Genomic DNA, 49,480 nt, shown 5'->3' with positions numbered 1-49,480 from the left:
AATCCCATCTGCAATCTCCCAGACAACTGTCAGAGCCGGGGAGTGTGACATTCCAACTTTGCAGAAACAGGACATTCTAACTTTGCGGCTACATGAAAATTACTGATAATATATATTATGGAATATTCTTCACCTCCGCTGAACTGGAGTCCGGGACCGCACCCCACGTCCGACGATGCTATCTTTGCGCAATCCAGACTGGAACGGCGGCAGTCATTGCGGCCAGCAGCAGGAGTGCCGCCGCAACCATGAACGTCGTCGAAAACCCGTACGCATCAAAGAGAAGACCACCGAAGGCTGCTCCCGCCGTGATCGCCAGCTGGATCACCGCCACCATCAGGCCGCCTCCCGCTTCTGTGTCATCGGGCAGCGTTCGGGTCAGCCAGGTCCACCAGGCGACCGGTGCAGCCGTGGCCAGAAATCCCCAGAGTGCCAGGAGGGTAGCGGTGACAGCCAGCGAAGCTGCGCTGAACACCAACGCAAGACCGACAAGGGCCATCAAGGCCGGAATGACGACAAGGACCAGACGCGGTGCGTGTGACAGGACGAAGCCGATGACGACCGTGCCAAATACGCCCATCACGCCGATCAACAGCAGCAGGAGCGACAGCGTTTCCACATTCACCCGCACGCTGCCCTCCAGATAGGGGCGAAGATAGGTGAAGAGGGTGAACTGACCCATGAAGAACAGACCAACGCCGAGCATGCCGATTGCCACCACCGGACGGCGGAGAAGTTTCAGGGGGCTTATCTGTGCTCGCCCATGCTCCATCGGCATACGCGGCAGACTGACCAGGAGCCAGACCAGGACAAGGAGCGCCACCGGCACGACGGTGAAGAACGTCCACCGCCAGCCGATCAGCGCACCGAGATAGCTGCCGAGTGGCGCAGCCACCACCGTTGCGAGCGCATTGCCGCCGTTCAAGACCGAGAGCGCGCGCGGCACCTGCGATGGCGACACAAGACGCATGGCCGTGGCAGCCGACATCGACCAGAAACCGCCGATGACAATGCCGATCAGCGCGCGACCGATCATCAGCGTGGCATAATTTGGTGCGAGCGCAACCACGGTTCCGGAAATCATCATGACGCCTGTCAGCATAAGCAGCATCGTCTTGCGATCAGCGCGTCCCATGACGGATGCAATCACCAGGCTGGTGATGACGGCGAAGAAACCGGAGACGGATATCGCCTGCCCTGCCTGGCCTTCGGTGACAGCCAGATTGCTGGCGATCGGCGTCAGCAGGCTGACCGGCAGGAATTCCGAGGCGATCAGGGCAAAGGCGGCTAGCGACAACGCGAAGACGCCGCTCCATGCCGCGGTCTTCCGGGTCCCTCCCCTTGCGGATTGCTGCGGTGTATCGATGGCGTGCGACGTGTCGCTGAGCATGAAGCGATCCTTTCAGGGTTTCACCCGTACCGGACATCGCTATCGCGACCCGAAGGCGATCTCGGGCGCGCGCTATTCGGAACGGAAACAGATGGGACCGAGATAGAGGAGGTGATGCCGGGGGATAATCCGCCGGATGCCGGATGCGGTTATGCACGGGGCTCATGAAACAGCGTGGAAAAACCGTTCCGGTGTTTGCCGGCACAGCAAGCGGCTGATTTATCTATTGTGCAGACACCGATTGCCGCCAAAGGGGAGCCGCGGTGGTGGGCCAGCCAGCGCCGCAGCGTCAGGATCACGCATTTCAGTCTTGCTTCTGTTGAAGAAATTCGATGATCGCCTGTCGCTCCGCCGCATTGGCGAAACGCTGCGTCATGCGCGTACCACGCACCATGGCACCGGGATTGGTGAGAAAACCATCGAGGTTATCCGTACTCCACACGATGCCGGACCCCTTTATGGCCGGCGAGTAATTATAGCCCCCGACGCTTCCCGCGGCGCGTCCGACGACACCCTGCAGATGAGGCCCGACCCCATTGCGGGGCGTTGCAACCTCATGGCAGGCGCCGCACCGCTGCCGGAACAGCGTCTCGCCATTGGCGGGCTCAGAGGCAGGCGTCTGCGCCGCAGCAACGGCGACCGACAGCAGAAGACAGAGACCGGCGATGGCAGATACGGATCGACGCATTGCGGAAACTTTCAAGCATGGCGAACAGGATCTGACATCCGGGCCTTCTGGAATCCGGATATCAAAAAAGAGCGGGAGGACATGCGTGCACCGGCACGATCAGCGCATCTGCAGAATGATCGGATCCGGGCTCGCCGGATCGGTATGCGCCCGCAGTGCCTTCACCGCTTGCTCCGTCACCGGAGCAGCGCGATTGCCCCAGGTCGCGCGGACATAGGTCAGAACCTCGGCAATCTGCTGGTCGCTCAGCTTGGAGCGCAGCGACGGCATGCGATAGGCATCCGTCACACCATCGGCGACCACGCGGCCGGCCCCGTTCAGCGTGATGTTGATCGCAGAAGCAGGATCGGGTGCCAGCAGCGAGCTGGCGCCGGCAAGCGGCGCGATCCATTCGGCACGGCCCCGGCCATCGGCGCCGTGACAGGTGGCACATTGCGCTGCGTAGATCGCCTGACCGGCCGAGCGGGGCGTCGCTGCAGCAACGGGCTGATACTGCCAGGGCTCACCGTCCCGCATCCGATCTCCGGGCAGCGACTTGAGATAGCGGGCAATGCCCTTCAGATCCGTATCGCTCATGTACTGGGTGGAGTTGTTGAAGGCTTCCAGCATCGAACCGAACACGACACCGTGCTGGTTGCGACCGTCCTTGAGGTAGGAAACGATGTCTTCCTCGGTCCAGCGACCCAGACCGGTATTGTGATCGTTGCGCAGGCTCGGCGCATACCAGCCGTCCAGAAGCGCGCCGGAGAGATAGCGCGGATCACCCTCATCCAGCGCCACTTCCTGGATCGCCACGCCACGGGGTGTGTGGCAGCTGCCGCAATGACCGGGCCCCTGCACCAGATAGGCGCCTCTGTTCCACAGATCGTCACCGGTCGTCTTCGCCTGATAGGCGCCGGGCCTGGTGAAGGCGGCATTCCAGAAGGCGAGCGGCCAGCGCATGTTGAGCGGCCAGGCGATATCCGCAGGGCGGTTCGACTGGCTGACCGGCTGGACGTGGTTCATGAAATAATCGTAGAGCGCGCGGATGTCGTCATCGCTCATCTTGGCATAGGACGGATGTGGCATGGCCGGATACAGGCGGGTGCCATCAGCCCGCACGCCCCGGCGCACCGCATTGTCGAAGTCGGCCAAGGTGTAGTTGCCGATGCCGGTTTCCCTGTCCGGCGTGATATTGGTCGTGTAGATCGCACCGAGCGGCGTTCCCATGGCCAACCCGCCAGCAAAGGGCTTTCCGCGCTCCGTGGTATGGCAGGCGACGCAATCGGAAAGACGCGCAACATATTCGCCCCGCGCCAGGGGACCGGGTGCTGGCCGCGCCTCTCCATCGAATGGCGAGCGCGGCACATGGGTCGCAAACCACGCGCTTCCGGCGCCCACGACAGCGACGACTGCAACAAAGAGACCAAGACGTTTCAAGCGAAAGCCCACCCATCACATGAGGAACGGACCCGTGCCGGCAGAACCGACACAGGCGGGAGTTTTGTCTTTTGCCCGGCTCGAAGCCGGTTTGCAGCGCGGCTCAGATGCTGCCGGCAAGCGAAGCCCGTGACAGCGGCAGGCTGCGCACCCGCCTGCCCGTCAGCACCGCCAGAGCGTTGACCACCGCTGGGGGAACGCCCGGAACGCCGGGTTCGCCGATGCCGCCCATGGGCGCACCGCTTTCGACGATGCGGACATGCACCTTCGGCATCCTGTCGGGCGGCAGGATGGGATAACCGTCATAATTGCGGGCGCGCGGCACTCCCTCCTCGTAGACCACCTCTTCCATCAGTGCGATGGAAAGACCGATCGCGACTGCGGAATTGATCTGTGCCTCGACGATCGCCGGATTGACGATGCTGCCGGGATCGACGGCCACCCAGACCTGATGGACCACCGCCTCCTCACCGCGCAAGGAGACTTCCGCGATGGTCGCAACCTCGCTGCCGAAAGGGGACGCCATGGCGACGCCGCGGGCACGCCGGGTGCCGTCTTCCGCCTGGTAGGGGCCGCGTTTCCAGCCGCCGGAGAGATCCGCCACCGCCTCGAGAAGCTTCCGCTGGCGCGGGCTTTCGGCAAGCAGCCGATGGCGCAGGTCGTAAGGGTCCTGTTTTCCGGCATCGGCCATTTCATCGAAAAACGTCTCGTAGAAGAAGTCGTTCATCGAATGGCCGACGGAGCGCCAGAAGCCGATGACCGCGGGATCATCGACATGGATGTGGCCGACGCGGTGATTGGGGATGGCGTAGAGCTTTCCGGCAATGCCTTCCACGGCGGAGCTGTCTACCTTGTCCGGCTGACGGCCGAACCAGCGGCCTGTCGCCCCCTCGCCCACCGCAATCGCGCTCAGGGCAACGGGCATGCCCTTCTCGTCCAGGCCAGCCCGGAAGCGGGCGACCGCCATGGGGCGGAGCGCATCGCGCAGGAACTCCTCTTCGCGGCTCCAGACCAGCTTGACCGGCCTTCCGACCGCTTTCGACAGCAGGATGGCCTGCGGGAACGGGTTGGCCGAGGCATAGAGAAAGTGTCGGCCGAAGAAGCCGCCGAGCAGCGGCGAATGGATGATGACCCTGGACGGATCGATGCCGGCAACCTTTGCCGCGGCGCCCTGAAACATTTCCGGCGCCTGGTTGGGCGCCCAAAGCTCCAGCGTGCCGTCGTCGTTCCAGCGCGCCAGCGCCGAGGGTGGCTCCAGCTGCGCATGCGCGAGATGCGGTGCGTCATAGGTCGCCTCGATGATGGTCTTGGCGCTGGCCAGAGCCTTGGTGGTATCGCCGGAGGCTTCGGCTTCAAGACCGTCTCCGGTCATGGCCTTCAGCCCCTCCCGGTGACGTTCCGTCGAATAGTCTTCCGGCATCGCCCCCCTTGTGCCCTGCGGCGCAGCCGCCCAGGTGACCTGAAGGCTTTCCGCCGCCCGGCGCGCGCGCCACCAGCTATCGGCAACGACACCCACAGCGCCTGGCAGACGGTGAACGGAATGCACGCCCGGCATGGCGAGAACCTGGGCTTCATTGGTGATCGTCTGCGGCTCTGCGCCCAGATGGCGGGCATGCTGGACAGCGGCATAGAGCATGCCGTCCACACGAAGATCGATGGCATACTTCGCCTTGCCGGTGGACTTGTCGCGCACGTCGAGCCGCGCAAGAGGTTTGCCGATCCAGCGGAAATCCGATTTTGCTCTGAGCGGCGCGTCGGCGGGTACCGCCAATGCCGCGGCATCCTGCGCGAGTTCGCCATAGCTCAGGGCCCGCCCGGACGCAGCATGGAGGACGCGGCCAGGCTCGGTCGTCAGCTCCGGCACCGGCACGTTCATTCGTGCGGCGGCGGCCTGCATCACCATCAGGCGGGCGCTCGCCCCGAGCTTGCGCATCTTTTCGTAGCTCATGCGCACCGACATGCTGCCACCGGTAAAGCGGAAGCCGCCGATCAGCAGATAATCGGGGCCGGGGGGAGCGGCCTCGACCACGAAGCGCGCGGGATCAACGTCGAGTTCCTCGCCGACGATCTGCGCCATCGCAGTAAAGATGCCCTGCCCTCCCTCGATGAAGGCACTCCGGAACAGGACGGTACTGTCCGGCCGGATCTCGATATAGGCGTTTACCCGCGTGCCGGCCACAACGGCGGGTGCGGCGGCCTGTGCCAGGGCGCGCCCGGCGCCAGACGGCAAAGCGACGCCCAGCACCAGCGCTCCTGCCGAGACACCCAGAAATCGACGGCGCGAGAGATTGAGCAGTCCCGCCTGCCCGTCGGAGTTTTGGGACGCGTTGATCGGTGTCATGTCGTTCATGCTGGCCTCCCTCACGCTTTGGCGGCCTGCCGAACGGCAGACGCGATGGCATTGTAGGTGCCGCACCGACAGAGGTTGATCATTGCCGCGGCAATGTCTTCCTCGGTCGGTTGGGGCGTCTGTTTGAGAAGCGCCGTCGCCGCCATCACCTGGCCGGACTGGCAATAGCCGCATTGCGGAACCTGATGATCGACCCAAGCTTCAACGACCCTGCGTCCTTCGGCATCCCCGGTGATCGCCTCGATCGTCACGATCTCGGTGCCGGCGACGCTTTCGACCGGCGTGACGCAGGCCCGCGTCGCCTGACCGTCGATCAGCACCGTGCAGGCTCCGCACTGGGCAAGGCCGCAGCCATATTTCGTGCCCGTCAGTCCAAGCGTGTCGCGAAGGACCCAGAGAAGCGGCGTATCCGGCTCGATGTCCACCTGATGCGATTGCCCGTTGATGGTAAGCTGCATGGCCATCTCCCTGAAAACGTTGACCGGCATTGCCGCCGGTGCGGCGCACCGAGGCATCTCATCCTCCGGCCAAGAAAGGCGCCTGGTAGCGGAGAACAGACAGTATCGGTGATCAGTCTATACCCGACCGACCGGCAACATTAGCGCTCCGGCATGAGTTATACTCATGAAGGGGGCTCATGAATGGCGAGGCGCCGGACGGATGAATGAAGGGGCGATCCAGAGCGTGCAGACGCCGCTGCCTGGCATCCATTCGTCCAAGAGCGCGTGATCTGCATTTGCACTTCACCCTTCATGCGCAATTCAGATATAATATATTGGCGTGAATGAAGAGGATTCATAAATGGCCCGCGAAAACATCAACGATCTGCTGGCCTTCATTGCGGTTGCGCGCGAACGCAGCTTTACCAAGGCGGCGGCCAAGATGGGCGTCTCGCAATCGGCCCTCAGCCATACGCTTCGCCAGTTGGAAGCGCGGCTTGGCGTGCGGTTGCTCACGCGCACCACCCGCGCCGTCTCCGCTACCGAGGCGGGTCAGCGCCTGCTCGACGGTATCAGCACCCATTTTGACGAGATCGAGGCGGAACTCGATGCGCTGAGCGCCTGGCGGGAACGGCCCGCCGGCAGCATCCGCATCACAGCCTCCGACCACGCGATCACCTGGATCCTGTGGCCCAAGCTTCGAACCTTCCTCAAGGATTACCCGGACATCAAGGTCGAACTGATCCGCGATAACGGCCTGACGGATATCGTCACCGAACGCTTCGATGCCGGTGTTCGCATGGGCGAGCAACTGGCAAAGGACATGATCTCGGCCCGGATCAGCCCCGATTTCCCGTTTGCGGTGGTGGGTGCCCCTTCCTATTTTGCGCAGAACCCGCCTCCGCTGCACCCGCAGGATCTGGTTCGCCACACCTGCATCAACGAGCGGCTGCCGACCTTCGGCGGCTTCTGGATCTGGGAGTTCGAGAAGGACGGTCAGGAAACACGCATACGGGTGGAAGGACAACTTGCCTCCAACACCTGCTACCAATCCATCCTGGCGGCGGCGGAAGGCTTCGGACTTGCCTTCGTCCCCGAGGATGTGGCCGAGCCTTATTTGGCGGATGGTCGCCTGCTGCGGGTACTCGAAGACTGGACACCGCCGTGGGATGGCTATCACCTCTATTACCCCAGTCGCCGGCAGTCTTCACCCGCCTTCACGGCTTTGGTCAATGCGCTGCGCCACCGCGACTGAGGCAGTCACGGCGGCACATCGGGGAGGACGAATGAGGAGACCTTACGCCCCATAGTCTGCGTCGGTTACATGCTCAAGCCAGTCGACAGCCTTCCCTTCCAGGGATTCCTGGATGGCGATGTGCGTCATGGCCGTCGTGGGGCCGGCACCATGCCAGTGCTTCTCGCCGGGCTCGAACCAGACGACATCACCCGGACGGATCTCTTCGACGGGTCCACCTTCCCGCTGGACCCGGCCAAGACCGGCCGTGACGATCAGCACCTGCCCCAGCGGATGGGTGTGCCAAGCAGTGCGGGCGCCGGGTTCGAAGGTGACGGTGTTGCCCGCCGCCCGGGCGGGCGCGGAAACCGGAAACAGCGGGTCGATCCGCACCGTACCGGTGAACCATTCGCTCGGTCCCTTTCCGGAGGGTTGAGTGCCTGCGCGTCGAATAAGCATGTTTTTTCCCTTACTGTAGCCTGAGGAGCGTCTTGATGGCACGCCGTTCATCCATCGCCCTGTAGCCCTCGGCCACATCCTCGAGCGGCACCTCCAGATCGAAGACGCGGCCCGGATTGATGGTGCGGCTGAGGACGAGGTCCATCAGATAAGGCAGATAGCGGCGGACGGGCGCCGGTCCACCCATCAGGCTCTTCTGCGCGAAGAAGAGGCCCTGCCCGTCCAGTTGCACGCCATGCGGAACGCCGACAAAGCCGATGGCGCCACCCGGCCGGGCGCAGTTGAGGGCCTGCATCATGGATTCCTGCGTGCCGACGCATTCCAGCACGGAATCGGCGCCGACGCCCTTCGTGAGTTCCTTGATCCGCGCGACACCCGCGTCACCGCGTTCCGAGATGATGTGCGTCGCACCGTATTCCAGCGCCAGATCCTGCCGGGACTTGTGACGGCTCATGGCGATGATCCGCTCGGCTCCCATCTGCTTGGCAGACAGAACACCCATCAGCCCGACAGCACCATCCCCGACGACGACGGCGGTGCAACCCGGCTGAACGCGCGCGGCATCGGCCGCATACCAACCCGTACCCAAAACATCGGATGTAGCAAGCAGGCTGGGGATCAGATCGTCTGCTGGAATCTCGTCGGTTGCGACCAGGGTCCCGTCGGCAAGGGGTACCCTTGCATAGGGTGCCTGGGCACCGGACATGAATTCACGCTGTTCGCAGGAGGAGGGAAAGCCGAAACGGCAGTGCGGACAGGTGTTGTCCGACAGGCAGAAGGAGCCGACGACGAACTGGCCGGGGCGCACGGTCTTCACCGCACTGCCGACCTCCACCACGATGCCGCAATATTCGTGGCCCATATGCATCGGGCCAGTGCTGTTCTGCAGGCCGCGATAGGGCCAGAGATCCGACCCGCAGATGCACGAGGCCGACAGCTTGATGATGGCATCCGTCGGCTTCTCGATGACGGGATCGGCAACGTCGTCGCAACGGATGTCGCCGGGGCTATGAAGAACGGTTGCGCGCATGGGCCTTCCTCCTGGTTATGCGGCCAGTTCGGCCTTGATCGTGAGTGTGAACGGGTGGTCGATGAGAAGAGGTTCGAGCGGGTCGAGCAGATGGCCGAGCCGTACAAGGCCACGGGAAAAGCGATAGGGCCGATAGAAGATGGCGATATTGCCCCAGGGCGCGTAGTAGGCCAGATCGCCCACCGCCTCGCCGTCATAAGGCTGCATCCCCTGGGTAGCGAGTTTCTGTGGCAGGAAACCGATCTTTTCTTTGCCGACATAATCCTCCATCGCGAGGCTCAGTGGCAGGAGATTTTTGAATTCACGTGCGGCGGCGTGCTGCTCCAGTTCGGCACGGATCTGGAGAGTGCCAATGGTCAGGCTGATCAACGATGCATTCCTTCTTCGAACCCACTGCCTTCTTGTTAATCTACGCCTACTGGACGATTGCAACGGTCACCGACTGGCCCTCAAATCGGGCGAGTTCGGCAGGCGTGGCCCGATACTTGCCGATATGGATCGTCTGGTCCGAGTAGCCGATGCCCGAGGCGTTGTAGTAGAAACCGAGATTGCCCCATGGCACGAAGTAGATGAGATCACCGTCTTCCGGATCCGACCCCTTGGAGCCTTTCACCGTCAGCTTCCGGGAGAAATAGCCGATCTTCTCACGGCCGGCGAACTCCTCGAGCTTCATCGTCAACGGCAGGAGCGACAGGAAGTCCCGCACTGTCGGATTATTCTCCCCGATGGTGACATCGACCGAGGCCGCGCCTGCGGTAAATCGAACGACCGTGCCGACCACGGACGGGCGGCTCTCGGCCAGTGCAGGACCGAAGGTCGTCATGACGGAAAAGACGAGCGCGCAAACAAGCCGGGAGATGTCGCGACTGGTGGTGACCATCGTTGAGACCCTGAACAGTGATGCCAATCTTGATCGGCATGCAGGTTGCAGCCGATCAGCGCTCTGCCGTCGCACTACACCTGGATCGGGGGGCACATCATGCAGCAAACGATATCGAGCATGAGGAAGCCCAGGAGCGTCATGACTGCAACGGCATAGCCAGCCCCCATGCGTCGCCAGCCCACGGCGTAGTCATCCGGATCGTAGAACATATCATCTCCTTGGCGTAGCGAGAGTGCGGCTGATGCCGGCGCGTGGTGTGGATGAACATTACCAAAGGAACATACACGGCATTAGCCCGTGGGATCCGTACATGGCCATGAACTCTCTTCATGAATGATCCCATTGCCCGAAGCAGCTGACGGCCCATCCGGCACGCCGAATGCAGGCCTGGACAGGCTGATGTCGGTTCATGCACGGGCAAGATGGGCGGCGTGGCGCACGTTCGCGCCTGCGCGATGCCTGACCCCGACCCCGGTCATCGGCATCGGCATCTGGCTCCTCACTCCGCACCGCGTGCGAACTGCGATGCAATCCTCGCGACACGCTCGCCCAGATAGGCGGCCGTGTCGAGATCGCTCCTGATCGGCGATAGCTCCGGCGGCTCATCCTTGGAATAGGCCATCGCGCCCAGCCAGCCGCCAATCCGGTTCCTGGCCTCATCGGAATGGCCGGGGAAGAGATCAAGGCCGGTCCAAATCATACCGTGCTGGGCCGCAAACAGGGCGAGCGTCACCAGCGAATTCAGCTTGTCGCCGTGCCAGGAGCCAGAATTGGTGAAGCCCGCTGCGATCTTGTTGCGCCATGTCTGGGGAACCCATGCCTGGCGGGTTGACGCTTCCATGAAGGCCTTGAAGCGCGCGGAGATCGTGCCGTTATAGGTGGGGGAACCGAAGATGACCGCATCGGCGGCTTCGATCGCCGCCCAGTCAGGCTCGCCGTCTGCCAGCGCGACAAGCGCGACCGTTACCCCTTCGATCCGCGCGGCGCCGGACGCGACGGCCTCGGCCTGTTTCCTGGTATGGCCATAGCCACTGTCATAAACCACTGCGACGTGCATGTTCATCTCCTTCAGGTCAGCGAGGTATCAGCCGATGCGGCGCTACCTGTTGACGAATGGTGTTTCAGGGAATTCAAAAAGCGGGCATGCCGATGGCTTTGCTCAAGACTGTATCCGCAGGAGCCAATCGGCGTGATCAGGCGTCGGGCGAGGCAATATTGCCCGGTGCGTCACCGCTTTCGCCGGTGAACAGGTTTCACGTGAGCCTTGCGCCTGCGCATCGGCAGCACCCGTCGCGGTGGTGGCACGCGCCGCAGCGATGCCAGCGCCGGTCATCACCGGCCAATGACGGCGCCCGATCATCAGATGCCCATCGACGTCATTCTGAAAGATGGGTGGAAGAGATGTCTTCACGGCGGCGCTTCCTTCTGTCGGCCGAGCTTCTGTGCTCAACCTAAGGAATGGCGCCAGCGATGATTAGAGCGTTGCCATCGATGAGCCTTATGGATCCTTCTCATCAATCCGCAGTGACCGTATACAATTCCAAGGTCTACTCAGCCCTGAAGGAATTCGAACCGGTGGTCCGCAAATTCCGAGCGCTTGACGGCAACGAGGGCAACCTTTGCCAAGACAATCGATGCTGCCAGCGCGAAGGCAAAAAAATCGCCCCATGACGGGCGGAGCAACTTGAAAGCTGCCGGGCCGAGATCAAGAGACTCAAATCGTCGCGATGTCTCGCCGTTATTGCGCCGTTTGCAGAGCCTGTCGGGCCCCTCCAGATCCACGCAATTGGCAGGTGGGCGATCCAGCAAACGCCCTCCCTGACCTTATAGCAAATGTCGATGATAGGGACCCACAGGATGGCTTATTGCCGGTTTCTGGCCAGGCGCGGCGCGAAGACCGATGCCAGCCAGAAAGCCCGGTCGCACCGATCCTACGGGGCCCTATCATCGACACTTGGTCCTACTCATCGTACCAGCGGCGGCAGGCCTTCGCTGGCCCGGATCAGCTCGATCATCTGGCGCAGCGCCGGGTGGTTTTGCCGGCGGCTGGGGTAATACATGTGAAAGCCTGCGCCCATGGACGACCATTCAGGCATGACCACGTCCAGTCGCCCTGCCCTGATCTCGGCCTCCGCGCGCCGCCGCAGAACATAGGCGAGCCCCAGACCGTCGACGGCGGCATCGATGGTGGTCTGCGTGTCGCTGATCGTGCAGTTACCGGGCACCTCCACCCGCACCATGGCGTCGCCGTTGCCCAGCTCCCAGCGGAATGGCGAGTTGTCGCCCAGAAGGAGGCGCAGGCAGGAATGCCTGGCTAGATCGGCGGGCTCCCTCGGACGGCCATGTGCCTTGAGGTATTCCGGCGCGCCGACGACGACCCATTCCAGCGGCTCGGTGAGCGCGACCGCGATCATGTCCTCCGGCACGGTATCCCCGTATCGTATCCCCGCATCAAACCCCTCAGCCACCATGTCGATGGGGCGGTTCTCAACGACGACCGTCAGCCGAATGTCGGGAAAGCGCGTTCGAAAGGTGGCGAGGACGGGGCTCACCACAAGGCGGCTGGCGTCCGCAGGGATGTTCAGGCGCAGCTCGCCGAAAGCGCCGGCGCGCACCTCGTCAATCTCCGACAGGGCCGAGCCGATCTCGTCGAACCCCGCCTCCAGGCGCTCGGCGAAGCGGAGCCCCGCAGGCGTCGGGGCAACGCTTCGGCTTGTGCGGTTGAGGAGCTTGGCGCCGAGGCGCTCCTCAAGCCGGCGGATCGCATGGCTGAGGGCAGATGTCGTGATCCCCAGCTCGATCGCCGCCGCCTTGAAGCTGCGGCGCCGCACCACGATGGAGAAGGCTGCCAAATCCGGCAGCTCGGACCTCAGAAACGGCGGCATGAAGTAATCAAATTCATCGTATCGTTGAATGTCATGCAAGGATAAGTGATTGTATCCGCGACGGCAAGGCGTAGGTTCCTTGGCTGGAGAACACATGCGAAGGAGGTCCCCATGTGGGATGCGCTGACGATCCCGGACTTGGCCGACAGGGCCGTTCTCGTGACAGGGGCCTCCACCGGCATCGGTGCCGCGGTGGCCAGGGCGTTTGCCGCGCAGCGGGCGAAGGTGGCCATTCACTACAACGAAAGTGCTGCGGCTGCCGAAGCCCTTCTCACCACGATCCGTCAGGCTGGGGGCGAGGCGGTTCTCGTGCAGGGCGACATGTCCCGCCCCGGTGAGAGCGAACGCGTGGTCGAGGCGGCAGCGGACAAGCTCGGGGGTCTGGACGGCCTTATCAACAACGCCGGCGGTATGCTCGGCCGGAAACCCACGGCGGAACTGGATGACGCCCATTACGCGCGTGTGATGGACCTCAACGCGCGCTCGGTGCTGGCCGCAACGCGGGCGGCCGTGCCGTTCCTGAAGCGCCGCGGTGGCTTCGTCATCAACACGACATCGATCGCCGCACGCAACGGCGGCGGCAACGGCGCAATCCTCTACGCCGCCGCCAAGGGGTTCGTCTCGACAATCACGCGCGGCCACGCGAAGGAGTTCGTCGGCGAAGGCATTCGCGTCAACGCCGTCGCACCCGGCATTGTCGCGACCCCATTTCACGACCGCTATACCAGTCCGGAACTGCTGGACGCCCAGCGGCAGAGCGTTCCGATGGGCCGCGTCGGCACGCCGGACGAATGCGTGGGCGCCTATCTCTTCCTGGCCTCACCGCTTTTGTCCGGCTACATCACGGGGCAGATTATCGAGGTGAACGGCGGACAGTTGATGCCCTGACGCCGGCCTTCCGCACTCTCACACCTTCCGATCTGCCGGCGTGCGCCGCCAAAGGGCGCGTCGTTGAACATGTCGGCCTCATTCTCAGGAGCATAAGTCATGACCATCACTTCACGGCGTCTCGGCCGGACCAACTGGAACATCTCGGAAATCGGCTTCGGCGCCTGGGCGATCGGCGGATCCTGGGGAGACGTCGACGAAGCCGATGCCCGTGCCAGCGTCCATGCCGCCCTCGACGCCGGCATGACCTTCATCGACACCGCCGACGTCTACGGCGACGGCCGCTCCGAACGCATCATCCGCGATGTCCTGAAGGAGCGCGGCGGCGAGCGACCGGTTGTTGCGACAAAGGCCGGCCGCCGCCTCAGCCCGCATGTGGCGGAGGGATACACCAGGGCCAATCTCGAGGCCTTCGTTGACCGAAGCCTTTCCAACCTCGGTGTCGATGCGCTCGACCTTGTCCAACTCCACTGCCCGCCGACCGAAGTCTACTACCGTCCAGAGGTGTTCGGTGCGATGGACGATCTGATTGCGGCCGGCAAAGTCCGCTTCTATGGCGTCTCCGTCGAGAAAGTGGAGGAGGCTCTGAAGGCGATTGCCTATCCGAACGTCTCGACCGTGCAGATCATCTTCAACATGTTCCGGCACCGTCCCGCCGACCTGTTCTTCCAGGAGGCAGCGCGACGCGATGTCGGCGTCATCGTGCGCGTTCCGCTGGCGAGCGGCGTCCTGACGGGCAAAATGCGCAAGGACACGGCCTTTGCCGCAGACGATCACCGCAACTTCAACCGCCATGGCGAGGCATTCGATGTCGGCGAAACCTTCTCCGGCGTGCCGTTCGAGGTTGCGCTGGAGGCCGTCGAGGAACTGCAGGCGCTCATTCCCGGCAACGCCTCCATGGCGCAGTTCGCGCTCCGCTGGATCCTCATGGAACACGCCGTCTCCGTCGTCATCCCCGGCGCCAAGAGCCGCGACCAGGCAATTGCCAATGCGGGGGCGAGCGCCCTGCCGCCGATCCCGGCCGACGTCATGGAAAGGGTCCGCGCGCTCTATCACGACCGCATCGCCCCGCATGTCCACCAGCGCTGGTAGGGTCCGGCCTGCGCAGCCGGCGCTGGCAAATGTCGCAGCAGCAACGGGACAGGCGCGCGACGGTTCTCGTGCCGTGACGTAAACCGACCAATCCATGGCGAGGCACCACCGACCCGCAACAGGTTGTGGCGGGTTGGCTTTCCGACACGGTCTCGGCATCGGGGATGTGGTGGCGGATTGACGCGCCGATGTCAGCACCCGTGCGTTGTCGAGAGGGAAAATACCTACCCTCTCCGATCCTCCGGGCAAACCGGCTTCCGGCGCCTCTGCCGGTTGCCTGCGTCACGCTTGTTCGTCGTGACCACAACGTTGTGCCTGCCAGCAGATCCGGGATCTTCTCTGATGGGGGCCGTTGAAGCCAGGCTGCTCCAATCAGAGAATTCGGACCAACCTGCCGCGCGGGTCACGCGCTCACGCAAGCGCTCACCCCTTGTGTAAAGCCGGCCGACAAAGCCGGAAACATCATCGCGAGGATTGTCTGCCGCCTGAAGGACTGGCGGCGCATCGCGACAAGAGACGACGAACTCGCCAACAACGGCTCAGCCGCCGTCATCCTCGCCGCAATCATGATTGCGGTGGGCAAAGTGATTGAGTCGCAACCCTAGCACGACCAATCAACGCCTCGCCGGAAACGCGCCAATATATTCTATAGAAACCATAGAAAAAGAATAACCAGTCTTTCTCTCCCGGTGATCGCATCGCTACGCTCAGAGCATTGGTTCAACTTGGATATGCCAGGAGGAAAAATGCCGAAAGCGCCTCGCCCGACCTTCGACTTGGCTCGATCCTGCACCTGTTGCCCGGGTTGACGTACCGATTGAACACAGCGCCGCCGCCGCAAGGGCATCGCGCATTCTTCCCTTGATCTGCCACTCGAAGGCCAGGATTTACATGTCAAATTTTGCAAAACTCGTTTCTCTCTCCCGCCGCCGCCTGCTGATCGCCGGCTCCGCGCTCGTTGTCGCCGGAGCGGTGACCTTCGCCGGCGTCAATCCGGCGCTGAGCGCGGACGATCCGCGCAATGGCGGCGACATTGTCTTTCTGATCGACTCGCTCGGCGGGACGTGGATCCCCAACAACAGCGCGATCTCCAGCTTCCAGGGTCACATCTGGGGGCATGTCACGGACAAGCTGGTCTACGTTGACGCGGATGGCAAGGTGAGCCCGTGGCTTGCGGAGCGCTGGGAGCAGAACGCGGAGGCGACCGAGTTTACGCTGCATCTCAAGAAGGGCGTGACCTTCTCCGACGGCACGCCGCTGGATGCCGCTGCGGTCGTCGCCAATCTGGACATCTGGTATGCCGGGCGCAAGAACGAAGGCATCAACCCGATCGCCCTTTTCCCGAAGACCTATGATCGCGCCGAGGTCATCGACGCGCAGACCGTCAAGGTGACGTTCAAGAAGCCGACGCTCGGCTTCATCCCGACGCTTGGCTACCATGGCTCGATCCTGATCTCACCCAAGACGCTGGCCCAGCCGGCAACACAACAGGCCGATCTCGGCAAGACTTCCGGCAGTGGTCCCTATGTGGTGGAATCCTGGAAGGAAGGCGATCACGTCACGCTGGTCAAGCGCAAGGACTATAACTGGGGGCCGCCCGCCGTCGGCCATACGGGGCCGGCCTACCTCGACAGAATCACCTACAAGATCGTCAGCGAACCCTCGCTGCGGGTGTCCGCCGTCCAGTCCGCTCAGGCCGATGTCGCCTACAATGCCTCCCCCCAGGAACTGAAGTCCCTGAAGGATGAGGGTTTCACCATTGCGACACCCCGCTATCTCGGCTTCGTCAATGGCTGGGCGATCAATACGAAGCTTGAACCCTATAACGACGTGAAGGTGCGTCAGGCCCTGCAGGCCGCGATCAACCGCCAGGAGATCATCGATACGGTCTATACCCCCGACTGGAAGCTGGCGACGTCCTTCATCCAGAGCAATGTGCCCGGCGCTACGGACCAGTCCGCTCTGCTGGCCTATGATCCGGCCAAGGCGGAAAAGCTTCTGGACGAAGCGGGCTGGGTGAAGGGGGCAGATGGCGTGAGGGCGAAGAACGGCAAGCCGTTGACGCTCACTCTCTATTCCAATCCGTATCTTGCCACCGCAAAGGCCATCGATGAACTGATTGCCCAGCAGCTCGGCAAAATCGGCTGGAAGGTGGACATCCGCACCTATGATGTCGTCACCTTCACGGACCGGGTGAAATATGGCGGGCCGACCGTGCCGGCCTATGAAGTGACGCGCAGCTTCATCGATGCGGGCACCATCGCCAGCATCCTGACCAATGCGAACAATGGCGAAAACTGGTTCAATCTGGACGACAGCGACAAGACGCTGAACGAGCTTCGCGACAAGATCGCTGGCGCCGCCTCGACCGACGTGCGCAATCCGCTGCTGAACGAGCTGCAGAAATATGTGCTCGAACAGGGCTACTTCATTCCCCGCACCCAGATCGTGCAGCGCATCTATGTGCAGTCGCCGACGCTGAAGGGCGAAGTCTACAACGGCGTCGCCTATGCAAGCTACTACACGGCCTTCAAAAGCAAATGATGCCGGCTGTTGCGACAGAGCGTGAGGAGGAAGCGGCATGAACCGTTCCTATCTGGACTACGCGGCAAAGCGCATCGGCCAGGCGGTCATCGTGATCCTGCTGTCCTATGTGTTCACCTTCATCGTCGTGAGCGTCCTGCCCGGCGATCCGATCACCAACGTTCTGCGGGATCCGCAGAACGGTTTCTCCGAAGAAGAGATCCAGCAGATCATCGCGGCGCAGGGCCTTGACCGGCCCGTGCTCGTGCAGCTGTGGGCCTCGCTCAGCCAGTTCCTGTCCGGAGATCTCGGCCTGTCGATGCGCTCCAACCGGCCGGTATCGACCCTCATCGCGGAGGTCTTGCCGTCGACGCTGGTTCTGGCAACCTCCGGGCTTGCCGTCGCCATCATCCTGGCACTGGTCATTGGCTACGGAACGCAGTTCCTGCCTCGCCGCTATGGCCAGGGTCTGCTGAGGGGCTTTCCCTCCCTGTTCCTGTCCGTGCCGAACTTCGTCATCGGTCTCGTGCTGATCCATATCTTCGGGTTTCAGCTCGGGCTCTTCAGGGTCATCAATGCGGACAGCTTCTGGGCGACCTTCTTTGCGGCCGTGGCGCTTGGCATCCCGGTATCCGCGCAGATTGCCGAAGTGCTGATCGCCAATCTCGACCACGAAGCCCGGCAGGATTACGCAGCCGTCGCCAGGGGGCGCGGCATCTCGCAGTCCCAGCTGTTCTTCCGCCATCTCCTGAAACCCTCCGCACTACCTGTGGTCACGGTTGTCGCGCTGACCATCGGCGAACTTCTGGGCGGCTCGCTGATCACCGAAACGGTCTACGGACGCACCGGGATCGGCAGCCTCGTGCAGCGGTCGGTCACCACGCAGGACCTGCCGGTCATTCAGGCCGTGGTGTCGCTCGCAGCGGTCGCCTTCGTCGTGGTCAACCTGCTTGCCGATCTCGTCTATCCGCTGCTTGATCCGCGCGTAAAGCTGATCGGAACGGTGAAACCGCGTCCGGCAGCGGGTGATGACGCCTTCGATGACCGTATTGAAGGAATCCCCTCATGAGCGTCGTCCTTTCATCGCACCCGGTTGAGGAAACGGAGCGCAGGAACGGGACGCGGCTCAGCATCCCGATCAGCGTCGCACTCTCGCTTGCAGTCATCATCCTCGTGATTGCCTGGTCCGTGGCACCCGGCCTGTTTACCAGCTACAGCCCGGTGGTGGGCGTGCCGGCACAGAAGCTGCTTGGCCCGAGCTTTGCGCACTGGTTCGGGACGGACCATCTGGGACGCGATGTCTATGCACGCATCGTCTATGGCACGTCGTCATCGGTCACCAGCGCCCTGATCGCCGTTGTCATCGGCGTCGTCATCGGCGGCCTGATCGGCCTTCTCTCCGGTTTCCTGGGGGGCTGGACGGATATCGTTCTGGCGCGGCTGGTCGATATGCTGCTCGCCATTCCGAGCTTCCTGCTGGCGGTCATCATCGTCACCGCGCTCGGCTTCAACACCACCAATGCGGCCATTGCCACCGGCATCTCCGCCGTCGCGATCTTTGCCCGCGTCATGCGGTCGGAAGTGATCAAGACCCGGCAGGCCGTCTTCATCGAAGCCTCCTTCATTCTCGGCGGATCGCGCTGGTACATCCTCATCCGTCACATCCTGCCAAATGCCTCGCGCTCGGTTCTGCCGCTTGCCGTGCTGCAGTTTGGCCTCTCCATCCTCGTCATCGCCGGACTTGCCTTTCTGGGCTACGGCGACCCGCCGCCCGCTTCCGACTGGGGCCTGCTGATCTCGATCGGCAAGGATTATCTCAAATGGCCCTGGCTGGTTTACGCCCCTGCGTTCGTCACGATCGTGACCGTCCTCTCCGTCAACAGGATCAGCCGATGGCTTCGCAAGACAAACTGACTCAACGCCCGGACACCCTATCCGCTCTTCTGACGCCGCCGCTGCTCAAGGTGGATGGCTTGTCGGTTGCCTATGGTCGACGCACCGTCGTCGATGATGTGGGCTTCGATCTCGCGCGTGGCAGGAGCCTGGCCCTGATCGGCGAATCCGGCTCCGGCAAATCGACGATTGCCAAGGCCGTCCTGCGGCTGTTGCCGGAGGGTGCCCATGCCGATGGCCGCATCGCCTTCAACGGGCAGGATATCCTCAAACAATCCGAACGGCATTTCCGGGCGCTGCGCGGTCGCGCCATCGGCTTTGTCCCGCAGGATCCGGCCAATGCCCTCAATCCGGTGCGCACCATCGGCGCGCAGGCGCAGGAGGCCGCCGCCCTCACCGACGAGCCGAACAAGGCCCTGCGCAAGGCGCTGATCCTCGACACCTTCGCCGAAGTCGGCCTCGACAATCCGGGCCGCGTCTACGACTCCTACCCGCACCAGCTCTCGGGCGGCATGCTGCAGCGCGTGCTGATCGGGCTTGCCGTGCTGCCGCGCCCGGCGCTTCTGGTGGCGGACGAGCCGACCTCGGCGCTCGACGTCACGATCCAGAAGCGCATTCTCGACCTCTTGTCACGCCTGCAACACGATCTCGACATCAGCCTTCTCCTGATCACGCATGATCTGGCGATTGCCTCGGAACGGGCGGACAAGCTCGTCGTGCTGAAGGACGGCACGGTGCAGGAGGCCGGCAGGACGCAGGATGTGTTCTCCGCCCCCTCTTCCGCCTATGCCCGCAAGCTGCATGCGGATGTCCCGGCGCTCAATCCGGATCGCTATGCGTCGCTGAGAGATCCCGGCTTTCATCGCCTCGACGGACGGGAGGGCACGGCGACGAAGATTGCCGTAGAGGGCGTGAGCAAGACCTTCTCCGTCGATGGCAAGTCGCTGACGGCTGTCGACAGGATCAGCTTCTCGGTTGCCGCAGGCACCACACACGCCCTGGTCGGCGAATCCGGCTCCGGCAAGACGACGACGATCCGGCTGCTTCTCGGCCTTGACGAGCCCGATGCCGGCCGCATCACCGTGTCGGGTGAAACAATATCCGGCTCCGACCGGACGTCACAGCGCGCGGTGTGGCGCCATCTGCAGCTCGTCTACCAGAACCCGTTCACCTCGCTTGACCCGACCTGGTCGGTGGAACAGCTGGTGCGCGAACCGCTCGATCGCTACCGGATCGGCACGGTGGCTGAACGGCGCGCACAGGTGCGGGAGGCGCTCGCCAATGTCGGACTGGGCGACCACCTGCTGCAGCGCAAGCCGGGCGCCTTGTCCGGCGGGCAGCGCCAGCGTGTCGCCATCGCGCGCACCCTCGTCCTGCGGCCGGATGTGATCGTGCTCGATGAGCCGACCTCTGCGCTCGATGTCAGCGTGCAGGCCGACATTGTCGAAGTTCTCCTGTCGCTGCAGGCCAATCTCGGCCTCACCTACGTGTTCGTCTCGCACGACCTCGCTCTGGTGCGCCAGCTCGCCCACACGGTCTCGGTGATGCGCAAGGGCCGCATCGTCGAACACGGGACAGTTACGGACATTTTTGACAGCCCCCGCCAACCCTACACCCGGGCCCTCCTGGATTCGATCCCGGCCGGGGTTCACGCCTCACAGACCGCGACACACAAGGTAGCCAACCTGCGTCAGGAGATATTTGCATGACCCTTGCTTTGCAACAGACCGTCGCGGCTGCGCACTTTCGCCCGAAGACGCGGCTCGGCTTCAATACGCGCGTGTCGTTCAACGACACGGACGGACCGGCGAAGGGCCTGCGCGATGGCATTCTCCTCTATCAGGCCGCAGAAGCTTTCGGTTACCAGTCCGGCTGGTCCTATCAACGGCACTTCGACAACTATCTCTCCTCACCGCTGCCATTCTTCGCGGCCGTCGGACAGCACACCAGCCGCATAACGCTGGGCTCCGCGGTTATTCCGATGCGCTATCAGGATCCGATCCTGCTGGCGGAAGCCGCCGGCACGACCGATCTTCTCGTCGATGGCCGACTGGAGCTTGCGATTTCGACCGGGGAGAACGCCGCCTTCGATGCCGTCTTCGGCGCCGTCGACACAGACTCGAGAACCGAGGCCAAACGTCGGCAGGCACGCTTCCTGTCCGCCGTCGCCGGCGACGTGCTCCACACGGTGGACGGTCCCGGCCAGGGGGCTCCGGAAGGAACACAGCTGCGCGTGACGCCCCACAGCCCGACCCTGCGCAGCCGTATCCGGCAGGGCGTCGCAAGCGTCGCATCCGCCATCCAGGCCGCCGAACTCGGCATTGGCCTGATCACCGGAACCGTGCAGCACGGCCATGCGGAGGGCGAAAGCTTCGGTGCCTACCAGGCCCGGATCATCGAGGCCTATCGCTCGGCCTGGCGGCGGATCTGGCAGACCGAGCCGCCCGCGGTCGCCGTCGCTGCATCCATCCTTGTCGGCACGACCGCCGAACTACGGGAAAAATATGCGGCCTATGATCTGGAGCGCCGCACGCTCGGGATCGCCGCTTCGCGGCCAAAGGGCGCGCTTGCGCCGGTGGCTCCGGGGCAGCTGCCTTCGGGCAGACAGATTTCCCCGGTGTTTCAAGGCACGCCCGACGAGGTTACCGAAGCGGTTCTCGCCGATCCCGGTCTTGCGGCCGCCGACGAACTCGTCCTCTTCCTTCCGCCCGCCCATGGCCTGGAGGAGAACCTGCGCGTGCTGCGCGATCTCGCCGAGACGGTGGCCCCACACCTTGGCTGGGCACCGGCCACCTGACCGGCGCAGGACAAGGGCGGCCGGCACCCGCGCCCTTGTCCCTCGGAACAATATTTTCCATAAATTCCATAGAATAGAAAGACCTGTCTTTCTCCCGGATGTTCAGCCCCCTAGTCTGACCCTATCGCCCGGCAATCGGAACGGAGACCTTCTCAGATGCCCGTAGAATTTATCAGTGCAAGCTTCGCCAACGCCTCCAATGACCTCAACCCTCTCCCCGATGCGCCGGTCGATCCGCTGTTCCTCGAGCGATATGCCCGCGCGCTCGATGATTACGGTTTCAACTACACGCTGATTCCCTATTCTTCCGCCTCCTTCGATCCGTTCACGCTCGGCGCGACGATCCTCGCACACACGAAGCAGATCAAGATCATCGTGGCGCTGCGTCCCAACACGGTCTACCCGACGGTAGCGGCGAAATCGCTGGCCACCCTCGATCAGTTGAGCGGCGGGCGCGTCGTCGTCCACTTCATCGCTGGCGGCAGCGACGAGGAGCAGGCGCGGGAAGGCGATTTCCTCAACAAGGAACAACGCTATGAGCGCCAGGAAGAATATATCCGCATCCTGCGCCTCGCCTGGACGTCCACCGAACCCTTCGATTTCGAGGGCAAATACTATCAGTTCAAGCAGTTCCGCGCCGCAGTCCGCCCGACGAAGGGCCTGATCCCGATCTCGCTCGGCGGTTCCTCGGATGCCGCCTATCGCATCGGCGGCTCGCTTTGCGACATCTTCGGCCTGTGGGGCGAGCCGCTCGCGGAAACGAAGGAGCAGATCGACCGGATCTATGACGAAGCGGCCAAGGCCGGGCGCAAGGATCGCCCGCGCATCTGGGTCACATTCCGCCCGATCATCGCGGAAACGGATGAACTCGCCTGGGCAAAGGCACACCGTGTGCTCGACCGCCTGAACGAAAACCGCCAGAAGGGCCTGAGCCGCGCGCCTCTCTCCGCGGCCCCACCCGCCAATGTCGGTTCGCAGCGCCTGCTCGACATCGCCAAGCGCGGCGACGTGCATGACCGGGCGCTCTGGTATCCGACGGTCACGGCAACCAATGCCAGCGGTGCGACGACGGCCCTGGTCGGCTCGCCGCGCACGATTGCCGATTCCATCCTCGATTACGTCGATCTCGGCGCCGATCTCATCTCGATCCGCGGCTACGACAATTTCAACGATGCCGTCGATTATGGCCGTTACGTGCTGCCGCTGGTCCGCGAGGGACTGCGCGAGCGCGAGAATGCCAAGAACAAGGCAGCGGCCTGAGTCTTTGTTTCCGGCAGGAGGGACACCTGCCGGAAACCCTTTTCCCGATGCTTCCGATCTTCACGGGGCGGCAGCAAACTTCCGGTCATTTTGAAAGGGCCTCTGCTGATGGTTCTCGATCCCCGCCTGCTCGACCAGATCGTCCGCGCCGTTGCAGACGCAGCGCCCGAGGTCGATCGCAGTGGTGCATTTCCCTGGGCCGGCATTCGTGCCGTTCACGCAGGCGGCCTCTTGGAAAGCACGGTGGCGAAACGCTATGGCGGCAGGGGTGCTTCCCTTCTGGATACCGCCCATATCCTTGCGGCGCTCGGCCGTGGCGACCCGTCGGTCGCCCTGATCACCGCCATGACGCTCTTCAACCATCTGGCGCAGGCCTCCAGAAACCACTGGCCGGAAGACCTTTATCTCAGCCTGCTGGCTGAGGCGAAAGAGCGTCCTCTGCTCCTCAATGCAGCCCGCGTCGAACCGGAGCTTGGCTCGCCTGCCCGTGGCGGACTGCCCGCAACCCGGGCCCGCCGGACCGCAAGCGGCTGGTCGATCTCCGGCCGCAAGCGCTTCGTGACGGGTGCGCACGGGCTGACGCATTTCCTCGTCTGGGCCCATACCGACGAGGCACCGACACGGGTCGGCACCTTCGTGGTCCCGAATGGTCTACCCGGCATCCGCATCATCGAGAACTGGGACAGCCTCGGCATGCGCGCCAGCGGCTCTCACGACGTGGAATATGAGGACGTCGAAATTCCCCTGCAGAATGTGGTGGACCTGACGGGAACGGAGGTTGCCCAGCAGGACAATCGCGGCCACGCGGCCATGACATTGGCCCTGACCTCGCTCTATCTCGGGGTTGCCGAAGCGGCACAGGCGGCCTTCAGCCGCTTTGCCCATGAGCGCGTGCCCACCAATCTCGGCCACCCCATCGCACGCACGGAGCGGTTCGTGACGCTCTCCGGCGAGATCGATCTCCTGATCGGCGGTGCGCGGCAGCTCATCTTCGACGCCCTGTCGACAGGACAGGCCGATGCGGAACGTCTGGTGCGTGCACGCCTTCTGGCCGGGCGCCAGTTGCGTGATGCCGTACAACTGGCTGTCCGCGGTCTGGGCAATCCCGGGCTCGGTGCCGAGCTGGGCCTTGAGCGGCATTTTCGCGATATCCAGGCCGTGCTTGTGCATGCGCCGCAGGAGGATACGGCCATATCTCTGCTGGGGCGCGCGGCCTTCGATCGCTGGCAGCGTCACGCGCAAAGCTCGTCGGTTGAGCCGCCGGTTCTTCGCACGGCCTGACGCGTCTTCCAATGCCTTGCCCCCGCTCCCCGAGAAATATCCCATGACACGCTACATCATCATCGGAGCCGGCGCCGTCGGCGCCAGTCTTGCTGCGGAATTTGAACGCAGCGGCATCGCCTATGTCCTTGTCGGTCGCGGACAACAGGCGGCCCATATCGCCGCACACGGCCTCACCTATCGCCGCCCCAAAGAGACCCGCAATGTCCGCTTGAACATCCACGACACCGCAAGCCCGCCAAGTCTCGCGCCGGGCGATATCCTGCTGCTGACGGTCAAGTCGCAGGACGTGGAGGCAGCAACGGAGTTCTGGGCCTGGCAGCCTGTCGAGGGTGGCGGCCTTGCGGCGGACCTGCCACTGGTCACCTTCCAGAACGGTCTTGCCGCCGAAGACATCGCCCTTCGCCGCTTCGCGCATGTCTATGCCGCAAGCATTCTCATTCCGGCACGCTTCACGGTTACGGGCGAAGTCGTCGTCGGCAGCGAGCCGCAGCTCGGCGTGGTGACCGTCGGACGTTATCCGCACGGCCTGGATGACACGGCCCGCACCATTGCCGCGGATCTTACGGCCGCAAATTATCTGGTGGAGGCACGCGCCGATATCCGGCGCTGGAAATCCGCCAAGCTGGAGCACAATGTGACCAACGTGGTGGAGCTGTTCGCCGGAGATCGGGAAGTGCGGACCAAGGCTGCCGATGCGCTCGTCACGGAAGCGCGCCGCGTTCTTCAGGCTGCCGGCCATGACCCCGCAGCCCGATCCGAACGTAGCGTTGACATCTCCGGATGGCGCATCGTCGAAGGCAGCGGCATCGAGCGAGGCCAGCAATCCACCTGGCAGAGTTTTACACGCGGTGCCTCGAGCGAGGTCGATTATCTCAACGGCGAGATCGTCAGGCTGGGCCGGCTGCATGGTGTCGAAACGCCCCTCAATGCGGCCTTCCAGCGGGCGGCCGCCGAACTCGCGCGCGACGGGCGCAAACCGGGCACGCGTGACATCCGGGAGGTTGCCCGGTTCTGAGATCCGCGCCGCCAGGCGAAGGGGCGGCACCTTTCCGTTGAGAGCGCCGAGCGCGAAGCACCAGGACAGACACAATGACCATTCCCATCCAGGACCAGATCCTCTCCACTGCGGGCACCCTGTTTTACCGGGACGGCATCCGTGCAGTCGGCATCGACCGGATCATCGAGGAAGCCCGCGTTGCCAAGGCGACACTCTACCGACACTTCCCCTCCAAGGATCATCTTGTCGCCGCCTATCTCTCGCAGCGGCATGAGCGGGTGATCGCGTCTCTGGAGGATGTTCTTCGCACCGTCGAACGGCCGCGCGATCAGATCGATACGATCTTCCAGCGTCTCTTCGAAAAGGCGGAAAGTCCGGATTTTCTCGGTGGCGCGACGGCACAAGCGCACGATCCTCGACATCTTTGGTCGCATCACCTCCAGCGCAGGCATTCCGTCCGATGAGACGGGCCTCAGCCTGGCATCCCGCCATCTCGCCCTTCTCTACGAAGGCGCACTGGCCACCATCGCCGTCAATCGGGAGCCGCAAGCCGCACTGGTTGCCCGCGATTGCGCTCTCACACTCTTTGACAGTCTTTATGGAACGGCACGCACATGACACAGGTCATCGACTACTTCTTCGGCATCGGCTCGCCCTGGGCCTATATCGGCTTTGACGCCTTTCTCGAGGTCGCCGCCCGCCATAAGGCCACGGTGCAGCCTCACCTCATCCCGCTGATCGAGGAAAACGGCGCGATCTATTCCCGCAATCGGCCCGAGGCGCGGCGCGCCTACTGGCTGCGCGATCTCAGACGCTGGGCCTCTCTTCGCAACAAGCCGCTGGCACTCGACAACCGTGCCGGTCTTTCGGATCCGACGCCAGCCGGACGGCTTGTGGTCGCCGCGCAGATCGACGGCCTCGACTGGATCGCCCTCACCCGAGCCCTGCAAACGGCGCTCTGGGGGCGGGCAGACGATATCGGAACTCAGGAGGTCCGGGCAGCCATCGTCTCCAAGGCCGGGTTCGACGCGGCCCGGCTGGAGGCCCGCGCTGGCGACGCCGACATTCAAGCCGTTCTGGATGCCAATTTTCTCCGCGCAAAGCAGGCCGGCGTCTTCGGAATCCCGACCTTCCGCTTCGAGGATGAACTGTACTGGGGGCAGGACAGCCTGCCCTTCCTCGAGCGCCACCTTGCCGGCGAACGTCTGGTCGCCTGATTTTTCCTCCCGCTTGACGAGATAGTCCATGTCCATCTCCCTGCCCGGCCCGCTGGTCTCCACCCGGTGGCTCGCCGATCACCTTGGTACCGACAACCTTGTCCTCCTGGACGGCTCCTACAAGCTGCCCGGCGCAACACCGACCGCGACGGAGGATTATGCGCGCCAGCATATTCCCGGCGCGCGGTTCTTCGATATCGACCGGATCGCCGCATCGGGGAGCTCCCTCCCGCACATGCTGCCGGATGCCGCCGAATTCGAAGCGGTCGCCGGCAAGCTCGGCGTCGGAAACGACACGCTGGTGGTGATCTATGACACGCACGGGCTGATGTCGGCGCCACGGGTCTGGTGGACATGGCGCGTCTTCGGCCATGACAAGGTCGCCATTCTGGATGGCGGCTTCAAGCGCTGGCTTGCGGAGGGACGCGCCGTGACGACAGAGGTGCCAGTACCCCGACCCGCATCGTTTACGGCGCGCTTTCGCGCAGACCGTCTGCGGGACAAGACAGCGCTTCTGGCAAACCTGACCACGCAGGCGGAACAGGTGATCGACGCGCGCTCCGCACCCCGCTTCGAGGGGACGGAGGCGGAAGTCCGGCCTGGCCTTCGTGCCGGACACATTCCCGGCAGCCGCAACCTGCCGTTCACGACCCTTAGCGATCCGGCCACGGGAGAGGTACTATCGCCGGACGCCATCCGCGCGGCATTTCTTTCGGCCGGTATCGATCTGAATCGACCGGTCGTCGCGTCCTGCGGTTCGGGGGTCACGGCAGGCGTCCTGCTGTTCGGCCTTTACCTCATCGGCAAACAGGATACCGCGCTCTATGACGGCTCGTGGGCCGAATGGGGCATTCCGGGCGACACACCCATCGCGACGGGACCCGCGGAGCATATGGCAAACCCGCCGCCGATACGCGCCTTCGATTCTCCCGTCGCCGCAGAGTGACAGAGCGTGTGGGACCTATCGATCTTGCCAGCGGTTTCGGCCGCTGGCGGACGGGCGGTCCCATCTTTGCTGATGTCAACACCAGCCTCGCCTTACCTGGGACCTATCAACACGTCGATCGGCCGGACAGCGTGATATCCCTCCGGCTTTCAGCGATCTGACGCCGCGTTCAGCTCTTTCCGGTTATTCCCTCGACGACCATCCCTGCAGAGCGAGAGCGAACTCAACACGAGCCGACTGCAGCCCTTCACGGATCTGACCGATCGCAACGGCCTGACGCCGGGCACATTCCGTCTCTCCGCCGCATCCGATGGGATGCAGATGATTGGAAAGGCGTTCTCAAAACAGCCGAACCGTCGAAAGAAGCATTTCTCGATATTATCTATAAATTCAATATACTTTCTTCAGAGGTGTTGAATGCTGAACAAAATCGAAAAGGCCGAAACGGATGTGCTGGTCATCGGCGGGGGGCCTGCAGGCTGCTGGGCGGCGTGGAACGCAGTCTCCGCCGGAATGAGCGTCATTCTGATAGACAAGGGCTATGTCGGCACCAGCGGCGCGACCGCCGCAGGCAACACGACGACGATCTATACCAAGCGCGGCACAGCGGAGCGGGCAGCAACCGTCGACCAGAGACTGCGCCTCGGCCAGGGTTTTGCCGAGCAGGCGGTCGTGGAAACCGTACTCGACAGAACGGTGGAGAATCTCGATCTTCTGGCGCACTGGGGCTATCCGTTCCCGACCTACGAAGACGGTCGCCCCTATCGCGGCATGTTGCGCGGGCCGGACTATCTGCGGTTCATGCGGCAGAAACTCATCAAGGCACGGGTCAAGATCCTCGATCACTGTCCCGCCGAGGAACTGCTCCTGTCTGACGGCGTCGTGGCTGGCGCGATTGCCCGCTACCGCAGAGGCGGCGAGGCGCTTGCGATCCATGCCGGAGCCGTGGTGATCGCAAGCGGCGGTTGCGCCTTCCTGAGTGGCGCACTGGGCACGAACAATCTGACCGGCGACGGCTATCTGATGGCCGCAGAGGCCGGAGCCACGTTGTCCGGCATGGAGTTCTCCGCGCAGTACGGCATCTCTCCGGCCTATTCGAGTGTCACCAAAGGGGTGGTCTACTTCTGGGGGACCTTCACCAACGAAGCGGGAGACGTGCTTGGGGAAGCAGGCGACCGGCAGAGCGCCGTGGCGCAGGAACTCATCAAAGGCTCCGTCTATGCCGTCCTCGACAAGGCGCCACCAAGGCTGCAGGAAGGTTTCCGGCGCGGACAACCCAACATTTTTGTTCCCTTCGATCGCCTGGGGATCGATCCGTTCACCGAGCGATTCCCGATCACGCTGAGACACGAAGGCACCGTGCGAGGCACCGGTGGACTGAAGATCGACGCCCGTGCAGGAACCACGGTGCCGGGGCTGTTTGCCGCAGGGGACGCCGCCACGCGCCAGGCAATGTCCGGAGCGACGACAGGCGGTGGCGGTCCGAACTCGAGCTGGGCCATGGCAACCGGCTCCTGGGCCGGGGAGGATGCGGCAGCATTCGTAAAGGCACTTGGGCCGCTGTGGCGTTCGCGAACGGTCCATCGCGTGAGCGCCGTTGCGGCTTCGGATCGCGGAGAGGCCAACGACACGGTGGCGGACGTCACGGATATCGTCAAACAGCAGATCCTTCCCGTCGACCGCGGTTTTTTCCGGACCGCGGAAACGCTGACTGCCGCGTCACAGAGCCTCAACGCCTTGTGGGCTGATGAGACCTGGCGCAGCCGACGCAACGCCAGGGTCCGCGAAGCCGAGGCATTGATCGCGACGGCAAGATGGGTGACCGAAAGCGCGCTTCTGCGACGCGAGAGCCGCGGTCTCCAGAGACGCCTCGATCACCCCGAGCAGAACAGCGCACTTCGCAAGGCGATCGATACCGGCGGCACTGATCATATCTGGACCAGCTACGTCTCTCTTTCCCCGCAGCGTATGAGCCATGCATCATGATTGAAATCGTCAGTGCCGACCGGTGCGTCAAATGCGACCTGTGTGTCGAGGCATGCCCGGACAATGTCTTTGATGCTGTCGCGGATGGAATTCCGGTGATCGCCAGACAGTCTGACTGCCAGACCTGCTTCCTTTGCGAACTCTTTTGCCCCACCGACGCGCTCTATGTGTCGCCCTTCTCCGATGCCATCGAGGGCGCAAGCGAGGCGGATCTCATCGCACGCGGCGTCATGGGCAGTTTTCGTCGCGAGATGGGCTGGAAGAACGCCAAACCGCGCGGAACCTCTGGCGACCTGAGTTACCGGATCTTCGAGACCGGACGGATTATTCCCTGATTGGAGACGACCATGCGACATTTGATTTCATCCTTCCTGCTGGCCGCCGCGCTGGCTCTGTCATCCGCTCCGCTGCGCGCCGAGGATGCTCCCGCCACCATCCGCCTCGGTGACGTCGGCTTTGGCTTCGGCACGCCGTTCGGCGTGGGGCTTCAGGCGATTGCCGACGCCAAAGGCTTCATTGCGGACGAGTTCAAGGGCAGCCCCACCAAGCTGGAATTCACCTATTTCACCGGCACCGGGCCGGCGATCAATGAAGCGCTCTCCAATGGCCAGCTCGATTTTGCCTCCTATGGGGCCGTTCCCAATATCATCGGCAAGGCAAATGGTCTCGATACGGTTATCGTGGCATCCTATGGCGGCACGACCATCTTCGGAGCAGCGCGCCCGGATGTCGAGATCAGGTCGATTGCCGACCTGAAGGGCAAGAAGGTTGCCATTCAGAAGGCGACGATCATCCACTGGGGGCTGATTTCGGCATTGAAAGGCGCAGGGCTTTCCGAGAAGGACATCACCATCGTCGATCTCAAGAACGCCGACCAGCTCGCCGCCATCGCCGCCAAGAGCGTGGATGCCGTGTTCGGAGCAGATTTTCTGCTGCCGCTGGAAGACAAGGGACTGGCCAGGATCTTCTACAAATCTTCGGATACGGGTGCGACAGGCGATGGCTTCGGAGCCTTCCTCGTTACCGACAAATTCCGCAAGTCCTACCCGGAAGCGACCCAGAAAATCGTCAACGGCTTCGTAAAGGCGGCCCAGTGGCTGGGCGATGAGAAGAACCGCGAGGAAGCCTTCCAGATCTGGTCGCGCGCCGGAACGCCCGTCGACGTCATCCGCAAGTCGAATGCGGGAAGCTCCCTCAGGGACAAGTACAATCCGCGCCTCGACGCCTTTTTCGTCGCCCGCTACAAGAGCGGCATTGCCTTCAACCTCGAACAGAAGCTCATCCGTCGCGACGTTGACCTCGATGCCTGGGTTGACCGCTCCTATGTCGATAAGGCTGTCGCTTCGCAGAAGCTCGAGGCCTACTGGCCGGATCGCGGCACGACCGGCAGCGTGAAGAACTGAAGCGGAGCAAGGTGATGTCAACCTTCGAGGTGGACCTGCATCTGTCCTTGCCGGACAAAGCCTCGAACGGGCTGAGTGCAGCACCGCGCGCCCGCCGCCTCGTCGCAACGGCCGTGGTCGTCGCCCTGGCGCCTCTCCTGCTCCTGCTCTTCTGGTGGCTGAGTGCGGCGCGGGGCTGGGTCTCGCCGCAGGTGCTGCCTCAGCCGGCATGGGTCTGGCAGACATTTGTCGATCTGGTCGTCAGTGGCGATATCATCGCCGCTGCCGCCATCAGCTTCCGGCGCATTGCCGAAGGCTTCCTGCTTGGGGCGACATCCGGCTTCCTGTTTGGACTTCTGATCGGCACCTCGCGCTCGGCCGATGCCTATCTGGGCCCGACCTTCCGCGCCCTGGCGGCAATTCCCTCGCTCGGCTGGCTCCCCATCCTGATCCTGATCCTCGGGATCGAGGAAACGCTGAAAATCGTCATCCTGGCAAAAGCCTGTTTCGTGCCGATGGCGATCAGCACCGCCGATGGCGCGCGCAATATTCCGGCAAAGCTGTCCGATGTCGCCGACGTCCTGGGCATTCGCCGGTCTACACGCTTCTTCCGCTTGACCATTCCGGCCATGGCGCCGTTTCTCGCAAGCGGCATCCGGCTTTCGCTGAGCCAGGCCTTCGTCTCGCTGATCGTGGTTGAAATGCTCGCCGGTTCCGATGGGCTCGGATATCTGATGGTCTGGGGACGGACGCTGTTCCAGCTCGATATCGTGATTGTCGGCATGATCGTCGTCGGCACGGTGGGTTTCCTCCTCGACCTTCTTCTCAGGAGGATGGAAAAGGCGATTGTCCGGGGGGCGAGCGCTCATGGCTAGGCTGAACGCCCGTGGTCTGCTCAGTCTGCGGGGCGCCGTTCTTCCATTGGGCGCGCTTTCGCTGTGGTGGATGGTGACGTCGCTCGGCCTCGTGCGTGGCCCCCTTGTCGTGACACCTGTGCAGGTCGTGGCCGTGCCTTTTCTCGACGCGTCCGGACGTGAACTCTGGGCCGCCCTTGGCACAAGCATGGCAAGGGTTCTGGCAGGCGGACTGATCGGGGGATTGATCGGTCTGACAGCCGGCTATCTGACAGGCCTCTACCGGCTGGCCGCCCTTGGCCTTTCGCCGACGGTCCACAGCATCCGGCAGGTGGCGCTTTTCGCGTGGATCCCCCTGCTGACCGCCTGGTTTGGCAATGGGGAGGCAACAAAGCTGGTCTTCACCGCGCTTTCAGCCTTCTTTCCCCTGTTCCTCGCCACCGAACAGGGGATCCGGCAGGTTCCTCGCCCGCTCGTGGACGTCGCAAGCGTGCTGAACCTGACATATCTCACCCGGATCACGAAGCTCTACCTGCCTGCGGCGCTGCCCAGTATCTACATCGGCCTCCAGATTGCCGTCCTGTCGGCCTGGATCGGAACGATCGGCGCAGAATATGCCATCGGCAACGGTCGTGGTCTCGGCAGCTTCATCGCCAGCGGCCGCGACCAGTTCCGCATGGACATCGTTCTCGCCGGCGTCATCACGCTCGCGGCAGGTGGCGTGCTGCTGAATTCGCTGGCGACCCGCCTGTCGCACGCCTTATCTCCCTGGACGAAAGACCTACGATGAACGCTTCGGCCAACGCTCTTTTCGTGGAGCATGTCAGCAAGTCCTATCCGCTGGACGGACTGGATCGACTTGTCCTCAAGGACATCAATTTCTCCGTCGGGCACAACGAGATTCTTGGCATCGTCGGGGCATCGGGATGCGGAAAATCGACACTCCTGCGGTTGATCGTCGGCCTCGACAGGGAATACCGCGGCTCCATCACGAGAAGCAACGCCGGCGATCCGGGCAAACGGGTCGGCATGGTCTTCCAGGATCACCGGCTGTATCCGTGGTTGACCGTGGAGGCGAATGTCGGACTGGCTCTCGACACCAGCCCCCTGTCGGCGCGGCACAAGCATGAGAAGATCGGTCACTACCTGCACCTCGTCGGACTGTCCGACTTCGCCAAGGCCTATCCCCGGCAGCTGTCCGGAGGCATGGTGCAGCGTGCGGCCATCGCGCGCGCACTCGCCCAGGAGCCCGACATTCTGCTGATGGACGAGCCGTTCGGCGCTCTCGACTCGATCCTCAGAATGCGGCTCCAGGACGAACTTCTCGCGATCTGGGAAAGAAATCAGGTCTCCATCGTGATCGTCACCCACGATGTTGAGGAGGCGCTTTACCTTGGCGACCGCGTCATCGTCATGGAGCCCAACCCCGGACGCATTCGCGACATCGTGACGGTCGACCTTCCGCGTCCGCGTGATCGCGCATCCCTCGACATCGCCGATCTGAAGAAGCGCTGCCTCTCGATGTTGATGTGAGCGCTTTGCCCGCTTCGCGCGACGGCCGGTGAAGCACGATATCAGGAAAAGGTGCCGGGCAGGATAACCGTCCACGATATGCTCCGATGCCGGAAGCAATTTCCGGTTCTGGCCATCGCTAAAGTCCATAATTTCTATCGATTGAAAATATTGCCGCTAAGCTAGCGGGAGTTCAGTCCCGATGGCGTCCCAGGTGTTGCGGACGCTGATTGACTCATATGGAGCATCACCCCTTGCATCGAAGATCATTTCTGCACGTCTGCGCAACGGCATTGGCCGCAACCGCTTCGATGGCGGTGTCCGCAGGGGCTGTCGAGCCAGCGACAAAGCTGATCGTTGCAGACCAGGCCGAGTTCGTGCGCAACCTTCTGGAGGCCAGCGGGCAACGCAAGACCCTTTCCTTCACGGTCGATTTCCCGAATTTCGCTGGCGGGCCGGCCATTCTCGAAGCAATCCGCGCCGGGGCACTCGACATCGCCTATGTCGGCGACACGCCGCCAATCCAGGCCCGTGCCTCCGGGACGCTGTTGCCGATCGTTGCAACCTTCACACGCGAGATCGCTCAATACCGCCTCACCAGCCGGGCCGGCCTCAGGATCGAAAAGCTCTCAGAACTCAAGGGCAAGAAAGTGAGTTATGTCGAAGGGTCCGGTCGGCAGGTATACCTGATCGAGGCCCTGAACAGAGCCGGCCTGACCCTCGGCGACATCACACCGGTCAACCTTCGTGTTGCCGATCTTCCCGACGCCCTGCGTTCGGGCGCCGTTGATGTTGCCGTGCTCCAGGAGCCATTCGTGACAAGGCTTTCTAGGCAGGCCGGCGCCAGCGCGGTTGTCGATCCCGAAGAACGCAGGCTCCTGCCCAGTACGTCGTATTTCTATGCCCGTCCGGACGCACTGGCCGATCCCGGCAAGGCGGAAGCCATCCGGCAATTCCTGGCAGCTTTCGTCAAGGCCGGGAAATGGAGCAACGAAAACGACAAGGCATGGGCAAAGCTCTATTATACCGACTTCCAGCGGGTTTCGCCCGAGGATACGGCGGCGATCCTCAAGGGCCAGTCACCGCTCGTATTCCAGACATCGGCAGAGGCGATCCCACACCATCAGAAGTTGATCGACATCCTCTATCAGGCAGGCTCGATCAGGGAACGCTTCGACGCCAAGGGATCCTTCGTGGACACGTTCGACAAGACCATCGAACAGTCCCGCTAACCGCGGAGACGACATGACAGACATATCCACCAGCACCATTGTCAACAGGCGCATCACGCGCAATGCCGATCGCACGGACAGGAAAAAACCGGCGCGCCTGACGCCTGAAAGACTTCCGGCAGGCTGGCGGCTGATCGGCCCCCTGATCATCCTGATGGGATGGGAGGCCGCATCGCGGCTCGGTGTCCTGTCTCCCAATACGCTGGCAGCTCCTTCGACGGCAGTCAGGACCGGCATCGACATGGTTCTGGACGGCAGTCTGCCCGTTCATCTGGCGGCGTCGGCAGCACGCGCCTATTCGGGGCTGTTTCTCGGTGTCTTCGCTGGCGTCGTTCTTGCCCTTCTTTCGGGCCTGACGCGAACCGGCGAGGCTCTGATCGACGGCGTCGTCCAGATCAAGCGCGCAGTCCCCACCCTCGCCCTGATACCGCTCGTCATCATCTGGCTTGGCATCGGCGAAGCCATGAAGATCTTCCTCATCTTCACGGCTGTCCTCATTCCAGTCTACATCAACACGCATGCCGCCCTGCGCGGCATCGACATCGGTCATGTGGAACTGGCGCGAACGCTCGGGCTGAGCCGTGCGGAATTCATCCGTCACGTTGCCCTTCCCGGCGCCCTTCCAGGCTTCTTCGTGTCCCTGCGCCTGGCTGTCGCATTGTGCTGGACGGCGCTCGTGGTGCTGGAACTCGTCAATACACAGACCGGTATCGGCTACCTCATGAACCGTGCCCGTGACTGGGGACAGACCGATATCATCGTCGTGGGGATCATCATCTACGCGCTGCTCGGGCTTGTCTCCGATGCCATCGTCCGGTTCATCGAAAGCCGCGCGCTTTCCTATCGACGGGCGCTCGGCTCATGAACGCCCATCTTACCCATGCCGTGGTCATTCGTGATCTTTCCCGCAGTTTCAAGGGCAAGACAGTCCTCGACCATATTTCACTCGATATTCCAGCCGGGCAGTTCGTCGCACTTCTCGGAGAATCCGGATCAGGCAAGACGACGCTGCTGCGCGCGCTCGCCGGCCTGGACGACGATGCCGAGAGCAAGGGGCACTATAGCCGGCCGGACAATGTATCTGTCCTGTTCCAGGACTCGCGGCTGCTTCCCTGGAAGACGGTGATCGACAACGTCAAGCTCGGTCTTCGCCGCCCGGACGCGCGCGCCGCCGCCGAGGCGATGCTGGCCGATGTGGGGCTTGGCGACAAGGCGACCGCATGGCCCTCCACCCTTTCCGGGGGGCAGAAGCAGCGGGCTTCTCTCGCAAGGTCTCTTCTGCGTGCACCGGCGCTGCTTCTTGCGGATGAACCGTTCGGCGCACTGGATGCGTTGACCCGGCTGAGAATGCAGGCTCTTCTCATGCGTCTTGTCGAGCACCAGCGACCGACGATCATCCTGGTCACCCACGATGTTGACGAGGCCCTTCTGCTGGCTGACCGGATCCTTGTGCTGAAGGACGGTCATATCGCCGAAGATCACGCCGTCTCGCTTGCCCATCCCCGCCACCAGCACCAGACCGAACTCTCCCTCCTGCGCGCACGTCTGCTCGCAAGCCTCGGCGTGGAAGCCGGCAACCTCTGAAAGGCCCGATCATGTCCCGAATGTTGCACCTCAATCTCTTCCTCATGTCGCGGGGCCATCATGAGGGTGCATGGCGACATCCACACGCAAACCACAAGGCGCTGACGGATCTCGACCTTTACGTCGAGGCAGCCGCAATCGCCGAAAAGGCGAAATTCGACGCGGTGTTCCTCGCCGATACCCTCGCGGCCGGCAACAGCAGCGGCCTGGCCTCGTCCGGCTCGCTGGAGCCGATCGTGCTTCTGTCGCTGCTGGCGGCCCATACGCGCAAGATCGGCCTGATCGGGACCGCCTCCACCACCTATAGCCTGCCCTACACGCTGGCCCGCCAGTTTGCGACGCTGGACCATCTGTCGAAGGGCCGCGCCGGCTGGAACATCGTTACCTCATGGGCACCGGAGGCGGGTGCAAACTACGGCCGGCAACAGAATGTCGACCACAGCGATCGCTACAGGCTGGCCGAAGAATTCGTGGAAGCGGTCGATGCACTTTGGAAGAGCTTTCCGGCCGAGGCGGTGCTCGATGATCGCGAGGGCGGGCGATATCTCGACCGTGACCGGATCAGACCGGCAAACTATGCCGGAGAACACTACAAGACCAAGGGACCACTCAATGTTCCTGAAAGTCCGCAATCGCGCCCGGTCTATATTCAGGCAGGTCAATCCGATGCGGGCCGCGCTTTCGCCGCGCGATGGGCCGAGGCCATTTTCACCGCCCACATGACCAAGGACACGGCAAGAACATTCTACTCCGACGTCAAGAACCGCGCCATCGCCTATGGTCGCCGGCCGGAAGACATCGTCGTCCTGCCCGGCATCAGTGCAGCGATCGGCTCGACCTCCAGGGAAGCCGAGCAGGTCTGGGAAGAACTGGACGCCCTTACCAGCACGGAGGTTGGCCTGACCCGGCTATCTGCCCGCTTCGGGGGACACGATTTCAGCGGCATTCCGCTTGATCGTCCGCTGACGCGCGATGACTTTCCGGACCCCGATACGGTGGAAGCCTCCAAGAGCCGGGTGATCGGTTATGTCGACATGACACTGCGGGAAAATCTCACACTCCGGCAGCTTCTTCGCAAGCTTGCTGGCGCCCGCGGTCATTTCGTGGCGACGGGAACGCCCGAAGAGGTCGCCGACATCATCGAGGACTGGTTCCGAACGGGAGCGGCCGATGGCTTTAACGTCATGCCGCCGATCATCAACAGGCAGCTATCTCTTTTTGCGGAAGAAGTGGTTCCGATCCTGCAGAGGCGCGGCCTGTTCAGGACAGACTACGAGGGAAGCACGCTCCGCTCCCATTTCGGCCTGAGCGATGTCGGACGCGGTACGCAACTGGCACGCTCGGCATAGGAAAGACCGCGTTCATCGCAATGGACAGCGGGGTCCGTTGCCGGGCTTGTCGTAAAGGCGGATTCGGCCGCCAGTGTGCTCTTAGAGGGGATAGGCCGCGCTCTGGTAACATTCGGGCCGGTCAGGGGCGAAGGGATCTATCGAGTTGGATAGACGGACGTCTGCTCTCGAAGGGACGCCAACCGGCACCCGGTAGACTGGCCTGCTGCGGGCTTTTCGGACACCGAGTCAAGGTGTTCCTCCTGAAACCGGCAGCAGGCCATGCGACATAATCTCATCGTGTCGATCGATAGCGGAAAGCGCACAGATCGATATAGCCCGCAAGGCCGGCGCCGCGAGTAGCCGTTTTCCTTCAGCCCAAGGTCACGGCAGTCCTTCTTGATCCGGGGTTCAGACGCTTTTTCGAACATCTCCCTCAACATCGATACATCGAGCATCGTGCCACCACCTGTGGACGGCAGGCAGTCCGTCAGAAACTGGTGGTGAGCGTGAAGAGGAAGCGCGGGCTGTCGACCTTGATATTGCTGTTCATCTTCGGATCGATTGCCCAGGCCACCGAAAGGTCGCCGCTCAGATGCCCACCAATGTCAAAATCCAGTCCAAAGCCCGCATCCGAATAGAAGCTGCTGGATTCGCCGCGCAGATAATCGTCGAACACGGCACCCACGTCGATGAAGGCACGGATGCCGGAGGAGAAGGGAATGCCCAACGCCTGCTGCATGCCGCTGTTGTAATAGTCGGAACTGTAGCGGATCTGGTTGGCAAGATAGAGACCGTTGTCACCCGATAGCGACGAAAGCTCATAGGCGGGAAGCGTGCTGACGCCGCCAAGATACCAGAGTTCGCCGGAGGGCAGGCGCTTTTCCGGGGTATACTGGCCGCCGGCCCGCATCATCAGGCTGAGGCCGTCGCCTATCGACTGGAACAGCGTGGCGCTGCCGACGATGCGGGTGATCGTATCGCGATCATGGCCGCTGAGCCCCTTCGTATCGACCCAGGACTGGATGAGGCGGAGTTCGGTTTCGATATAGGTGCCGGTGGTGGGGAAGGTCGCCTGCCCCTTCACACCGCCGAACACGCGAAACGACAGCGTGTCGGTATCGACGGTGCTGACTTCGCTGTGGGTGTTGCTCCACTGGCCGCCGCTGACGGTCGAGAAGTTCCAGGTCGGCGTGGTGTAGAAAGGCTGCGTGTAGGTGAGGCTGACGAGATCGCCGCGGCCCAGCACGCCGAGCGAGGCGAAGCTGCCTTCCAGAACCTTGGAATCCGAATGGGAATAGAGCAGGCGCAGCCCGCCATTGCCCACCGGCATCGGCAGGTCGGCGTCGAAGAAATAGGAGCCGACGTCGAAATCCTGCAGCATGTTGCTCATGTCGCTGACGGATGTGGTCAGGCCGGCGGAAATCGTCTCGTCATAGCCGAAGGGCGAGTAGAGGCTGGCGGTGGCGCCGAGCGTATAGCGACCGCTGTCGCGGGTGCCTTGGTTGTTGAGATAGACGGTGCCGCTGAACGGTTTTGGCTCGCCCGTCACCTGCAATTGCAGATCCGTGGTGCCGGTCTCCTTGCCGGGCTTCAGCCCGGCCGTGACCTGGAACTTGCGGTTCTGGTTCACCGCGGCCAGCCGCCGCTCGATCAGCTGGATGGTGGGAATGCTGCCCGGCAGCACCTCGACATGGTCGATCACCACGTCGGAGCGAACCTTCTTGTTGCCCGACACCTCGACGGCGCCGATCGTGCCTTCCACCAGCTGGATGCGGACATGGCCGCCGGCGATCTGCTGCGGCACCAGGACAGCCTGGGCGGTAATGTAGCCCCGCTCGCGATAGGTGGCGTTGATCTTCGCCGTCAGGCGGAACAGGTCCGCGACGGAGATCTTGCGGTTCAGATAGGGCGCGACGATTGCGTCGAGATCGGTCTTGGTGAAGATGCGGCTGTCGTTGAACGCGACATCCTTCAGCACGAAGCTGGCGCGCTCGGCGCCTTTCGGCACGGCCACATCCTCCTGGCCTGGCGCGCTCGGGGCGGCCGGCTGCTGGTCGGTGGCGCGCTCCAGGGCGCGCTGGCGCTCACGCTGCTCGAAATCGCTGACGGCACGCGGATTGTTGATGTCGGCATCGGTGGTGGCAGGCACCGTCGGAAGCGCCGGCGCCGCGCCGGCCGGAACCGCCACCAGACCGCAGGACAGGCCGAAAAGCATGGCGCCCGCCCGGATCAGACGCGCGGGCACGGCCCTGCCCTGTCCGGCATCCGTGGCTATCCCGATCTGTTGTCCCCTGTTGCGCTCGCGATATCCGCCGCGTTGTATGTCCCGAACCGACCGCACCTGAACCCCCGAAATTCCGCAGGGGAGACCCACCGCGGGCCTCCCCAGTCTGTCTTGCTGGCGACAGGCGGCATACGCCGCCCGCGACGGCCTCAGCCCTTCGGCTGCTGCGCTGCCATGCGCGTATTTTCCTTGACCATCTCGTCATAGGCCATGGAGAAGCCGATGACCGAGAAACCGATCCCGACCTTTTGGCCGGTGCGCGACACGATCACGACGCGACCGCCGTCCTTGGCGCCCTGCATGGCCTTGATGAAGCCGTCGTCGGTGGTGCCTTCAACGAAGCAGCCCTGTACCGAGCAGCGGTTGACGCCGGCGGTGGTCTGATAGCTGCCGACCTCGACCGAGACGCCCGGCGTCAGCAGGAAGTCCAGCGGCAGCACATACTGGATGACATTGCTCTTGGCCTTCGGATCGAAGGCAATGCTCATCACCAGAATGTTGCGGTCGGTGTCCTTCTGAGCGATCCGCTGCTTGATCTGGCAGTTCACATTGTTGATCGCCGGGTCATAGCATTCCAGCAGCCAGTCGCCATGCTGCTGAACGGTCACCTTTGGTCCGCTCTGAACCTCTCCCGGCGCAGCCGCGGCGCCATCCTTGCCCTTTTGCGCCGAAGCAGCGGTGCCATCCTTCGCTTTCTGGGAGGCATCGGCAGGCTGTGCAGCGGCAGTTGCCGCAGGCGTTGCCGGTGCTGCGGCTTCCGGAGCCTTCGGCTTGTCGCCGGTGCCGGCGGCCTCTGCCACCAGCGGCATAGCAACGCCAAGCGCCAGGCAGGCGGCAAAGGTGGAGATCAGAGAGTTCAAACGAATTGCATTCTTGGACACGACATCCTCACTTCTGGAAATAGTCTTCGGTTCGCTTGTGGCACGAAGGTTATTGCTGCGGGAGGGCAAGTGCTGTGGTTCCACAGATTGCTGCCTCCCGCTGTTGTTTAGTTCCCGGGTGCCAGGATGATGGCTCCGTTCTCGTCGCGCTCAACCGCATCGGCGATCACGCTCTCGGCAAGATTGACGATGCCGGTCCGGCTCTCCTGCAGGACGCGCAGCGCACGCAGGTAGAGGCCCGCGTCCGGTACCACCGGCAGCAGCGCCGCGACATCGATGCGGGCATTGCGCATCTCGGTATCGAGCACGTTGCGATGAGCATTGCCGCCATCATCAAGGTAGTTGCCGGCCGTCGCCATGATCCGATAGCGCGACGGATAGGTGGAGCGGACATCACGCAGCACCACGTTGAAGCCTGCATCCACACGAACCTGGCCACGCCCGCCATCGATCCATGCCCCTTGCGTCTGGATGACGTTGTCTTCAACCGCACGGATCCTGATGTCACCTTCCCCAACTGCCGTGATATCCGAGGTTGCCGCGATGAACACGTTGTGCTGGGCAAGCACACCGATCGATCCCTCGGCGGTATCAAGATCGTTCTGCAGATAGGCGTTGCCCTGACGGCTGCGGACGCCGAGATCACCGTTTCCGGCGGTACGGACCCGCTGAACGATGGCATCAATGCCCGCGAGGATATCGACATCGCCCGTTCCGCCGTCGATCAACGCACCGATCGCCTGGGTGAACTGCCCCGTGGTTGCGTCCAGGCGGATGCTGCCTGCACCGGCGGCCGTTACATTGGCAGCGTCTGCCAGCGTCAGGTTCGTATCGGCGGTCACGCCGATGTCGCCTTCAGCGGTGCTGACCTCCTTGTTCAGGTCAACGCGGCCCGTCCGGGCGGCAATGTCGATATTGCCGTTGCCGGCTGTCAGGATCCGGTTCAGCACGGCATCCGTACCGGCCGAAAGTGTGACCGAACCCGTGCCGCCGTTGATGATGGCAAGGGCACCCTGGGTGAGCGTGCCATTCGTTGCCGACAGCGCAATATCGCCGGCTCCGCTAGCAGTCACATGGGCAGCATCTGCCAGCGTCAGATTCGTATCGGCGGTGACGCCGATATCGCCCTCCGCGGTGCTGACCTCCTTGTTCAGGTCAACGCGGCCCGTCCGGGCGGTAATGTCGATATTGCCATTCCCAGCCGTCAGAATCCGGTTGAGGACGGCATCCGTACCCGCTGCCAGCGACACTGATCCCGTACCCCCATTGACAATGGCAAGCGCACCCTGGGTAAGCGCCCCCTTCGTTGCCGACAGGGAGATGTTGCCTGCACCGGCGGCCGTCACATGGCCTGCATCTGCCAGCGTCAGGTCCGTATCAGCAGTGACGCTGATATTGCCTTCGGCGGTGCTGACTTCCTTGTTCAGGCTGATCTGGCCGGTCAAGGCAGCGATGGCAATGTTGCCGTTCCCGGCGGTACGGATGCGATTGAGAACGGCATCCGTACCGGCGGTGATCGCGATCGAACCGACGCCGGCGTCGATGACGGCATTCTGAGCCTGCGTCAGCGTCGCATCGGCAGAGAGCGCGATGTCACCGTCGACCGCAGTGGCGGATTGCGTCAGCAGATTGCCGGCCGTGGAGACGCTCATCGACGATCCAGCCCCGACCGTACCGCCTTCCAGCGTCATGCTGCGGCTGTTTTCGATTGCGACGTCGCCGCCATCGGTGTTGGTAAAGGTCAGGCGGGCCAGATTGGTCGATACTGCCGTGTCGCCACCAATGCCGCCATGGGCCGAAAGCGTGACGCCTGCCGTATCGTCGGAGACATCGATATCCTTCAGGCCGTCGCCATTGCCGTTGATCGAGCCGCCGGCATTGACGACGATGACGTCGTTGCCACCCTTCTGGCTGACAAGGTTGCCCAGCACCACATTGCCTGCGGCGCCGATGTCGATGGCATTGCCAGCAGCATCGATGGTGGAGCCTTTGCCCATCACCAGATCGGCATCGGTGCGGATCTTCGCCGTGCCATCGCGGGAAACGATCTTGCTGTTCTGGCCGAAGATCACGTCGTCGGGCGCGTACCAGTCGATGACGCTCGCCGAGAAGGTCTTGCCCGCCTCGACCAGGATCTGGCTTGCCGATACGATCTTGGAGAGACCGCCAACAACCGCCTCCTTCACCTGCACCGGAAGATCCGGAGCGTACATATAGGAATCGCCGGGCGTCTGCACCTCGATCGAACCCTTTGCGCGGGTCGTCACGTCGAGGTCCGCCCCTTGCGTGCCGATGCCATCGCGAGCGTAAAGCTTGACGTTGTCGCCGTTGATTTCGACCCCATTATCATTGAAGGCATCGACGATGCGGCCGTCATTGGCCTGAAGGTCCAGCGTCGGGCCGGCCGCATCCTGCAGGCGCAGGTCGCCGGTCTTTTCCGAAAGATAGGCCGAGCCATCGGTCCGCAATTGTACATAGCCGTCATCGGTTGCGTCGGTCACAAAGCGCTTGTCGGACGTACCGAGATTCTCGCCGGCACTCGACAGCACCAGGTTGCGACCCGTGACGTTGGCCGTGCCGTCGTCGTTGGCGTTCAGCAGGCTGCCGGAGGTGTTGAGCTGCAACGTGTTGCCGACGGAGATTGTCTTCACCTTCAGATCAGTCTGGCTCTGCAGGAAGGCGTCCTGACCGGCATTCACGTTGACAGTGCCGTCAGTGTTGATCGACACACCGTCATGGTTGGTAACGGTGATCGAGCCATCAGCATTGTAATGCACGTCCCCAACCGCGGCCGTACGCATGCGCTGCATGTCCGCCACGGAAACCGTCTTGTCGCCGCTGCCGTTGACACTGAAACCGTTGCTGGCTTCACCAATGGTTCCGGAAACATCGATATCGAGGCTGCCGGCCTGGATGTTGCTGCTCTGGTTCGACCCACTGGCATTACCGCCGACCACTTCCGCATTGACCGCAGAAAGAACGGCATCACGGTTGATGGTGAGGCCAGCCGTATTGGCGGTGCGCTCGGCGTCGGTCAGCGTGTAGACGAAGTTGGGGTCATACGTTCCTTCGGCCGCAGCCCCGAGCTTGTCGTGGGCGTCGTGATAGAAGGCTGTCTGCTTTGCCTCATAGGACGCGATATCGGCATCCGAAAGACCGTTGGACTTCAACGCCGTGCGATCTTCCGCCGAGACATGATAGACGAAGTCCGGATCATAGGGCGCAACAGCGCTCACTGCTTCTGTGGTGGCCACCCGCATCAGGCTTGCGCCATTGGTCGCACTGGTCGTGCGGCCTGCACCCCGCATCTTCCAGTAGGCCTGATACATGTCGGTCATCTGCTTGGCCTTGGCATCGTTGACCAGTTCGGTCTGTGCCTGGGTATAGCTGGCCGAGCCGATGCCGCGGCTGTCGAGATAGTCGGCAAAGGCAGCATCGCGCGTGGCAAGGTCAGTGGTCGTTGTCTGGCCGTTCAGAAGATCGCCATTGACCAGCAGCGTGAGATCGCCGGCCACGTCGATCGTATCGACCCGCAGATCACCCGAGACTTCCCGGATAGTGACGGCATCAGCATCTTTCGTCTTGACGGACAGGGTGCCGCCGCCGGCCGCGTCGGTATCCACATCAAGGCCATTATCGGCAACATTGGTGAGGATCTTGCCCGTCTTGCTTTCGAGTTCGATACGGCCGCCCTTGACCACCGAGCCCATGTTCGAGGCACGGAAATCGAGATTGCCACGGGATACCAGCGTCAGGTCGCCACCATTGGCGGTCTTTGCCGCATCGACAGTGATCTGGCCGAGGCGCAGGTTACCAGCAACCTCTTCGAGATAGAGGTTCGGAGCCTTCGCATTCACGATGGCATTGTCACCCGTCTGTTCGATCTGGAACGTGTCGGTTGCTGAGCTGCCAATGCTGATCTTGGCATTGAGCGTGATGTTGTTTGCAAGCAGAACACCCTTCTGGCCATCATTGTTGGCCGTGTAGATGCCACCCTGCTCACTGGTCAGCAACGTTTCGCCCGAGATGTTGCGAACTTTGCCTCCGACCAGCACATCACCCTGGCTCTGTACTGCGATGCGACCGGTGTTCTCGCCGAAGAAGCCGATATTGATCGTCTTGTCCGCCTTCACCGAGTAGGTCTGATCGCTGTGGTAATAGATGCGATAGTCCATCTTCGGACGAACTTCCCAGTCGGCGCAGATGCCGAGAATCCGCGTCTCACAGACCGTCTCGCTCTTGAAGTTCTGCACCTCGCGCCCCGTCTCAGTTACTTCGCGCGTGTAGTGGAAATCAGAGGTGTCGGAACTGTCGATCGTCAGTGAACCGACCGGCGCTGTCCCGAAGTTCGGGGTGGACCAGCTAATGTGATCATCGCCATAGCGCTCCCATCCATCGCCGCTCGTCCGGGTGGTCAGTGTCTTTCGGATCGCAGCGTAATCGGCAGAGGTCCAGGGGGCTCCGTTCTGGTTGCTGATGATGCCGTTCACATCGCTTTCGCCGTCGCTCTTGTCCTCGTGGTGCGAGTAGAACTGCTGCAGATCGTAGTAGTCGGCCTTCACGGTCCACTTGTACCGTTGGTTGGCCAGCGGATCATAGGTGGCCGCGGCAGCGCCGGTATCTGCCACGGTCATGGCAACGCCATTGGTCAGTTCGTTCGAAGTGTTCTCGTACTTGACGATGTCGCTGCCGATGCGTGCCCAGCGGGTCTGCAGATAGCTGCTGTTGGCGGTCTGGTAGTTATGATCGTTGAAGACGATCGTACCTTCCACGCCATCACCGGTATCGATGTCACGCAGTTCCAGCGCGCTCGTCGACTGGTTGGTGATGTCGAAGCGGGCGAAGCCGTCCAGCGCCTCCACCTTGCCGCGGCCGGTGCTGGCAATGCGCCCCTCGATGATGATGCTGCCGCCTTCCGCCTGCAGATTCTTCGCAACGATGCGGTTGGTCGCATAGTCGTAGAACAGCGGGATGGTGGACAGGTCATCGATCGAAATGCCGGCCAGTTGGTCACGCGTGGCCGTCAGCGGATCAAAGCCCAAGCCACCTGTCAGCTGGTAATACCGATCGGATTCGCTCTTGGTCTGGGCATAGCGGGTCTTCTGGGCACTCGCCAGGGCCGCGTCCACCTGCGCCTGCGTAACAGTCGTATCCCGGCCGCTCACACCGGAACGGATTGTCCCGTTGATGTTGACCCCATCGGCCTTGATGTAGATGTTGCCGAGCGCCTCGATCGAACCGGCAGCACCCTGCGGCATACCTGCCGATGACAGCGTCACATTGGCATTATCAGCCGTCTGGGTGTTGTTGTAGGAATTGGCGAGGTCGCTGAATTCGCTGATCGGGTCATTGCCGAGGTTGATGTCCTTGTCGGTGTCGATCCGGAAATCGCGCCCGGCCAGAATGGTCAGATCTGCCGCCTGGACACGCGACTGCAGTGCAACCGAGCCATAGACATTGGCGAGCGTCACAGAACCGCCAAGGTTGCTGATCTGGCCCTTGACGGTGAGATCAGGTCCGCTTGCATTGGTGTTGACCACAGACAGCACTGCATCCGCCGTCGGAAGGGTGTAGCGTACCGCGCCGAGAAGCGCAGAACCATTCTGCTTCACCTGCGTGCCGTTCACATACACCTTGCCGCCCACCAGATAGGGGATGGACAGGCCGGTGATGGCCAGCGCATCGGACGAGGTATTGACCACCCGCAGATCCGCATCGCGCGGCGTGACGATGCTGCCGCCGCCGATAAGACCGCCGCGGTTCACACCGGTGCGCAGGACGACATCGCCGAGCGGTGCCTCGTAATTGACGTTCCACGTATTGCCGGACCTGCTGACGGCCTTGCGCCAGTTATAGCCCTTGCCGGTCACGGAATTGATGTCCGTGCCATCGATGGAAACCCACCGCACCCGGTCAACGCCGGTTTCCAGCGTGCCGCCAAGATTGACGACACCCGCCTTGTTCGTCTTGCCAACACCCTTGATGTCCATGAAGGCTGTCAGGAAGCTGGTGGCCGAGTAGTTGCGGACATCGATATAGGCGGTGGCACCGCCACGCTTGTCATCAGAGGCTGCGGCATGAATGTCCTCGCCGGACTGGACCTTGCCGCCGCTGGCGATGGCCAGGATATTGTTCTGGTCGCTCGTCGCACGTGAAATATTGTCACGCGGAATGCCGATGGCAGCCCCGATGATGGAAATGACCGAGGAGGCCACATCATTGCTGTTGATGCGGTAGCCGACCAGGCGGTCCCCTGCCAGGGCAGAGGTATCGTTGGCGTCCACATAGTCCTCGCCGGCCCCGAGGAACACGTCCCCGTAGCTTTTCACGAGGGCATTTTCGCCAATCGTCACCACGTTGTCGGAGGTCGATGCGGTAACGGAATCCACCCGCAATGTCGCCCCGGCACCATAGGCCGAACCGTCGCCAGACGTGGACATCTTGGTATCGGTGACGGCAGAGGCTTCCAGACGCTCGCCGGCAAACAGCGATGCCGCAGTGCCGACGTTCACATAAGACTGCGCGCGATCTCCCGAGATGCCAGAATGGGTGAAGTTTGTCTTGCCGGTGGCAGCGGCCGCAGCGCCCGCTGCATCCACAGTGATCACGTCATCGCCGCTCACATTGGCCATGGATTTGATCGTCAGATCGCCTGCCGAGTAGATCTGTGTGTTGCGGCCGATGGAAACGCCGGTGTCCGTCTTCACCGTCACGTCGGAATCCACGTCGGCAATCGCGATTGCGCCATAGGCCTTCAGATTGACATTGCTGCCGCCGAACAGGTCCTTGGCAATCGCATTCCGCGCCAGGATCTGGATTTTTTCCCCGTTGCTCTGGTCGTCATAGGTCTTGGAGACGATCTTTCTGTTGTCGCCGATATCGACCGTGGCAATGCCGCGGACATCATAGTCATTGCTGCCGGAGCCGCCACCGATAAGGCCGACGCCGAAGGAGTTCATCTTGCCGTCGAAGTGGCGCTCGTGATCGGCCTTGATGACGATGGTTCCGGTCGCCCGGATGTCGTCGCCGGTCGGCGTCGCGCCGAGATCGCGCAGTTCGATCGTCGTTGCACCGACATCAGTGACCTTGGCCATCGAAATGCCGGCCGTGTAGACACCACCGGCAACGGCGAAGCTCTGCGAGGTCGCACGGGTGTCGCTATTGGCGAGAATGGAGATGTCCTGCGCGCTGATCGAGGAGCCAAGCGCGATTCGGCTGCTGTTCCGGTTTGTCGACTGTGCCACATGGGCGCCGAGCGACAGGGCGCCGACGGTAATGCCGATAATCTTGGACTGCAGCGCCACCTGGTTTTCGGTGGTGATGTCAACGTCACCGCTGCGGGCCGTAATCTGCCCGTATCCGAGGTCGATGACGGCATCATTGCCGGTTTTGGCGGCAATATTGCTGCCTTGGGCAGCGCCCAGACCGCCTGCTGCGGCAAGGGCGAAGCTTTCGGCGCGGCGATAGGTGGTGCGCGCAAGCCCCAGGAATTCCAGGGCGGTGCGAACAGCACCGCGGTCGCCGGCAATAGTCGCAAGCGTTGCCGCACCCGACAGGCGACCCACGGACTGCAGCTCACCGATCAGCGCGGAGATTTCCACCGCACTGCCCTTCAGCACATGATTGTTGCCAGCCTTGACCGTCGCGTCACCATAGCTTTCGGCATAGGAATGGACATAGCCGGCTGCGACCGCGCCGAGCGCAATACCGACGACGTTGGAGACCGACCAACCGAGGTTTTCGGCCTGGAGATTCAGCACCCCGGCGGCATCGAGCGTCACATTGTCGCCGAGTTGCACCGTCGCGTCGCTGTCTTCCTCGATTTCGGAGACGGCAGCCTGGCCGGCCACGGCACCACCTGCACCCGCCAGTCCGTCAACCGACATGCGGAAACGCTGCTCGGCCAGCACATCGAGATTGCCCGAGCGGGTGGTCACGGTTGCGCCGTTGCCGATCGTGGTGGTGGCGCCACCTTCCAGATCAGCACGCGTATAGGAAACACCAGCGCCGACGAAGCCGCCGGCGATACCGATGGTGGTTGCGGCCAGATTCTGCTCGTTCTCGGCGTTGATGACGGCCTGCGTGGCGGAGACCTGCGCGCCGGCGCCGATCGTCGTATTCGCCGTATTGCGCAGACGGTTGTAGTTGATCGAGCCGGCCGCGCCGACCAGACCCGCCGCGCCGGCGAAGTTGACGGCCTCCAGCACGGAGACGTTTTCTGCATCCATCGAGAGCGCAGCACCCGCTGTCACCCGCGCATTGTTGCCGATGGCGGTGATGGCGGAGGACGAGAAGTCGTTGACGCCAACCGTCAGGCCAACGCCCACCGTGCCACCGCCGCCGACTGTACCGGCAAACTGATAGACACGGCCGAAATCGCTGGCGGAAAGATCGACGGAGCCACCGGTCACCACCTCGGCATTGTCGCCGATCGTGGCGGAGGTGCGGTCGTGGCCGTCCTTCGTCAGCATGGCCGATACGCTGGTTGCATCCCCGGACAGGCTGGAGGCGGTTGCACTGTTGGCCTTGGCAACCGTCGCGTCGAGCGAGGCATTGCCGCTGTTCTGGACGCGGTTGTTGACAAGCTTGGACAGAACCTTGTCCACATCGCCTGCCATGCCGCCGCCGTCGACCGCAGAGGTGCCATCATTGTCCTGGTAATCATTGAGATTGCCGGAGCCGGTGCGGTTGATGACGACGGCACCGCCCACGCCCACCACACCGCCGACGCCGCCGGCAATGGTGTTGGACGCATAGTT

General features: G+C 62.8%; 40 protein-coding genes and 1 pseudogene. 24 read left to right on the top strand and 17 right to left on the bottom strand.

Translation table 11 applies throughout. The annotated features are described in order from the left end of the window. Positions 1 to 178: 178 nt before the first annotated feature. The 5 genes from F3H95_RS25530 to F3H95_RS25510 all read right to left on the bottom strand — a co-directional run bounded on the left by F3H95_RS25530 (position 179) and on the right by F3H95_RS25510 (position 6,305). Positions 179 to 1,390, bottom strand: coding sequence for an MFS transporter (locus F3H95_RS25530; RefSeq protein ID WP_149748025.1), 1,212 nt, complete (start codon positions 1,388 to 1,390; stop codon positions 179 to 181). Between the two features lie 304 nt (positions 1,391 to 1,694). Further along, a complete protein-coding gene (locus F3H95_RS25525; RefSeq protein ID WP_149748024.1) occupies positions 1,695 to 2,078 on the bottom strand; it encodes a c-type cytochrome in 384 nt (127 codons plus the stop codon). Between the two features lie 99 nt (positions 2,079 to 2,177). Continuing rightward, the gene (locus F3H95_RS25520; RefSeq protein WP_348530092.1) at positions 2,178 to 3,287 is read right to left on the bottom strand and encodes a cytochrome c; all 1,110 of its coding nucleotides are present in this window, start codon (positions 3,285 to 3,287) and stop codon (positions 2,178 to 2,180) included. Positions 3,288 to 3,600: 313 nt separating this feature from the next. Further along, positions 3,601 to 5,847 carry a xanthine dehydrogenase family protein molybdopterin-binding subunit gene (locus F3H95_RS25515; RefSeq protein ID WP_149748022.1) on the bottom strand — a complete coding sequence of 749 codons (2,247 nt, stop codon included), beginning with the start codon at positions 5,845 to 5,847 and terminating at the stop codon, positions 3,601 to 3,603. Between the two features lie 11 nt (positions 5,848 to 5,858). Further along, complete coding sequence (locus F3H95_RS25510; RefSeq protein WP_142880732.1) at positions 5,859 to 6,305, bottom strand: (2Fe-2S)-binding protein; 447 nt, start codon at positions 6,303 to 6,305, stop codon at positions 5,859 to 5,861. 343 nt (positions 6,306 to 6,648) lie between these two features. Between F3H95_RS25510 and F3H95_RS25505 the strand changes: the two genes are divergently transcribed. After that, positions 6,649 to 7,542, top strand: a complete 894-nt coding sequence (locus F3H95_RS25505) for a LysR family transcriptional regulator (protein WP_142880731.1) — start codon at positions 6,649 to 6,651, stop codon at positions 7,540 to 7,542. 42 nt (positions 7,543 to 7,584) lie between these two features. Here F3H95_RS25505 and F3H95_RS25500 read toward each other — a convergent pair whose 3' ends face one another. The 9 genes from F3H95_RS25500 to F3H95_RS25465 form a co-directional block, all read right to left on the bottom strand. Beyond that, positions 7,585 to 7,980 (bottom strand): cupin domain-containing protein, encoded by a 396-nt coding sequence (locus F3H95_RS25500; RefSeq protein WP_142880730.1) that lies wholly within the window; start codon positions 7,978 to 7,980, stop codon positions 7,585 to 7,587. Positions 7,981 to 7,990: 10 nt separating this feature from the next. After that, entirely contained in the window at positions 7,991 to 9,010 is a 1,020-nt protein-coding gene (locus F3H95_RS25495; RefSeq protein ID WP_149748021.1) for a zinc-dependent alcohol dehydrogenase family protein, read from the bottom strand. Positions 9,011 to 9,025: 15 nt separating this feature from the next. After that, on the bottom strand, positions 9,026 to 9,379 hold the full coding sequence (locus F3H95_RS25490; RefSeq protein WP_185969694.1) for a cyclophilin-like fold protein: 354 nt from the start codon (positions 9,377 to 9,379) through the stop codon (positions 9,026 to 9,028). A gap of 46 nt (positions 9,380 to 9,425) precedes the next feature. Then, on the bottom strand, positions 9,426 to 9,890 hold the full coding sequence (locus F3H95_RS25485; RefSeq protein ID WP_149748019.1) for a cyclophilin-like fold protein: 465 nt from the start codon (positions 9,888 to 9,890) through the stop codon (positions 9,426 to 9,428). Between the two features lie 74 nt (positions 9,891 to 9,964). Continuing rightward, positions 9,965 to 10,102: a hypothetical protein gene (locus F3H95_RS27315; RefSeq protein WP_185969692.1), complete on the bottom strand. Its 138-nt coding sequence runs from the start codon at positions 10,100 to 10,102 to the stop codon at positions 9,965 to 9,967. A gap of 290 nt (positions 10,103 to 10,392) precedes the next feature. Continuing rightward, a complete protein-coding gene (locus F3H95_RS25480) occupies positions 10,393 to 10,950 on the bottom strand; it encodes a flavodoxin family protein (RefSeq protein WP_142880727.1) in 558 nt (185 codons plus the stop codon). Between the two features lie 102 nt (positions 10,951 to 11,052). Then, entirely contained in the window at positions 11,053 to 11,304 is a 252-nt protein-coding gene (locus F3H95_RS25475) for a hypothetical protein (protein ID WP_149748018.1), read from the bottom strand. A 140-nt stretch (positions 11,305 to 11,444) separates the two neighbouring features. Further along, complete coding sequence (locus F3H95_RS25470) at positions 11,445 to 11,702, bottom strand: hypothetical protein (protein ID WP_149748017.1); 258 nt, start codon at positions 11,700 to 11,702, stop codon at positions 11,445 to 11,447. Positions 11,703 to 11,857: 155 nt separating this feature from the next. Continuing rightward, on the bottom strand, positions 11,858 to 12,778 hold the full coding sequence (locus F3H95_RS25465) for a LysR family transcriptional regulator (protein WP_149748016.1): 921 nt from the start codon (positions 12,776 to 12,778) through the stop codon (positions 11,858 to 11,860). 111 nt (positions 12,779 to 12,889) lie between these two features. Between F3H95_RS25465 and F3H95_RS25460 the strand changes: the two genes are divergently transcribed. The 23 genes and pseudogenes from F3H95_RS25460 to F3H95_RS25350 all read left to right on the top strand — a co-directional run bounded on the left by F3H95_RS25460 (position 12,890) and on the right by F3H95_RS25350 (position 37,574). Further along, on the top strand, positions 12,890 to 13,666 hold the full coding sequence (locus F3H95_RS25460) for an SDR family oxidoreductase (protein WP_149748015.1): 777 nt from the start codon (positions 12,890 to 12,892) through the stop codon (positions 13,664 to 13,666). Positions 13,667 to 13,765: 99 nt separating this feature from the next. Next, positions 13,766 to 14,758 carry an aldo/keto reductase gene (locus tag F3H95_RS25455; RefSeq protein WP_149748014.1) on the top strand — a complete coding sequence of 331 codons (993 nt, stop codon included), beginning with the start codon at positions 13,766 to 13,768 and terminating at the stop codon, positions 14,756 to 14,758. Between the two features lie 891 nt (positions 14,759 to 15,649). Continuing rightward, positions 15,650 to 17,302: an ABC transporter substrate-binding protein gene (locus F3H95_RS25450; protein WP_149748013.1), complete on the top strand. Its 1,653-nt coding sequence runs from the start codon at positions 15,650 to 15,652 to the stop codon at positions 17,300 to 17,302. A gap of 37 nt (positions 17,303 to 17,339) precedes the next feature. Beyond that, positions 17,340 to 18,350 (top strand): ABC transporter permease, encoded by a 1,011-nt coding sequence (locus tag F3H95_RS25445; protein WP_149748012.1) that lies wholly within the window; start codon positions 17,340 to 17,342, stop codon positions 18,348 to 18,350. Continuing rightward, the gene (locus tag F3H95_RS25440) at positions 18,347 to 19,195 is read left to right on the top strand and encodes an ABC transporter permease (RefSeq protein WP_149748011.1); all 849 of its coding nucleotides are present in this window, start codon (positions 18,347 to 18,349) and stop codon (positions 19,193 to 19,195) included. The genes F3H95_RS25445 and F3H95_RS25440 overlap by 4 nt, the downstream gene beginning before the upstream one ends. After that, positions 19,174 to 20,883 carry an ABC transporter ATP-binding protein gene (locus tag F3H95_RS25435; RefSeq protein ID WP_149748010.1) on the top strand — a complete coding sequence of 570 codons (1,710 nt, stop codon included), beginning with the start codon at positions 19,174 to 19,176 and terminating at the stop codon, positions 20,881 to 20,883. Before F3H95_RS25440 ends, F3H95_RS25435 begins: the two co-directional genes overlap by 22 nt. After that, positions 20,880 to 21,971, top strand: coding sequence for an LLM class flavin-dependent oxidoreductase (locus tag F3H95_RS25430; protein WP_149748009.1), 1,092 nt, complete (start codon positions 20,880 to 20,882; stop codon positions 21,969 to 21,971). The genes F3H95_RS25435 and F3H95_RS25430 overlap by 4 nt, the downstream gene beginning before the upstream one ends. A 156-nt stretch (positions 21,972 to 22,127) precedes the next feature. Beyond that, entirely contained in the window at positions 22,128 to 23,231 is a 1,104-nt protein-coding gene (locus F3H95_RS25425) for an LLM class flavin-dependent oxidoreductase (protein ID WP_149748008.1), read from the top strand. 108 nt (positions 23,232 to 23,339) lie between these two features. Beyond that, positions 23,340 to 24,512 (top strand): acyl-CoA dehydrogenase family protein, encoded by a 1,173-nt coding sequence (locus F3H95_RS25420; RefSeq protein ID WP_149748007.1) that lies wholly within the window; start codon positions 23,340 to 23,342, stop codon positions 24,510 to 24,512. A 43-nt stretch (positions 24,513 to 24,555) separates the two neighbouring features. Beyond that, entirely contained in the window at positions 24,556 to 25,530 is a 975-nt protein-coding gene (locus F3H95_RS25415; protein WP_149748006.1) for a 2-dehydropantoate 2-reductase N-terminal domain-containing protein, read from the top strand. Between the two features lie 74 nt (positions 25,531 to 25,604). Continuing rightward, positions 25,605 to 26,130: pseudogene (locus tag F3H95_RS25410) on the top strand (helix-turn-helix domain-containing protein). Next, complete coding sequence (locus F3H95_RS25405) at positions 26,127 to 26,729, top strand: DsbA family protein (protein WP_142880714.1); 603 nt, start codon at positions 26,127 to 26,129, stop codon at positions 26,727 to 26,729. Before F3H95_RS25410 ends, F3H95_RS25405 begins: the two are co-directional and overlap by 4 nt. A 28-nt stretch (positions 26,730 to 26,757) precedes the next feature. Then, positions 26,758 to 27,675: a 3-mercaptopyruvate sulfurtransferase gene (gene sseA, locus F3H95_RS25400; protein WP_149748005.1), complete on the top strand. Its 918-nt coding sequence runs from the start codon at positions 26,758 to 26,760 to the stop codon at positions 27,673 to 27,675. Between the two features lie 417 nt (positions 27,676 to 28,092). Continuing rightward, positions 28,093 to 29,661 (top strand): FAD-binding protein, encoded by a 1,569-nt coding sequence (locus tag F3H95_RS25395; RefSeq protein ID WP_142880712.1) that lies wholly within the window; start codon positions 28,093 to 28,095, stop codon positions 29,659 to 29,661. After that, positions 29,658 to 29,996, top strand: coding sequence for a ferredoxin family protein (locus tag F3H95_RS25390; RefSeq protein ID WP_142880711.1), 339 nt, complete (start codon positions 29,658 to 29,660; stop codon positions 29,994 to 29,996). Before F3H95_RS25395 ends, F3H95_RS25390 begins: the two co-directional genes overlap by 4 nt. A gap of 12 nt (positions 29,997 to 30,008) precedes the next feature. After that, positions 30,009 to 31,064, top strand: a complete 1,056-nt coding sequence (locus tag F3H95_RS25385) for an ABC transporter substrate-binding protein (RefSeq protein WP_149748004.1) — start codon at positions 30,009 to 30,011, stop codon at positions 31,062 to 31,064. Between the two features lie 14 nt (positions 31,065 to 31,078). Continuing rightward, entirely contained in the window at positions 31,079 to 31,918 is an 840-nt protein-coding gene (locus F3H95_RS25380; RefSeq protein WP_149748003.1) for an ABC transporter permease, read from the top strand. Beyond that, entirely contained in the window at positions 31,911 to 32,687 is a 777-nt protein-coding gene (locus F3H95_RS25375) for an ABC transporter permease subunit (protein WP_142880708.1), read from the top strand. The genes F3H95_RS25380 and F3H95_RS25375 overlap by 8 nt, the downstream gene beginning before the upstream one ends. Further along, positions 32,684 to 33,430: an ABC transporter ATP-binding protein gene (locus F3H95_RS25370; RefSeq protein WP_188134487.1), complete on the top strand. Its 747-nt coding sequence runs from the start codon at positions 32,684 to 32,686 to the stop codon at positions 33,428 to 33,430. Before F3H95_RS25375 ends, F3H95_RS25370 begins: the two co-directional genes overlap by 4 nt. 290 nt (positions 33,431 to 33,720) lie before the next feature. Beyond that, entirely contained in the window at positions 33,721 to 34,641 is a 921-nt protein-coding gene (locus F3H95_RS25365) for an ABC transporter substrate-binding protein (protein WP_210245848.1), read from the top strand. A 13-nt stretch (positions 34,642 to 34,654) separates the two neighbouring features. Next, a complete protein-coding gene (locus tag F3H95_RS25360) occupies positions 34,655 to 35,506 on the top strand; it encodes an ABC transporter permease (RefSeq protein ID WP_142880706.1) in 852 nt (283 codons plus the stop codon). Then, the gene (locus tag F3H95_RS25355; protein WP_142880705.1) at positions 35,503 to 36,225 is read left to right on the top strand and encodes an ABC transporter ATP-binding protein; all 723 of its coding nucleotides are present in this window, start codon (positions 35,503 to 35,505) and stop codon (positions 36,223 to 36,225) included. Before F3H95_RS25360 ends, F3H95_RS25355 begins: the two co-directional genes overlap by 4 nt. 11 nt (positions 36,226 to 36,236) lie before the next feature. After that, positions 36,237 to 37,574: an LLM class flavin-dependent oxidoreductase gene (locus tag F3H95_RS25350; protein ID WP_149748002.1), complete on the top strand. Its 1,338-nt coding sequence runs from the start codon at positions 36,237 to 36,239 to the stop codon at positions 37,572 to 37,574. A gap of 469 nt (positions 37,575 to 38,043) precedes the next feature. On the opposite strand, the gene F3H95_RS25345 is transcribed toward F3H95_RS25350, so the two are convergent. From F3H95_RS25345 to F3H95_RS27310, 3 genes are all read right to left on the bottom strand, one after another. Then, positions 38,044 to 39,801: a POTRA domain-containing protein gene (locus F3H95_RS25345; RefSeq protein WP_149748001.1), complete on the bottom strand. Its 1,758-nt coding sequence runs from the start codon at positions 39,799 to 39,801 to the stop codon at positions 38,044 to 38,046. A gap of 188 nt (positions 39,802 to 39,989) precedes the next feature. Further along, complete coding sequence (locus tag F3H95_RS25340) at positions 39,990 to 40,721, bottom strand: invasion associated locus B family protein (protein ID WP_188134486.1); 732 nt, start codon at positions 40,719 to 40,721, stop codon at positions 39,990 to 39,992. Between the two features lie 107 nt (positions 40,722 to 40,828). Next, on the bottom strand, positions 40,829 to 49,432 hold the full coding sequence (locus F3H95_RS27310) for a hypothetical protein (protein ID WP_210248594.1): 8,604 nt from the start codon (positions 49,430 to 49,432) through the stop codon (positions 40,829 to 40,831). Between the last annotated feature and the right edge of the window lie 48 nt (positions 49,433 to 49,480).

The sequence above is a fragment of the Rhizobium sp. RU35A genome, from assembly GCF_900156005.1.
Classification (GTDB): domain Bacteria; phylum Pseudomonadota; class Alphaproteobacteria; order Rhizobiales; family Rhizobiaceae; genus Neorhizobium; species Neorhizobium straminoryzae.
The sequence above is the reverse complement of the archived record's forward strand: the minus strand, read 5'-3'. Positions and strand labels throughout refer to the sequence as shown.

Excerpts from the sequence above, each read along its gene's own strand:
- F3H95_RS25530 (WP_149748025.1), bottom strand. The coding sequence starts at position 1,390 with ATGCTCAGCGACACGTCGCACGCCATCGATACACCGCAGCAATCCGCA.
- F3H95_RS25525 (WP_149748024.1), bottom strand. The coding sequence starts at position 2,078 with ATGCGTCGATCCGTATCTGCCATCGCCGGTCTCTGTCTTCTGCTGTCG.
- F3H95_RS25520 (WP_348530092.1), bottom strand. The coding sequence starts at position 3,287 with ATGGGAACGCCGCTCGGTGCGATCTACACGACCAATATCACGCCGGAC.
- F3H95_RS25515 (WP_149748022.1), bottom strand. The coding sequence starts at position 5,847 with ATGAACGACATGACACCGATCAACGCGTCCCAAAACTCCGACGGGCAG.
- F3H95_RS25510 (WP_142880732.1), bottom strand. The coding sequence starts at position 6,305 with ATGCAGCTTACCATCAACGGGCAATCGCATCAGGTGGACATCGAGCCG.
- F3H95_RS25505 (WP_142880731.1), top strand. The coding sequence starts at position 6,649 with ATGGCCCGCGAAAACATCAACGATCTGCTGGCCTTCATTGCGGTTGCG.
- F3H95_RS25500 (WP_142880730.1), bottom strand. The coding sequence starts at position 7,980 with ATGCTTATTCGACGCGCAGGCACTCAACCCTCCGGAAAGGGACCGAGC.
- F3H95_RS25495 (WP_149748021.1), bottom strand. The coding sequence starts at position 9,010 with ATGCGCGCAACCGTTCTTCATAGCCCCGGCGACATCCGTTGCGACGAC.
- F3H95_RS25485 (WP_149748019.1), bottom strand. The coding sequence starts at position 9,890 with ATGGTCACCACCAGTCGCGACATCTCCCGGCTTGTTTGCGCGCTCGTC.
- F3H95_RS27315 (WP_185969692.1), bottom strand. The coding sequence starts at position 10,102 with ATGTTCTACGATCCGGATGACTACGCCGTGGGCTGGCGACGCATGGGG.
- F3H95_RS25480 (WP_142880727.1), bottom strand. The coding sequence starts at position 10,950 with ATGCACGTCGCAGTGGTTTATGACAGTGGCTATGGCCATACCAGGAAA.
- F3H95_RS25465 (WP_149748016.1), bottom strand. The coding sequence starts at position 12,778 with ATGCCGCCGTTTCTGAGGTCCGAGCTGCCGGATTTGGCAGCCTTCTCC.
- F3H95_RS25460 (WP_149748015.1), top strand. The coding sequence starts at position 12,890 with ATGTGGGATGCGCTGACGATCCCGGACTTGGCCGACAGGGCCGTTCTC.
- F3H95_RS25455 (WP_149748014.1), top strand. The coding sequence starts at position 13,766 with ATGACCATCACTTCACGGCGTCTCGGCCGGACCAACTGGAACATCTCG.
- F3H95_RS25450 (WP_149748013.1), top strand. The coding sequence starts at position 15,650 with ATGTCAAATTTTGCAAAACTCGTTTCTCTCTCCCGCCGCCGCCTGCTG.
- F3H95_RS25445 (WP_149748012.1), top strand. The coding sequence starts at position 17,340 with ATGAACCGTTCCTATCTGGACTACGCGGCAAAGCGCATCGGCCAGGCG.
- F3H95_RS25440 (WP_149748011.1), top strand. The coding sequence starts at position 18,347 with ATGAGCGTCGTCCTTTCATCGCACCCGGTTGAGGAAACGGAGCGCAGG.
- F3H95_RS25435 (WP_149748010.1), top strand. The coding sequence starts at position 19,174 with ATGGCTTCGCAAGACAAACTGACTCAACGCCCGGACACCCTATCCGCT.
- F3H95_RS25430 (WP_149748009.1), top strand. The coding sequence starts at position 20,880 with ATGACCCTTGCTTTGCAACAGACCGTCGCGGCTGCGCACTTTCGCCCG.
- F3H95_RS25425 (WP_149748008.1), top strand. The coding sequence starts at position 22,128 with ATGCCCGTAGAATTTATCAGTGCAAGCTTCGCCAACGCCTCCAATGAC.
- F3H95_RS25420 (WP_149748007.1), top strand. The coding sequence starts at position 23,340 with ATGGTTCTCGATCCCCGCCTGCTCGACCAGATCGTCCGCGCCGTTGCA.
- F3H95_RS25415 (WP_149748006.1), top strand. The coding sequence starts at position 24,556 with ATGACACGCTACATCATCATCGGAGCCGGCGCCGTCGGCGCCAGTCTT.
- F3H95_RS25405 (WP_142880714.1), top strand. The coding sequence starts at position 26,127 with ATGACACAGGTCATCGACTACTTCTTCGGCATCGGCTCGCCCTGGGCC.
- sseA (WP_149748005.1), top strand. The coding sequence starts at position 26,758 with ATGTCCATCTCCCTGCCCGGCCCGCTGGTCTCCACCCGGTGGCTCGCC.
- F3H95_RS25395 (WP_142880712.1), top strand. The coding sequence starts at position 28,093 with ATGCTGAACAAAATCGAAAAGGCCGAAACGGATGTGCTGGTCATCGGC.
- F3H95_RS25390 (WP_142880711.1), top strand. The coding sequence starts at position 29,658 with ATGATTGAAATCGTCAGTGCCGACCGGTGCGTCAAATGCGACCTGTGT.
- F3H95_RS25385 (WP_149748004.1), top strand. The coding sequence starts at position 30,009 with ATGCGACATTTGATTTCATCCTTCCTGCTGGCCGCCGCGCTGGCTCTG.
- F3H95_RS25380 (WP_149748003.1), top strand. The coding sequence starts at position 31,079 with ATGTCAACCTTCGAGGTGGACCTGCATCTGTCCTTGCCGGACAAAGCC.
- F3H95_RS25375 (WP_142880708.1), top strand. The coding sequence starts at position 31,911 with ATGGCTAGGCTGAACGCCCGTGGTCTGCTCAGTCTGCGGGGCGCCGTT.
- F3H95_RS25370 (WP_188134487.1), top strand. The coding sequence starts at position 32,684 with ATGAACGCTTCGGCCAACGCTCTTTTCGTGGAGCATGTCAGCAAGTCC.
- F3H95_RS25365 (WP_210245848.1), top strand. The coding sequence starts at position 33,721 with ATGGCGGTGTCCGCAGGGGCTGTCGAGCCAGCGACAAAGCTGATCGTT.
- F3H95_RS25360 (WP_142880706.1), top strand. The coding sequence starts at position 34,655 with ATGACAGACATATCCACCAGCACCATTGTCAACAGGCGCATCACGCGC.
- F3H95_RS25355 (WP_142880705.1), top strand. The coding sequence starts at position 35,503 with ATGAACGCCCATCTTACCCATGCCGTGGTCATTCGTGATCTTTCCCGC.
- F3H95_RS25350 (WP_149748002.1), top strand. The coding sequence starts at position 36,237 with ATGTCCCGAATGTTGCACCTCAATCTCTTCCTCATGTCGCGGGGCCAT.